The organism is Qipengyuania sp. 902, from assembly GCF_051195295.1.
Classification (GTDB): domain Bacteria; phylum Pseudomonadota; class Alphaproteobacteria; order Sphingomonadales; family Sphingomonadaceae; genus Qipengyuania.
The window spans coordinates 56,177-113,214 of sequence record NZ_JBNJLJ010000001.1 but is presented as its reverse complement, the minus strand read 5'-3'; the positions used below and the strand labels follow the sequence as shown (position 1 = coordinate 113,214).

50 protein-coding genes, 1 tRNA gene and 1 pseudogene (2 of these 52 running past the window's edge) are annotated in these 57,038 nt (G+C 62.4%); 23 read left to right on the top strand and 29 right to left on the bottom strand.

The window, feature by feature from the left end:
* The 3 genes from ACSH0F_RS00510 to ACSH0F_RS00500 form a co-directional block, all read left to right on the top strand.
* Nucleotides 1-113, top strand: the 3' portion of a protein-coding gene (locus ACSH0F_RS00510; protein ID WP_435198889.1) for a hypothetical protein. It extends 214 nt beyond the left edge of the window; 113 of the gene's 327 nt are visible here — the last part of the coding sequence; the start codon falls outside the window, past its left edge; its stop codon occupies nt 111-113.
* Nucleotides 114-266: 153 nt separating this feature from the next.
* The gene (locus ACSH0F_RS00505; RefSeq protein ID WP_435198887.1) at nt 267-1,640 is read left to right on the top strand and encodes a glycosyltransferase; all 1,374 of its coding nucleotides are present in this window, start codon (nt 267-269) and stop codon (nt 1,638-1,640) included.
* The gene (locus tag ACSH0F_RS00500) at nt 1,631-2,560 is read left to right on the top strand and encodes a hypothetical protein (RefSeq protein WP_435198885.1); all 930 of its coding nucleotides are present in this window, start codon (nt 1,631-1,633) and stop codon (nt 2,558-2,560) included. Before ACSH0F_RS00505 ends, ACSH0F_RS00500 begins: the two co-directional genes overlap by 10 nt.
* A gap of 206 nt (nt 2,561-2,766) precedes the next feature.
* On the opposite strand, the gene ACSH0F_RS00495 is transcribed toward ACSH0F_RS00500, so the two are convergent.
* Nucleotides 2,767-3,252 (bottom strand): hypothetical protein, encoded by a 486-nt coding sequence (locus ACSH0F_RS00495; protein WP_435198883.1) that lies wholly within the window; start codon nt 3,250-3,252, stop codon nt 2,767-2,769.
* Between the two features lie 907 nt (nt 3,253-4,159).
* Between ACSH0F_RS00495 and ACSH0F_RS00490 the strand changes: the two genes are divergently transcribed.
* The 4 genes from ACSH0F_RS00490 to ACSH0F_RS00475 all read left to right on the top strand — a co-directional run bounded on the left by ACSH0F_RS00490 (nt 4,160) and on the right by ACSH0F_RS00475 (nt 7,344).
* Nucleotides 4,160-4,840: a tyrosine-type recombinase/integrase gene (locus ACSH0F_RS00490; protein WP_435198881.1), complete on the top strand. Its 681-nt coding sequence runs from the start codon at nt 4,160-4,162 to the stop codon at nt 4,838-4,840.
* 82 nt (nt 4,841-4,922) lie between these two features.
* Nucleotides 4,923-5,573 carry a hypothetical protein gene (locus tag ACSH0F_RS00485; protein ID WP_435198879.1) on the top strand — a complete coding sequence of 217 codons (651 nt, stop codon included), beginning with the start codon at nt 4,923-4,925 and terminating at the stop codon, nt 5,571-5,573.
* Nucleotides 5,570-6,025 (top strand): hypothetical protein, encoded by a 456-nt coding sequence (locus tag ACSH0F_RS00480; protein ID WP_435198877.1) that lies wholly within the window; start codon nt 5,570-5,572, stop codon nt 6,023-6,025. Before ACSH0F_RS00485 ends, ACSH0F_RS00480 begins: the two co-directional genes overlap by 4 nt.
* Before the next feature lie 200 nt (nt 6,026-6,225).
* On the top strand, nt 6,226-7,344 hold the full coding sequence (locus ACSH0F_RS00475; RefSeq protein ID WP_435198875.1) for a tyrosine-type recombinase/integrase: 1,119 nt from the start codon (nt 6,226-6,228) through the stop codon (nt 7,342-7,344).
* Nucleotides 7,345-7,533: 189 nt separating this feature from the next.
* Here ACSH0F_RS00475 and ACSH0F_RS00470 read toward each other — a convergent pair whose 3' ends face one another.
* From ACSH0F_RS00470 to ACSH0F_RS00450, 5 genes and pseudogenes are all read right to left on the bottom strand, one after another.
* A complete protein-coding gene (locus ACSH0F_RS00470) occupies nt 7,534-7,818 on the bottom strand; it encodes a hypothetical protein (protein WP_435198873.1) in 285 nt (94 codons plus the stop codon).
* A 21-nt stretch (nt 7,819-7,839) separates the two neighbouring features.
* Nucleotides 7,840-8,657, bottom strand: a pseudogene (locus ACSH0F_RS00465) (IS5 family transposase).
* Between the two features lie 39 nt (nt 8,658-8,696).
* The gene (locus tag ACSH0F_RS00460; protein ID WP_435198871.1) at nt 8,697-10,583 is read right to left on the bottom strand and encodes a PAS domain S-box protein; all 1,887 of its coding nucleotides are present in this window, start codon (nt 10,581-10,583) and stop codon (nt 8,697-8,699) included.
* Between the two features lie 339 nt (nt 10,584-10,922).
* Nucleotides 10,923-11,123, bottom strand: coding sequence for a DUF6961 family protein (locus tag ACSH0F_RS00455; protein ID WP_435198869.1), 201 nt, complete (start codon nt 11,121-11,123; stop codon nt 10,923-10,925).
* 99 nt (nt 11,124-11,222) lie between these two features.
* The gene (locus ACSH0F_RS00450) at nt 11,223-11,573 is read right to left on the bottom strand and encodes a thermonuclease family protein (RefSeq protein WP_435198867.1); all 351 of its coding nucleotides are present in this window, start codon (nt 11,571-11,573) and stop codon (nt 11,223-11,225) included.
* 505 nt (nt 11,574-12,078) lie between these two features.
* On the opposite strand from ACSH0F_RS00450, the gene ACSH0F_RS00445 reads away from it, so the two are divergent.
* Nucleotides 12,079-12,152, top strand: a tRNA-Gly gene (locus ACSH0F_RS00445).
* Between the two features lies 1 nt (nt 12,153).
* Here ACSH0F_RS00445 and ACSH0F_RS00440 read toward each other — a convergent pair.
* Nucleotides 12,154-13,197, bottom strand: coding sequence for a PLP-dependent cysteine synthase family protein (locus tag ACSH0F_RS00440; protein ID WP_435198865.1), 1,044 nt, complete (start codon nt 13,195-13,197; stop codon nt 12,154-12,156).
* 32 nt (nt 13,198-13,229) lie between these two features.
* On the bottom strand, nt 13,230-14,024 hold the full coding sequence (locus ACSH0F_RS00435; RefSeq protein ID WP_435198863.1) for an SDR family oxidoreductase: 795 nt from the start codon (nt 14,022-14,024) through the stop codon (nt 13,230-13,232).
* A 79-nt stretch (nt 14,025-14,103) separates the two neighbouring features.
* Here ACSH0F_RS00435 and ACSH0F_RS00430 point away from each other — a divergent pair, with 79 nt between their 5' ends.
* The 4 genes from ACSH0F_RS00430 (at nt 14,104) to ACSH0F_RS00415 (ending at nt 16,367) form a co-directional block, all read left to right on the top strand.
* Nucleotides 14,104-14,664 carry a TMEM165/GDT1 family protein gene (locus tag ACSH0F_RS00430; RefSeq protein WP_435198861.1) on the top strand — a complete coding sequence of 187 codons (561 nt, stop codon included), beginning with the start codon at nt 14,104-14,106 and terminating at the stop codon, nt 14,662-14,664.
* A gap of 90 nt (nt 14,665-14,754) precedes the next feature.
* Nucleotides 14,755-15,216, top strand: a complete 462-nt coding sequence (locus ACSH0F_RS00425) for a Dps family protein (protein WP_435198859.1) — start codon at nt 14,755-14,757, stop codon at nt 15,214-15,216.
* Between the two features lie 72 nt (nt 15,217-15,288).
* Nucleotides 15,289-15,909, top strand: coding sequence for a 6-phosphogluconolactonase (locus ACSH0F_RS00420; RefSeq protein WP_435198857.1), 621 nt, complete (start codon nt 15,289-15,291; stop codon nt 15,907-15,909).
* Complete coding sequence (locus tag ACSH0F_RS00415; protein WP_435198855.1) at nt 15,897-16,367, top strand: NUDIX domain-containing protein; 471 nt, start codon at nt 15,897-15,899, stop codon at nt 16,365-16,367. Before ACSH0F_RS00420 ends, ACSH0F_RS00415 begins: the two co-directional genes overlap by 13 nt.
* On the opposite strand, the gene dinB is transcribed toward ACSH0F_RS00415, so the two are convergent.
* Complete coding sequence (gene dinB, locus ACSH0F_RS00410) at nt 16,364-17,491, bottom strand: DNA polymerase IV (RefSeq protein ID WP_435198853.1); 1,128 nt, start codon at nt 17,489-17,491, stop codon at nt 16,364-16,366. The genes ACSH0F_RS00415 and dinB overlap by 4 nt on opposite strands.
* A 65-nt stretch (nt 17,492-17,556) precedes the next feature.
* Between dinB and ACSH0F_RS00405 the strand changes: the two genes are divergently transcribed.
* Nucleotides 17,557-18,822, top strand: coding sequence for a multidrug effflux MFS transporter (locus tag ACSH0F_RS00405; protein ID WP_435200491.1), 1,266 nt, complete (start codon nt 17,557-17,559; stop codon nt 18,820-18,822).
* Here the strand turns inward: ACSH0F_RS00405 and ACSH0F_RS00400 are convergent.
* The 6 genes from ACSH0F_RS00400 to crtY form a co-directional block, all read right to left on the bottom strand.
* Nucleotides 18,819-20,369 carry an acyl-CoA carboxylase subunit beta gene (locus ACSH0F_RS00400; protein WP_435198851.1) on the bottom strand — a complete coding sequence of 517 codons (1,551 nt, stop codon included), beginning with the start codon at nt 20,367-20,369 and terminating at the stop codon, nt 18,819-18,821. The genes ACSH0F_RS00405 and ACSH0F_RS00400 overlap by 4 nt on opposite strands.
* A gap of 110 nt (nt 20,370-20,479) precedes the next feature.
* Nucleotides 20,480-22,372: an acetyl/propionyl/methylcrotonyl-CoA carboxylase subunit alpha gene (locus ACSH0F_RS00395; RefSeq protein WP_435198849.1), complete on the bottom strand. Its 1,893-nt coding sequence runs from the start codon at nt 22,370-22,372 to the stop codon at nt 20,480-20,482.
* Nucleotides 22,373-22,524: 152 nt separating this feature from the next.
* Nucleotides 22,525-23,439, bottom strand: a complete 915-nt coding sequence (locus ACSH0F_RS00390; RefSeq protein ID WP_435200489.1) for a phytoene/squalene synthase family protein — start codon at nt 23,437-23,439, stop codon at nt 22,525-22,527.
* A 101-nt stretch (nt 23,440-23,540) separates the two neighbouring features.
* The gene (locus ACSH0F_RS00385; protein ID WP_435198847.1) at nt 23,541-24,122 is read right to left on the bottom strand and encodes a TIGR00730 family Rossman fold protein; all 582 of its coding nucleotides are present in this window, start codon (nt 24,120-24,122) and stop codon (nt 23,541-23,543) included.
* Nucleotides 24,119-25,669 (bottom strand): phytoene desaturase, encoded by a 1,551-nt coding sequence (locus tag ACSH0F_RS00380; protein WP_435198845.1) that lies wholly within the window; start codon nt 25,667-25,669, stop codon nt 24,119-24,121. Before ACSH0F_RS00380 ends, ACSH0F_RS00385 begins: the two co-directional genes overlap by 4 nt.
* A complete protein-coding gene (gene crtY / locus ACSH0F_RS00375; protein WP_435198843.1) occupies nt 25,669-26,841 on the bottom strand; it encodes a lycopene beta-cyclase CrtY in 1,173 nt (390 codons plus the stop codon). Before crtY ends, ACSH0F_RS00380 begins: the two co-directional genes overlap by 1 nt.
* A gap of 127 nt (nt 26,842-26,968) precedes the next feature.
* On the opposite strand from crtY, the gene ACSH0F_RS00370 reads away from it, so the two are divergent.
* A complete protein-coding gene (locus ACSH0F_RS00370) occupies nt 26,969-27,862 on the top strand; it encodes a MipA/OmpV family protein (RefSeq protein ID WP_435198841.1) in 894 nt (297 codons plus the stop codon).
* 52 nt (nt 27,863-27,914) lie between these two features.
* On the opposite strand, the gene ACSH0F_RS00365 is transcribed toward ACSH0F_RS00370, so the two are convergent.
* Nucleotides 27,915-29,957, bottom strand: coding sequence for a S9 family peptidase (locus ACSH0F_RS00365; RefSeq protein ID WP_435198839.1), 2,043 nt, complete (start codon nt 29,955-29,957; stop codon nt 27,915-27,917).
* A 181-nt stretch (nt 29,958-30,138) separates the two neighbouring features.
* Between ACSH0F_RS00365 and ACSH0F_RS00360 the strand changes: the two genes are divergently transcribed.
* Genes ACSH0F_RS00360 through ACSH0F_RS00350 form a run of 3 tightly spaced genes read left to right on the top strand, consistent with a single transcriptional unit; the run spans nt 30,139 to nt 33,386 of the window.
* Nucleotides 30,139-31,956: a DUF885 domain-containing protein gene (locus ACSH0F_RS00360; RefSeq protein ID WP_435198837.1), complete on the top strand. Its 1,818-nt coding sequence runs from the start codon at nt 30,139-30,141 to the stop codon at nt 31,954-31,956.
* 52 nt (nt 31,957-32,008) lie between these two features.
* Complete coding sequence (locus ACSH0F_RS00355; protein WP_435198835.1) at nt 32,009-33,181, top strand: glycosyltransferase family 87 protein; 1,173 nt, start codon at nt 32,009-32,011, stop codon at nt 33,179-33,181.
* A 58-nt stretch (nt 33,182-33,239) separates the two neighbouring features.
* Nucleotides 33,240-33,386, top strand: a complete 147-nt coding sequence (locus tag ACSH0F_RS00350) for a hypothetical protein (RefSeq protein ID WP_435198833.1) — start codon at nt 33,240-33,242, stop codon at nt 33,384-33,386.
* A gap of 80 nt (nt 33,387-33,466) precedes the next feature.
* Here the strand turns inward: ACSH0F_RS00350 and ACSH0F_RS00345 are convergent, their stop codons facing one another.
* Nucleotides 33,467-34,990, bottom strand: a complete 1,524-nt coding sequence (locus tag ACSH0F_RS00345; protein ID WP_435198831.1) for an alanine/glycine:cation symporter family protein — start codon at nt 34,988-34,990, stop codon at nt 33,467-33,469.
* Between the two features lie 251 nt (nt 34,991-35,241).
* Between ACSH0F_RS00345 and secE the strand changes: the two genes are divergently transcribed.
* Both secE and nusG read left to right on the top strand, forming a co-directional pair.
* Nucleotides 35,242-35,445: a preprotein translocase subunit SecE gene (secE, locus tag ACSH0F_RS00340; protein WP_435198829.1), complete on the top strand. Its 204-nt coding sequence runs from the start codon at nt 35,242-35,244 to the stop codon at nt 35,443-35,445.
* Nucleotides 35,446-35,477: 32 nt separating this feature from the next.
* The gene (gene nusG / locus ACSH0F_RS00335; protein WP_278327600.1) at nt 35,478-36,014 is read left to right on the top strand and encodes a transcription termination/antitermination protein NusG; all 537 of its coding nucleotides are present in this window, start codon (nt 35,478-35,480) and stop codon (nt 36,012-36,014) included.
* Between the two features lie 24 nt (nt 36,015-36,038).
* Here the strand turns inward: nusG and ACSH0F_RS00330 are convergent, their stop codons facing one another.
* Nucleotides 36,039-37,028 (bottom strand): retroviral-like aspartic protease family protein, encoded by a 990-nt coding sequence (locus ACSH0F_RS00330; protein ID WP_435198826.1) that lies wholly within the window; start codon nt 37,026-37,028, stop codon nt 36,039-36,041.
* Nucleotides 37,029-37,551: 523 nt separating this feature from the next.
* Here ACSH0F_RS00330 and rplK point away from each other — a divergent pair.
* The gene (rplK, locus tag ACSH0F_RS00325; RefSeq protein WP_435198824.1) at nt 37,552-37,983 is read left to right on the top strand and encodes a 50S ribosomal protein L11; all 432 of its coding nucleotides are present in this window, start codon (nt 37,552-37,554) and stop codon (nt 37,981-37,983) included.
* A 4-nt stretch (nt 37,984-37,987) separates the two neighbouring features.
* Nucleotides 37,988-38,680 (top strand): 50S ribosomal protein L1, encoded by a 693-nt coding sequence (gene rplA / locus ACSH0F_RS00320; protein ID WP_278327597.1) that lies wholly within the window; start codon nt 37,988-37,990, stop codon nt 38,678-38,680.
* Nucleotides 38,681-38,738: 58 nt separating this feature from the next.
* Here the strand turns inward: rplA and ACSH0F_RS00315 are convergent, their stop codons facing one another.
* The 7 genes from ACSH0F_RS00315 to ACSH0F_RS00285 form a co-directional block, all read right to left on the bottom strand.
* Nucleotides 38,739-41,663 (bottom strand): DUF2339 domain-containing protein, encoded by a 2,925-nt coding sequence (locus ACSH0F_RS00315; RefSeq protein WP_435198822.1) that lies wholly within the window; start codon nt 41,661-41,663, stop codon nt 38,739-38,741.
* Between the two features lie 61 nt (nt 41,664-41,724).
* Nucleotides 41,725-42,480 (bottom strand): competence/damage-inducible protein A, encoded by a 756-nt coding sequence (locus ACSH0F_RS00310; protein WP_435198820.1) that lies wholly within the window; start codon nt 42,478-42,480, stop codon nt 41,725-41,727.
* A 33-nt stretch (nt 42,481-42,513) separates the two neighbouring features.
* Nucleotides 42,514-44,016, bottom strand: a complete 1,503-nt coding sequence (locus ACSH0F_RS00305) for a flavin-containing monooxygenase (protein WP_435198818.1) — start codon at nt 44,014-44,016, stop codon at nt 42,514-42,516.
* A gap of 107 nt (nt 44,017-44,123) precedes the next feature.
* Nucleotides 44,124-44,366 carry a hypothetical protein gene (locus ACSH0F_RS00300; RefSeq protein ID WP_435198816.1) on the bottom strand — a complete coding sequence of 81 codons (243 nt, stop codon included), beginning with the start codon at nt 44,364-44,366 and terminating at the stop codon, nt 44,124-44,126.
* A gap of 48 nt (nt 44,367-44,414) precedes the next feature.
* On the bottom strand, nt 44,415-45,518 hold the full coding sequence (locus tag ACSH0F_RS00295; protein WP_435198814.1) for a hypothetical protein: 1,104 nt from the start codon (nt 45,516-45,518) through the stop codon (nt 44,415-44,417).
* Nucleotides 45,519-45,563: 45 nt separating this feature from the next.
* Nucleotides 45,564-46,943 (bottom strand): hypothetical protein, encoded by a 1,380-nt coding sequence (locus ACSH0F_RS00290; RefSeq protein ID WP_435198812.1) that lies wholly within the window; start codon nt 46,941-46,943, stop codon nt 45,564-45,566.
* Nucleotide 46,944: 1 nt separating this feature from the next.
* The gene (locus ACSH0F_RS00285) at nt 46,945-47,253 is read right to left on the bottom strand and encodes a PilZ domain-containing protein (RefSeq protein ID WP_435198810.1); all 309 of its coding nucleotides are present in this window, start codon (nt 47,251-47,253) and stop codon (nt 46,945-46,947) included.
* A 129-nt stretch (nt 47,254-47,382) separates the two neighbouring features.
* Between ACSH0F_RS00285 and ACSH0F_RS00280 the strand changes: the two genes are divergently transcribed.
* On the top strand, nt 47,383-48,411 hold the full coding sequence (locus tag ACSH0F_RS00280) for a LacI family DNA-binding transcriptional regulator (RefSeq protein ID WP_435198808.1): 1,029 nt from the start codon (nt 47,383-47,385) through the stop codon (nt 48,409-48,411).
* Between the two features lie 77 nt (nt 48,412-48,488).
* A complete protein-coding gene (locus tag ACSH0F_RS00275; protein WP_435198806.1) occupies nt 48,489-51,815 on the top strand; it encodes an amidohydrolase family protein in 3,327 nt (1,108 codons plus the stop codon).
* Nucleotides 51,816-51,870: 55 nt separating this feature from the next.
* On the opposite strand, the gene ACSH0F_RS00270 is transcribed toward ACSH0F_RS00275, so the two are convergent.
* From ACSH0F_RS00270 to ACSH0F_RS00255, 4 genes are all read right to left on the bottom strand, one after another.
* The gene (locus ACSH0F_RS00270) at nt 51,871-53,214 is read right to left on the bottom strand and encodes a methyl-accepting chemotaxis protein (protein WP_435198804.1); all 1,344 of its coding nucleotides are present in this window, start codon (nt 53,212-53,214) and stop codon (nt 51,871-51,873) included.
* Between the two features lie 186 nt (nt 53,215-53,400).
* Nucleotides 53,401-55,194, bottom strand: coding sequence for a methyl-accepting chemotaxis protein (locus ACSH0F_RS00265; RefSeq protein WP_435198802.1), 1,794 nt, complete (start codon nt 55,192-55,194; stop codon nt 53,401-53,403).
* Entirely contained in the window at nt 55,191-56,777 is a 1,587-nt protein-coding gene (locus ACSH0F_RS00260; RefSeq protein WP_435198800.1) for a putative bifunctional diguanylate cyclase/phosphodiesterase, read from the bottom strand. The genes ACSH0F_RS00265 and ACSH0F_RS00260 overlap by 4 nt, the downstream gene beginning before the upstream one ends.
* Before the next feature lie 37 nt (nt 56,778-56,814).
* Nucleotides 56,815-57,038, bottom strand: the end of a protein-coding gene (locus ACSH0F_RS00255; RefSeq protein WP_278327585.1) for a CheR family methyltransferase. 640 nt of this gene lie beyond the right edge of the window; only the last 224 of its 864 coding nucleotides appear in the window; its start codon lies off the right edge, out of view; the stop codon is at nt 56,815-56,817.

Sequence of the window (57,038 nt, the reverse complement as noted above, 5' to 3'; positions counted from 1 at the left end):
GCCGCGAACTGGCAGCGCGCGGGAAAGGCCGTGCCTCAGATCGCCAGGAAGGCGATGCCGGCCTTCGCGGCGAAGATGCCGAAAACCATGACGCTGTCGATGATACGTTCTAGGATGGTGTCCTGCATCCCTGATCTCCTGCTTTCCAAGAGGGTTCTCGCAACGAGGCCTTGCCACCGGCTTTCTGTTCATGATTACTGGGCCGTTTACGGCCTTTCGATCGCACGCGGCTGACTTTACGGCCTTTCGATCGCACGCGGCTGACGATGACCTATCACGATCGCAACCTGCGTCCGGCGGAGGCCGAGAACGAACGCTTCTGGCGAAAACGCCAGCACGCGGCGGCGCGGCGTTACTTGCTTGGAAGTGCCCTTGCAGCCCTATGGGTGATTTTCAGTATCTGGATGTCGCTGCCTTGGCTGGAGGATCTGGGCAATCTTTCCCATCCTGTCGTCGCACTTTTCGTGCTGACGTTCATCGCCTACGTTCCCGGCTTCATGAACGCCTTCCTGCTGGTGAGCCTCGTCCTGCGGCCCAGTTCGCGCCGAAAAACTCCGGAGCAATGGCCAGCGATCAGCATCTTCGTAGCGGCCTACCAAGAAGAGAAACTGATCGGCAAAACGCTGCGCAGCATGGCCGAATTGGAATATGCAGGGCCGCTGGAAGTGCTGGTGATGGACGACGGATCCACCGACGCGACGCCCCAGCGCGTGCGCGAATGCGAGGCGCTGTTTGCCGGGCTGCCGAACAAGACGCTGCGACTGGTGCGGGAAGAGCGCAATCGCGGCAAGGCGGCCGTGCTTAACCATGCCCTCCAGCTCGCCAGCCACGATCTCGTCATCACCATCGATGCTGACACCCTGCTGCAGAAGGACTGCATTACTTCGCTAGTCGAGCATCTCGAAGCCAGTCCGCCCGAAACCGTGGCCATTGCCGGGGCAGTGTTCGTTGCCAACTACGACGAAAGCTGGATCACCCGCGCCCAGCAGTGGGACTATTTCCACGGCATTGCCGCGGTGAAGCGGATGCAGGGAATGTATTACGGCACACTCGTCGCGCAGGGTGCCTTTTCCATCTATCGCAAGGAAGCCCTAATCGCAGCTGGCGGCTGGCCGGATACCGTGGGCGAAGACATCGTGCTGACATGGTCCCTGCTTCGCGAAGGCAGGATCGTGCGTTACGCGGAAGACGCGATCGCCTGGACCCACGCTCCGGCCACATTCGGCGGCTTGGCACGGCAGCGCAAGCGATGGGCGCGCGGAATGATAGAGGCGCTCGCGCTGCACCGGCCATTGCTCACCATGCCACGAATGCGCACCCAGTTCATCTGGTGGAACCTGCTGTTCGTCAGCATCGACCTGACTTTCACCTTCGCCTTCATCCCCGGCCTCGTCCTCGCCTTTCTCGGCATCTTCTGGCTGGCCGGGCCGATCACGCTGCTGGTGCTGCCGCTGGCGGCATTCTGGAACATCGTGATCTACCGCATCCAGACGCGGATGCTGCGCCGCATGGACGTGGCCATGAAGAAAAGCCTGCCCGGCTTCATTCTCTACGCCTTCATCTATCCGCTGCTGATGCAGCCGGTTTCCGTGTGGGGCTATTTTTCCGAGCTTTTCGGAAGGAGGAAACAATGGAATTGAATTTCGCCCTTCGCGGCGCCGCCGTGCTAGCGATGCTGCCCTTGGCCGTGCAAGCAGCGGCGCAGGAGCTGGACTCGGACATCGCTGCGGGAGGCGAGGTGTTCTTTTCTTCCGACAGCGACGATACCGAGATCGTCCGCACGGCCCTCGATTTCGATCTCGACAATCGCGGGGAGGACACCCGCTATGGCATTCGCCTGGAGAAGGCGTGGTATGACCCATCGGACACCGGCACGCGCGAACGCGAACGCGTGTTTCTGCGCGCGCAGGACGCTGGCGGAGAATGGGACTGGTCGGCCCTGATCGGCACCGACGGCGATACCATCATCGGTGCAGCCTCGATCCACGACAACTCCGCCTGGCGCAAGGAGGCGTTCATCGAGCGGGACATCGTCGTCACCCCGCGCGGGCTGGACGAAGGCATCTATTCCACCTTCCTTGGCGCAGCCATCGATCTTCCGGCTGACGAGAACAACATTTTCACCGTGCTGGCAGGTGTGCAGGAGTTCACCGGAGACAACGTGCGCCTTCATGCCCGCGGCAATTTCGTGCACGTGCTCGACAGAGAGCTCGGCCTAAGCGCGCAGTTGCGAACGCGCTATTTCCGCTCCACGGAACCCGGCGAATTCGATTACTACTCACCGCGCTGGTATGCGCAGGCGATGCCGGTCATCCAGATGCGCCGCTTCGTTGGCGGATGGGAACTGGTGGGCGCATTGGGCGTCGGCGCTCAGCGCGATGCCACGAGCAACTGGCGTCGCTCCGACTTTGCCAACGTTCGTGTGCGCAGCCCGCGTAACGACCAGAACTGGCAGGTTTACGCCGATCTCATCTACACCAATACACCGGGCGACAGCACGGTTGCGAGCGTGGACTACAACTACTTCCAGACGCGCATAGGGTTCACCCGCAGGTTTTAGGCCAGACGGGAAAAATCGCGCTAGGCGCCCTTGTCACTTCAACGCGTCACCGCGAGCGCGCAAGGATCGGGACCATATCGCGATACGTCCGCAATCGGGTCGTTAGCCGAACGTCGGCTATGCAGGGCCACACTACTAATACCGGACAGACCGCTATCGGCCCCAAAATCAGCCAATGTGGCTCTCATTAACCGGTTACGGCAGGTTTATTCTGACTCTTCGGGAAATTCTGGCGGCCATTTATACAAACCGGAGTTCCTGAACGCGACCCAAGTCGGGTCATTATCATCCTGGAAGAGCCCGGGAAGGATAGAGGTATGGTCGCCGGCCGGATCAATATCGAAATAGTCCTTCATCCAGCGGCCAGGCTTAAACTGGTAGATCGAGATCTCGCCGTCGTCATCGACGTTGAAAGAGAGGCGACGCTCGCCGAAGAGCTTCACGTCGTAGTGCTTCCAGCCCTTCCGCTCGAGAAGCGACTCTCCGATCATGGTCCGAGACTTTGCCGCGAAGCAACGGAAACGATCGGGAAGGATATCGATCCTCAGCGGCGCGAGATCGATCAGGAGCGCATTCATTGCAGCCCCGGGATAATTGCAGGGCACTGACTGCCCCTGTTCAACTGCGAGTTGAACGATCGCCGAATGTATTTTGCGCACGCGCGCGTGCTGCTGCTCACGGTGGGAGCCCATAGAGCTTTTCCTATATAGTGATCGCGCCACACGCACTCCCGCCGGGAGGCACCTGGACAACGAGAGTTGGGGGAGGGCCTTCAATTCGAAAGCTTGTGAAGTATAGTCGAATTGCCTTCAGGAGTCAAGTAAGAATCTGAAAAGACTCCATTTTCTTCCGAAAGACTTTGATGCGCGGCCGGATGAGAAAATAGCACAGCCCGGCATCGGTCGCGCGTTTTACCTGGCTAGCTGTGAGTCCGACAAAGCGAGAAAACGCGATCAGCAAAGTGAGAAAATCGGCAGACAGATAAACATCTGAAAATAAACAGAGAATCTGTCCCTCTATCCGAGAAAAGGGCCAATGTTTCGCTTAGCTCCCGCTCCAGACCCCTTCCGCGCAATTTAATTTCGCCACCGCAACCAATTATGTCGGTGCGGTTTAATTGCCCATTTCGAGCGCCATAAGTGCCTGATTTTGCTGATTCTTCTGGGAAAACCGAGAAAAACCGATTTCCTCGGTTAGTTCAAGATCTTGATGGGCGGAGGCGAAACCCGGAGCCGTTCGGGAATCTTGGGCCGTGGCAGAGCACTCATCGGCACTCTGATTCGCGCTGGACAAGCGCACCGCTCACCCTTTGGCCTACGTAAAGCTGATCCAGATTGGGACGCTTGGCGTCGTATCATGGGCTTGATCACGCAAACGTGGCGATCTGTCAGGATTGAATAAAAAAATAAATATAGAACAGGCCAATACGGAGCATGTGTAAAGTAAAGAGTCCCCATAATACTGACCAGTTCTTATTAAATCTACGTCTGTTAAGGTTAACGGGCGATTTAATGCAGAAAATAAATTTTCAGGTACTTGAGTGACTGCTCCAAATCTGAATGATCATGCTCATTCGAAACAGAAAAGGAGCATGGAATTTTGAAACGCACCATACATAGTCGCTACCGCGAGCTGGCGCTCGCACTTGCCGAGGAGAAGCTGTCAGCTGCCCGGTCTCGGAAGGCAGCAGGGAAAAAGGCACCCATTTTGAGCCCGCAACAGATCAAGCAAATGGAGCAGTACATTGAGGAGTGTTCCAACACTCCTGCAGCAGATTGCCTCGCGTTCCGCCTTTCATATCTCGCGGGCCTTCGCGCTGCCGAGATAAATCGTCTCTCGATTGCCGACCTCGTCGAGAAGGACGGATCGATCTCGAGCACCGTCACTGTCCGGCCCACAGTCGGCAAGGGGAAGAAGGGCCGGAATATTCCGATGCATCCGAAGATTTCGTCTGCCGTCGAACGGTTCATGGTGCTTCACCCGGAAATGCCCTTCGTGACCTTCTCGCGCCAGGCCTGGAGGAGAGGTGATCCGCCGAGACGGCAGAGTATCACCGCTTGGACTAATTATATTTGGGATCTCTATCGGCGGGCAGGCTTGCCGGCGCATTCCAGCCATTCCGGCCGCCGGACGTTCATCACCAATCTCGCACGCAACCTGGGCAAGCAATTCTCTCTTCGCGATGTGCAGTTGCTCGCGGGCCATGCGCAGCTCGGGACTACCGAGGTCTACCTTGAGCCAAGCACAAACATCACCGATCTGGTGGGGAGGCTCAAATGAGCGGGGCAATGCGGCAAGCCGGTTGCCAACACGTTTCTCCCGTCCCTCCGAGGTCAGACCGGATCTTCGAAGGAGACGTGACATGAACCCCAAGCCCGCATTCGACTATCGCGATTTCCTCGGACAGCATTGGGACATTCATCTCGATCCCGATTCCTCACGCCGGCTCGTCATAGGCGCGGCTGCATCTCGTCAAGGCTTGGCTGTCGTCGCTCTTTGCGAAGGGAAGATCGCGAGCCCTAAGCTCGAGAGTTACGCGCATGTCGTTATCGGGCCGATCGAGGACGACTGGGAGTATATTGCACTACTGATAGGTCAGCTCAGGGCAATTCTCGAGCCTCCGGTTATCTCGAAGGTCTACCTTCGCGTCGATCCTAATTCGGCGGAAGACGTATCTACCCGAATTTACAATCGTCTTCGGTCTACTTTCCCGACCCAAATGGTGCTGGTTGAAGACAGCCGGATTACGGCATGGTGCCATAAAGCATCATGCACCGTCCGATTGCCCGATATTCCCGCAAACGATGTCTGGACGAGAGATCTTCTCCGTTCGGCAGCGCAGACTGTCCTCTATGCAGAACTGTGTCTTGAACTCGCGCCGAGGCAGGAGGTGCTTGCCGCAAGCGTTCCTCTCGGGGGGCAACTCGCACGCAGCTACTTCCGCCAACTTCATGAAAGGGAGGCCAAAGACCGAGGCATCTCCGGCTCTGGATCCAAAGGGGGATCCAAATGATTCGTGCGACAGCAATAAATTTCAGCAAGCCGAACCTCGATATCGTCACGCTCTATCGTGGGCGTTCAGGCGAAATCGCGATCGACGACAAGCGCACTGCACAGCTGCAATTTGCGAGCCGCGAGGCCTCCGAACTCGAGGTTACCCGCCAGGCAATTATTGCACTGCTCAGCGAGTGGCGAATCTGCCGCCTTGCTCTCCGCGTCGGAGCTGACAGAGGGGCCTATCTACTTAACCCGTTGGCGTACAAGCTCGAAGCAGCGCTTCAGCTGACGCCGCGGTTGCGTTTGGATTGCTTTACTGTTGCTGAGGTTGCGGGCTTCGGCCGCAGGCACAGCGACGATCTTCCCGAACCGCAAACACGCTGCGTCGGCAGCGCTGGGCGATCAAGTCAATTAAACGCCATTCGTACGGCAGGCCTCTCCATGTTTCTGGCCGAAGGTCTCGCCTAGAAGATGGGTACCCAGCTGACCAACCGAAGGTATGCCAGGAAGGCAGATATTGTCCGGGCTGTCGAGGCAGCGCGCGCAAGCGGGCTCGCGGTCCGATCTCTCGAATGCCGGCCAGACGGAACAATAAGGCTCTTTCCGGCTACTGGCGAGCAAAGAGAGGAACATTCGGACTTCGACGCTTGGGAGGCTGCCGGCCGCCTATGATCGAGGGTGTTCACTTTGTTCCAGTAAGACGCGCAGGCCAGCCGACGACTTGGTATGTCTATGCGTGGCGCGGAGGCCCGCGGATCAAGCGGGTGCAGGGGCGGGCCAAACCGGTCCTGACACATCAGGACCTGGGTGCGTTGAAGGCAGCACTCGATAGTCGGCGCTCCGTTGACCCGACTATCCTTCGTTCGTTGATCCGCGAATGGCGCTCGGAAGATCCTGAAAGGCCTTCGAGCCCCGAATGGGAAGCTCTCGCGAAAAGCACCAAGAAGACCTGGGGGTCGGCGCTCGACCGTATCGAGGAGCGATGGGGAGATATTCCTCTCTCGGTTTGGGATGATCCACGAATGGTATCCAAGGTGGTGGCTTGGAGGGATAGTCGCGCATCCACCCCACGCGCGGCTGATATCGGGGTTCAGACGCTGCGGGCTTTGCTTGAGTTCGGCCGCCTTCGCGGACGCGTGGCTATGAATGTCGCGAACGGAATTCCCTCGCTTTACCGAAACGGCCAGCGTGCCGAGATCATCTGGACCGGCGAAGACATTGAGAAGTTCATTGCGACGGCTCTGGAGCTTGAACGTCCGCAGCTGGCAGACGGTATACGGTTGGCCGCATTGACCGGGTTACGTCGGGCTGACCTCGTAACACTCGAATGGGAACACATTGGTGAAACCGCGATCAGGAAGCGCGCCTTGAAGACGAGCCGCAAGAAACGTCAGTTTGTCACCATTCCGATTGTCCCGGCTTTGAGGGCTTTGCTGGATGAACTGCGGACCCGAAAGCGTGATGCTGGGGTCAGCACGGTGCTCGTGAACAGTTTCGGCGAACCTTGGTCTGCTGACGGGTTCGGAGGTTCCTTCAACCGTGTCCGCGATCAAGCTCAAGTGGTACACATCAATCCCGATACCGAGGCGCGTAGTGCAAAGCATCTGCACGACCTGCGGGGAACCTTTTGCACCCAGTTGCTTGCTGATTACGGCCTATCCGATGACGAGGCGGCCGGAATTATGGGTTGGTCGCTGGAAAAGGTTTCGTCAATTCGGCGGGTCTATGTCGACGACGCCGCCCTGATTGGCTCTCTCGCCAAACGAATGTCCGCGCCAGGGAAATAATCTAGAGTTATGTGCCAAAGGGCCGTTCACCAACGAGTCTGCCAGTTTGGTAAAATCACGGTCTTTGTGTCCCCAATATCGGACGTTCGACCCGTCGCTATCCGATACCCGAAAGTTATCATTTGTTCGGAGCGGATGAAAGAGTGGACTATCAAAGGCTTGGCTACAGTCACTCGGCGGCCCAGCAAATTACCCCAACCTCTTGTCGACGTTCAACCGGATCCCGTAGATTGTTACACCGAAGTGCGATTGGCGGCATGCAGGAAGGCTGAAACTGCCCTCGTGCCCGAGCACCTTCCAGATGGTCGATAGGTGGCCTACGGTCGCGCAGCCGGTCAACAACAGATAGCCGAGCGCCAGGCGATACACCGCGGTGCGCTCGATCGGCGATTTCTCCGCCGCCCGGTAGCCCTCTTGCACGTCGAGCGCGAGAACGGCGAGGCGCCGAACGGCCGATCGAGGAATGCGCTGCATCTGCTCCCATTGCACGCGTTGCTATGCTTCGTGGACAAAGGGTATCCAGAGTTTCACTGAGGCCAGCGCGACGAAGCCCAGGTAGGACTCCCTGGTTTTGTCGTAGCGGGTGGCTACCCTTCGCCAGTTCTTCAGCTTGTTGAACAGCCGCTCGACCAGGTTGCGCCAGCGGTACTTTGCGCGGTCGTGCGGAGCAGGCGTGCGGCGGTTGGCCTTTGCAGGGATGACCGCTTCGACGCCGGCAGCGGCGATCTCTTGGCGGATGGCATCGGCGTCATAGCCGCGGTCGGCGAGGAACGCTTCGATCCGACCCTCGATCATGCGGAACAGCGGAGCGAAGCCCTGTACATCGTGCGCCTGGCCGGGCGTCAGCACGAAGCCGAGCGGAAGCCCCCTGGCGTCGCATCTGGCGTGGGGCTTGGTGGTGAAGCCTCCTCGCGATCGGCCGAGCCCCTCTGTTTGCTGAGTCCCCTTTTTATGCCGACTGCACAATGATGTGCTCGGACCACCGTGCTGTCGATCATATCGGCGGCTATATCGCGCCCCGCCAGTTCGGCCAGCGTCTCGAGCATGGCATCGAACACGCCGGTCGTGACCCATCTTCGGTAGCGCCGGAAGACGCTGTTCCACTTGCCATACTCATCCGGCAAATGCCGCCACTGCGCACCGGTACGGGCGATCCACATCATGCCTTCGAAATAGCGGCGGTTATCCTGCGCAGGCCGGCAACCCCGCCCGCGCTCCGACGGCAGCAGCGGGCCGATCAGCTCCCACTCGTCATCCGAAACACCAATCCGCTCGCCCAATGCCGCCTCCAAAAGGCAGCCTTGAATCAACACCCGAGTCTCAGGTCAAGCTTTGTCCACGAAGCCTAACTTTCAAGAGCAAAGAGAGCTTATCGCAGTTGCAAGTTCATCCTCGGTGTACGGCTTGGAAAGGCGAGGTAGTTTTTGAGCCCGTCCCTCCGGCAGTTCCGCAAACCCTGATGCGATGATTATTTTTAAGTCGGGGTCACGATCCCTTGCCCTCTCTGCCAATTCAGCCCCTGTCATACTTGGCATCGCATAATCTGTGATCATGAGGTCAATTTCTTCGTTCTCGAGGATTTCCAAGGCTGCTGCGCCAGATGAGGCTTCAAAAACCTGATAACCCATCTCTTCCAGGATCGTTGCTGTATTGAGGAGAATGATGCCATCGTCATCGACAGCTAAGATACGCAATGAGGTATTCGATCGCTCTGTCGCAGGAGGTTTTTCTGGTCCTTCCGAGTGTTTCTGTTCCGCGATCTTCAATAGGATTCTTGCCGTAGTCCCTTCGCCAGGGACGCTATCGAGCAAAAAGCGCCCTCCGCATTGCTCGACCATGCCTCGGACCATGGAAAGACCTAGACCGGTGCCTTTGCCGACCTCCTTCGTTGTAAAGAACGGATCCATTGCTCGGGCTTGAGTATCGGCATCCATGCCTTCGCCCGTGTCTCTGACCAATAGTTCGACAAGAGTTTCGCCATCTCCTTCCGGCGCAACTTCAGTTGCAGTGATCACGATATTGCCGCCATTCGGCATCGCGTCCCGCGCATTAACTACCAGGTTCATGACCGCCAACTCGATCTGGGCCGCGTCGGCAGTAACAAGTGACAGATGCTTGGGGAAATTTCTATGGATTGAAATGTTCGGTCCGATCGTGCGCTGAAGGAGTTCCGTCATTCCGTTGACGGACGCCTTCAAGTCCACTGACTCTAATTTTAATTCCTGCTTTCTTGCGAACGCGAGCATTCGTTGGGTCAGGGTCGCCCCTCGCTCTGCTGCGTGCGCCGCATTGCTCAGAAAATCATCGGCGTTTTCTCCCTTTTCGATCCGACGCCTGGCCAGCCTTATGCTGCTCAAAATCGCGGCTAGAATGTTATTGAAGTCATGGGCTACGCCTCCAGTAAGCTGGCCGATTGCCTCCATCTTTTGTGATTGGAAAAATTGCTCACGAGAGGCGTCAAGTTCCTCCTGCGCTAACTTGCGTTCGGTTAGATCTCGGGTGATCTTGGTGAAGCCCTTCAATTCGCCATCGTCGCCGCGTATCGGATCAATCACCACGCTCGCCCAGAAGCGACTGCCATCTTTGCGTTTACGCCAGCCTTCGGCCTCGAAGCGACCGTCCGTCCTGGCCTTTTCGAGTGCCTGCTCGGGAATGCCTGCTTCAAGGTCCTTTGCGGTATAAAAGCGTGAGAAATGACGTCCGATGATCTCTTCGGCTTTGTAGCCTTTGAACCTTTCGGCTCCAGCGTTCCAACTCGACACCTTCCCGGTCGGATCGAGCATATAAATTGCGTAATCTGTTACCCCTTGGACAAGCAGTCGAAATCGCTCCTCGCTTTCCCGCAAGGCAAGCTCAGCAGCCCTCCTTTCCGACAAATCCCTGGTGCTTTTTGCGAAACCAATGTGTTCGCCATTTTCCTCGAAGATCGGTTCGATTGCCGCGTTAGCCCAGAAGCGGCTGCCATCTTTGCGTACCCGCCAACCTTCTGCTTCATACTGACCTTCTTTCAGAGCCAGATGAAGCGCCCGGTCTGGCAGTGTTCGATCGCGGTCCTCGTCAGTATAGAAGCGAGAGAAGTGCTGGCCGATAATTTCATCGGCCTTATAGCCTTTCAGGCGCTCTGCTCCCGGGTTCCAACTTTTTACGACCCCTTCGCGATCGAGCATATAGATCGCATAATCCTTGATACTCTTGATGAGCAGCTCAGCGTCCTCGCCCACTTTTGACAGCCCAGTCATCGTTGTGAATACCCCAATGCGACTAACTCACCTCTGTTCTGCTTCGTTCCGTAGAGGACCTGAACTGAGCCCTCGGTTCCTAATTTTCTAGCGGTAAATTAACAAGAAGGCGAAGGGTAGCCACCCGCTACGACAAAACCAGGGAGTCCTACCTGGGCTTCGTCGCGCTGGCCTCAGTGAAACTCTGGATACCCTTTGTCCACGAAGCCTAGAACAAAAAGACAGGTAACTTGCGAAGGCTTCCGCTGATCCGAGGGAGTGTTCTCAGTCAAACCTCTGGTCCCGAAGGCTCGCGATCAACATGCGGAATCGGCGAAAATTGTACCGCCCGCATTTGTCTCAGTGCGGCAAAGGGGCGTCAGCCTCGTTCAATTTAACATATCGACGCGCGACATTCCTCCAGAGCTGCTTGCCTCCGTGGTCGCCTTCCGCGTCAAAATGCAGGACACGTTCGGCGATGAACCTCTCGCCATCCTCGCCGTGTTCACGATCGACCCAGAGCGCCATGGCCCATAGTTCCTGTTCACGCGTCACAGCCATGACCACACCCACCGCGCGGCTAAGACCAGCACCCAGATATGGAAGGCCAGGAGCAGGCTGAATTCGACGTAAAGGATGGCCCGCTCGAAACTCACTAATCTAGCACCACGGCTCGCGACGGCCGGACCAAGTTCGAGCTAACCCTTCCGAAACGATCTGGTCGCCAATCGATCGCCCTAAACGATGCAGCACAGCCAGCGTCCGACCGTAGCGATCATTGCCAGACCGGCTGATTGTGAACGGACCAGCGTTCAAAAGCTGAATCAGCCGACTGCGTGCGCTAAGCGCCAAGTTTCGCTCAGAAGCACACTGTCCGTTCAATTCCGGCGTCTCGATGTCGGCGATGCGGATTTTTTCGCCTTCGATCCAAACCGTGTCGCCATCATGGACGCAGTGGTCGCGGGGGCCAGGCGAGCAGACGGCGAGTGCAGCGGTGGCAAGTAGAAGCATGTCGCCAGCTTAGCGGCAGTTTCCAATTTTTCCTACTCGGAACAAATGTGAAACATAGGCGATCCCGATTCGGAGATTGACATGATTATTTTGGATGCCCCGATTGTCGCTGCCTTTGCAGCCTTGCTGACTGCCGTCTCGGCACTGGTCTGGTCGTTGAGACGTAAACCGTGAACAGCAAGCGGCTACATGGCATCGGTGATTTTCGCTGACATGGCTACAGTTTGGAGATGGATTGCCGCTCCTGCGGTCCGGTCGCTATTCTTGATCCTAGAGACCTCATAATGACATCGGGTCTATCCGTTCGTTGGCTCTTGAAGCCCGAGTCACCATTGCCGAAGAGGCCGCAAACGGACCGACATTGGGTTCAAGCGGGTACCGTACGGCTAAATCCTAGAACGAAGCCATTGACCGAAAATCTGAACCGCCTCATGGATACCCCAGCAAGCTTGCTGTAAAATCGACTGTAAAATTTGCAGTGACGTCGCAGCCAAGTGATTGATTTGCGGGTGTAGCTCAATGGTAGAGCAGCAGCTTCCCAAGCTGACGACGAGGGTTCGATTCCCTTCACCCGCTCCATTCAGAACCTGCCGGTCTCGAAGAACCCCCTGATCCGCTCGCGCGGCTCCGCCACGTCCAGGCCCTTCGCTTCGAGCCAGTCGGCATCGAAGATCGTGTCGGCATAGCGCGCGCCGTCGTCGCACAGGATCGAGACGATCGAGCCTGCCTCGCCCCGCGCAGCCATTTCGGCGGCGATGATGGCGCAGACCCACACGTTGGTGCCGGTCGATCCGCCGCAGCGGCGGCCGAGCCGCTCGCTGACTTCATGTGCGGCGGCGATGGAGCAGGCGTCGGGCACGGCTTCCATCCGGTCGATCACGTCGGGCAAGAAGCTCGGCTCGACCCGCTGACGCCCGATCCCCTCGATACAGCCGGAGGAATGCTCGACCCGGGTGACCGACCGGTCGGCCCAGTGGCGGTGGAAAACCGAGCCTTCGGGATCGGCGACGCAGACTTTCGTGTCGTGCCGGTTGTAGCGGGCGAAGCGGCCGATGGTGGCCGATGTTCCGCCTGTTCCAGCCCCGCAGACAATCCAGCGCGGCACCGGATGCGGTTCGCGCGCCATCTGGGCGAAGATCGATTCGGCGATATTGTTGTTCGCGCGCCAGTCGGTCGCACGCTCGGCGAAGGTGAACTGGTCGATATAGTGGCCATTGAGATCGTCGGCGAGCGCCTGGGCGGCGGCATACATCTCGCCCGGCGCATCGACGAAATGACATTCGCCGCCGTGGAACTGGATCGCCTCGATCTTCGGCTTTGCAGTCGAGCGCGGAACCACAGCGATGAAGCGTAGGCCCAGCATGCGAGCAAAATACGCTTCGGAAACCGCAGTCGATCCGCTCGACGCTTCGATTACCGGCGTGCCTTCGCAGATCCAGCCATTGCACAGGCCATAGAGGAACAGCGACCGCGCCAACCGGTGCTTGAGGCTGCCGGTCGGGTGACTGGACTCGTCCTTCAGATAGATCGCGATGTCGGGCAGTGCGGGGACGGGCAGGGGGATGAGATGCGTGTCGGCCGAGCGCGTGAAATCCGCCTCGATCCGCCCGATCGCCCAATTCACCCATTCGCGTTCGCTTACTCGCTGTCGCCCTGTCACTTGGGCGGCATCCGGATCGCTCCGTCCAGCCGGAACTGGTGGCCGTTGATGTAGCTGTTTCGCGCGATCTCCAGGATCAGCGAGGCGAATTCCTCGGGATGGCCGAGCCGCTTGGGGAAGGGGACGCTGGCGTTGAGCTGGTCCCACATCTGCGGATTGCGGTCTTTCATGCCGAGCATCAGCGGCGTCGCGAATATGCCGGGCATCACCGAGTTCACGCGGATGCCGATGTCCATCAGGTCGCGCGCCATCGGCAGGACGAGGCCGTTCACCCCGGCCTTGCAGCTGCCGTAGATCACCTGGCCGATCTGCCCGTCCTGCGCCGCCACGCTGGCGGTCAGCGTGACGCAGCCGCGCTCCCCGTCCTCGTTCAGCGGTTCGGAGTTCGCCATGCCGAGCGCGGACAGGCTGGCAATGCGATAGGAAGAGACGAGGATGCCCTCGGCGCCGAAGGCATAATCCTCGGTCGCGAGCCGCTTGTAGCGTCCGTTCTCCTTGTCCCAGCCGAGCGTCTTGCCGCGCCGACTGGTCATCGCGCAATGGACCGTCACGCGTTCCTGCCCGTGCGCTTCGCGTGCTGCTGCGAAGCCGTCGACCACAGACTGCTCGTCGGTAATGTCGACCCGGGCGAATGTGCCGCCGATGGCCTCGGCATGCGCCTTGCCGCTATCCTCGTCGATGTCGAAGATCGTCACCTTGAGGCCCGCATCCGCCAGTGCCTGCGCGCTGGCCTTTCCGAGGCCCGACGCCCCACCCGTGACGACTGCTGCCATGCCTGCCTTGAGTTCCATCGCCTGCTCCTCAACCTTTGCCTGAAAATCTGACGTGCTATCGCACGGGTGCACGGCAAAGCCAAAGGGGCGATCGCAGATGACATCCTTCCTGTTCGCAATGGTGGCGAGCTTCCTCGCCGCGACGGGATCGCGTGACCAGCTGCTCGTCGCGCATCTGCGGGAGCGATTGGGAGGTTCGTACGCGTTGCTGCTGCTGGCGATAACGACAGCCATCGCGACCGCGTTCATCGCCGCGTGGTTCGGGGGGACCCTCGCCGGGCAGCTTTCGAGCGATGCGGCGACCATGTTCGTCGCGATCGCCATGCTGCTGGCGGCGGTCGAGTGCGCCTGGCCGAACCGCGCTCGCACGCCACAGGAACCGACGCGGTCGCTCGGCGCAATCGGGATCGTGCTGTTCCTGAGGCAGCTGACTGATTCCTCGCGTTTCCTGATCGCAGCATTTGCTGCCGCGCTCGCGTCGCCGATGCTGGCGGCGAGCGGCGGCGCAATCGGGGGGGCGGCCGCGGTTTGCTTCGGCTGGTTCCTGGGCGGAAAGCTGGAGCATCTGCCACTACGGCTCATTCGCCTGTGTCTTGCAGCCGTGCTATTTCTGCTCGCTGTATGGATCGGCCTGACCGCACGCGGGTTGATCGGTTAGATCGATCACAATCTCAAGGAAGCTCATGGAAACCGATTGATCGGCTGTCCGTTGATAATACGTAATCCGAAGATAAAAGGGAAATTCGATATGGCCGAACTCGGCGACAATGCGAAAGTCGGACTCGTCTCTGCGCTCAATGGCGCGCTGGCGGACACGATGGCGCTCTATTTCAAGACGAAGAACTTCCACTGGCACGTTGCGGGGCCGCGCTTTCGCGATCTCCATGTCCTGTTCGACGAACAGGCCGCCCAGCTGATCGGCACCGTAGACGATCTTGGCGAGCGCGTGCGCAAGAACGACGAATACACGCTGACCTCGATCGGGATGGTGCAGTCCGAAACCCGCATCAAGGACCAGGACGACGTTACTCTTACCGCCGATGCCATGGTCGCGGAACTTCGCGACGACAACCGCCTGCTCCACAAGCGCCTCGGCGAAGTGAAGGAAGCGGCCGAAGAGGTCGGTGACAACGCCACCAGCGGTATCGTCGACGACTGGATCGACCAGTGCGAGGAGCGGATCTGGTTCCTCAACCAGACATCCAAGTAAGCGAATAGCTATTCGTGACATGTCCGGCCGCCTTCACCCTTGGGTGCGGGCGGCCTTCGTGTATCAGAGGACATGGCTGACATTACATTGATCGAAAATGCGGACGATGCGGCGATTGCCGAGTGGTTCGCGCGCGAAATCGGCACGCGGATGGCGCAGAACGACGGACCGGTTACCATCACCGTCCCCGGCGGCTCGACGCCCTTTCCCATCATGGAGAAGCTGCTCGAAGAAGATCTGGACTGGTCCCGCCTCGTTGTATGGCCGGGCGACGACCGGATCGTGCCGGAGGACCACGAGGCGTCCAACACCGGCAAGCTGCGTGCCCTGTTCGAGCCTGCCGGGGCCGAGGTCGTCACGCTGACGGTAATGGAGGCCGTGCCCCATTTCGATCTCGCATGGCTGGGCATGGGCGCGGATGGCCACATTGCCTCGCTTTTTCCCAATACCGACCCGCAACCAGACGATCCGCGGCCGATCCTGCGTCTGACGCCCGATCCGCTTCCGCCGGAGGCCCCCTTCGATCGGATCACCCTGACCATGCCCTCGCTGCTTGCCAGCGACGCGCTCGTCTTCGTCATGCGCGGGCAGGAGAAGCGCGCGGTGTTCGATGCGGCGGCGGCGGGGGAGAACGATTTGCCGATTGCGCGGCTGCTCGGCGCGGCTAAGCAACAGGTGACATGCTTCGTCTGATCCCCGCGCCGCTGTTTCGCCAGGCCCTGCGCGTCGCGCATAAGCTGCGGCACCATTGGCGCAAATGGCGCGGCATAACGCCGCACGGCGTCTGCGTAATCGCTCGCGACCTGGAGGGGCAGGTGCTGCTGGTGCGGCATAGTTACGGCCCGCCGGGATGGTACATCCCGGGCGGCGGTCTCAAGCGAGGCGAGGATCCCGAAACTGCCGCTCGGCGGGAACTGCGCGAGGAAACGAGCTGCGAGATCGATGGACTCAAACCGCTCGGCGAGGTGCATGAAACGCTGTCGGGCGCCCCGCACATGGCGCATGTCTTCACTGGCGTGGTCGACGACATGCCCAAGCCCGACGGCCGCGAAGTGGTGGAAGCGCGCTTTTTCCCGACCCATTCGCTGCCCGAACCGCTGGCACCGAGCGCACGGCGGCGGCTGGAGGTCTACACCAAGCGCCGGAGCTAGAGCAGGCTGAGCTGGGCATCGGGACGCGGCTTCTCAGCCTCGCCATTGCTTTCCAGTTTCGACAGCGTCAGGCCCATCAGGCGGATCGGCATGGGCAGGGGCAGGACCTCTTCCAGCAGTGCGCGGCCGATACCGGCAAAGGTTTCCCGGTCGGTAATCGGCGTATCCACGGTCTTTGCCCGGCTGAAGATCGTGAAGTCGTTATACTTCATTTTGAGCGTCACCGTGCGGCCCTTGGCTTCGGCCCGCTCGATATAGCCCCAGACGATGTCGATGATCTCCTCCATCGTCTCGCGCAACTCGCTGCCTGAGGAGAGGTCGCGGCTGAAGGTGCGTTCTCCGCCGACCGATTTGCGCGTCCGGCTGGAGCGGACGGGCCTGAGATCAATCCCGCGCGCCGCACGGTAGAGATAATCGGCGAAGCTGCCGAAATGCGCGCGCAGCCACTCAATGTCCTTGGCCGCAAGATCGCCGCCGGTTTCGATCCCCAGCCGTGCCATCTTCTCTGCGCCCTTGGGGCCGACGCCGTGGAACCGCCGGATCGGCAGCGTGCTGACAAATTCGGCGCCTTCGCCGGGGCGGATGACGCACATCCCGTCGGGTTTGTTCTGGTCGCTGGCGATCTTGGCGAGGAACTTGTTGTAGCTCACCCCCGCACTGGCGGTGAGGCGCGTCTTCACGCGGATTTCCTGCCGGATGAGTTCCGCGATGCGGGTGGCACTGCCGATACCGAGCTTGTCCTCGGTGACATCGAGATAGGCCTCGTCCAGGCTCAGCGGCTCGACAAGGTCGGTGTGGTGGCGGAAGATCGCGCGGATCTGCTGGCTGACCTCGCGATAGGCGTCGAAGCGGCTCTTGACGAAGATCAGGTCCGGGCATTTTCGCTTGGCTGTCACAGAGGGCATGGCGCTCCGCACGCCGAACTTGCGCGCTTCGTAGCTGGCAGCCGCGACGACCCCGCGCCCACTCGATCCACCCACGGCGACCGGCTTGCCACGCAGGTCCGGATTGTCGCGCTGTTCGACGCTGGCGAAAAACGCGTCCATATCGACATGGATGATCTTGCGCAGGCCGTCGGCCTCGCCTGCCTCCTCGTCATCCGTGCGTTTTTCGCCATCGCTCATGCAGGAATAGATAGGGCAGTGGGTTGCAAAGCGGAACCTTGTGAGCCACCTGCCATTTTGTGCAGATGCGAAACGATCAGCTAGCTTCGGGCGAACGCCCTTCGGCCGCATCGGCCACGCGTCCGCACATCGGCGAGCGCCAGCTGATCTGGATGATGGCGCTGTTGATGGCGCTCAACGCCTTCGGGATCGACGCGATCCTGCCCGCGCTGGATGCGGTGGCGGGCGACCTCGGGGCGCAGGGCAACGACCGACAGTTCGTGGTCGGCGCCTATCTGCTCGCCGCCGGGATCGGAACGCTGGTGCCGGGAGCCTTCGCCGACCGCTACGGACGCAGGCCCGTGCTTTTCACCGGCCTGTTTTTCTACATCGTGCTGTCGGTCGCCTGCGCGCTGGCGACGACATTCGACATGCTCGTGGGGTTGCGGGCGGCGCAGGGCTTCTTCGCCGCCGGCATCATCGCCCTGCCGCCCGCCATCATCCGCGACCGCGTGGGCGGCGACAAGATGGCGCGCATGATGAGCCTGATTTTCGTTATTTTCCTGCTCGTGCCCGCCGTCGCGCCCAGCATCGGACAGGCGGTGCTGCTGGCATTCGGCGACTGGCGCTGGATCTTCGGCGCCATGGCCGTTGCTGGCTGTGTGATGAGCCTGTGGGTTTATACCCGCCTGCCGGAAACGCTGCACGAGGACGACAAGCAGGAAATCCGCATACCGGTGATCGCGCGCAACATGCGCAAGGCTGTCACCCTGCGCGAGACAATCGGCTACACCCTCGGCAGCGCGCTGGTTTTCGGCGGCTTGTTCGGCTTCATCAATTCCAGTCAGCAGTTGATCGGCGAGGCCTTCGGTGCGGGCGACCGCTTCCCGCTGATCTTCGCGATCTGTGCCGGTTGTATGGCGATAGCGAACTGGTCGAACAGCCGCATCGTCGAGCGGTACGGCGCAAGACGCGTGAGTCACGTGGCCCTGTTCGCCTTCATCGCAGTGGCCGCGGCCCAGCTCTATTTCGCCAATCAGCCGGACGAAAGCCTGTGGACCTTCGTGCCGCTGATGGCCGCCAACATGAGCCTGCTCGGTTTCATCGGGGCGAATTTCGGCAGTATCGCGCTGCAACCCTTCAAGCACATCGCCGGCGCGGCCAGTTCGGCGCAGGGCTTCCTGCGGATGACCAGCGGCGCGCTCCTCGGCGCGTTCATCGGCTATGCCTACGACGGCACGGCCCGTCCGCTGGCGCTGGCATTGCTGTGCACTGCGGTGCTGAGCCTCGTATTCGTTCTGTTCAGCGAGCGCGGCGCTTTGTTCGGTCCACCGGAGCCGGAGACGGACTAACCCTCCGCGCGAAGCCTGCGCCAAGCCAGCTCCGCAAATTCGCACAGCAAGGGCCGCGTGTCGCGCGGGTCGATGATGTCCTCGACATTGAAACGCTCGGCGCTGCGGAAGGGGCTGGTCACCTTGTCCAGCCGCTCGCGGATCGCGGCGAGTTCTGCCTCCGGGTCCTCGGCCGCTTCGAGGTCGGATTTGTAGGCGACCTCCAGCCCGCCCGCGATCGGCAGGCTGCCCCAGTCGCCGCTCGGCCAGCAGAAGCGGTATTGATAGGTTTCCGCATTGCTCATCGCGCTGCCGGCGATGCCATAGGCGCGGCGCAGCACCACGCTGGCGAGCGGGACGCTGGCCTTGTAGACCGCGTTCATCGCCTGCACGCCGTAGCGGATCGTGCCCGCCATCTCCGCCTCGCGACCGATCATGAAACCGGGATTGTCGACCAGGTGGACGATCGGCAGGCGGAACTGGTCGGCGAGCTTCACGAACCGCTCGACCTTTTCGCTGGTCTTGGCGTCCCAGCTGCCGCCGAGATAGCTCGGGTCGCTCGCCAGCACCGCGACCGGCCAGCCGTCGAGTCGGGCCAGCGCAGTGATGCAGGCGCGGCCCCACATCTTGCCGATCTCGAACACGGTGCCCTGGTCGAAGACCATCTCCATGCAGCGGCGCATGGAATAAACCTGTTTGTCCTCGCGCGGGACGAGGGAGAGCAGCGCATCCTCGCGCCGGTCGACCGGGTCGCGGCATTCGGTGCGGCGGGCGAGCTGGCCGACATGTTCGGGCATGAAGCTGAGGAAATGCCGCGCGCGGGCGAATGCTTCGGCCTCGCTGGCGACCTCGTCGTCGACCACGCCGTTGCGCGTGTGGATGCCGCTGCCGCCAAGGTCTTCCTTGGCCTGCTGGTGATCGTCCGAACCCTTGTAACTCTCGCCGAGGCCATCGACCACGGCGGGTCCGGCGGCGAAGATCTGGCTGAGGCCTTTGACCATGATCGAATAATGGCTGGCGACGATCCGTGCTGCGCCGAGTCCCGCCGTGGGGCCGAGCGCCAGCGCGACGACCGGCACGGTGTCGAGGTTTATGACCACATCTGACCAGCCGGGCACGGCGGGAATATAGGTCGCACCGATCTGCTCCAGCGTCTTGACCGATCCGCCGCCGCCGGTGCCGTCGATCATGCGGATGATGGGAAGCTTGAGCTCGTGCGCCATCTTCTCGGCCTGCACCATCTTGCGACTGATTCCGGCATCCGCCGCGCCGCCGCGAATTGTGAAGTCGTCTGCCGTGGCGACCACCGAGCGACCGTTGATTTTGGCCTTCCCGAACAGGAAGGGAGCAGGGAGGACGGATTCGAGATTGCCGTCCGCGTCATAGGTACCCTTGCCTGCGATCTTGCCGATTTCGCGGAAGGAGCCATCGTCCACCAGTGCAGCGAGCCGGGCGCGGGCGTCCATCTTGCCGCGCCCGTGCTGGCGCGCGACCTTGTCCGCGCCGCCCATCTGCTCGGCGAGGGCTTCGCGCTGGCGCAGTTCTTCGAGTTCGGCTTCCCAACCCATCCCAGTCTCCGTTCGGGCTGAGCTTGTCGAAGCCCTGTCCTTCACTTAAAGCGCAACGCTAGAAGAAAGTGCAGCCCTTCGACAAGCTCAGGGCGAACGGGTTTGGGAAGTCAGTCCGTGTCGTCAGGCTCCACCACGCACAGCACCGCCTCGACCTGCACCTGCCCGCCCTCGCTGGCGGAGAGTTCGGTCACGGTCCCGTCAAACGGCGCGGTGAGCGCGTGCTCCATCTTCATCGCCTCAAGCACCATCAGCCGCTGGCCAGCGGTGACCGCATCGCCCTCGGCCACGTCGACCGCGATGACCTTGCCCGGCATCGGCGCGAGGATCGCGCCGTCTGCGGCGGAGGCTGCTCCGCCTGTTCGCGGAGGATGGGGATAGAACGTGTAGTCGAAACCGCGATCAGTAACGATGATCCCATCGTCTAAACTAGGATAGGTGTTCGGACAGGGCCGCCCACCTTTGGGCGTTGCTGCGAAGGTTTCGCTGCCGCACCAAAGCGTTACGGTGTTCTCGCTTGGTTTGTTCAATCGAAAGCCAAAAAGCTGGTCGAGGATTGGGTCATATCCACCCCAATCGAACCTATCAGCCTTGTATCGCCTTGCGGCTGTGTCTGCGACACTCATGTCTGGCACTTTTTGCGAGATAAGCTTGTCACCTGCGGCACCGATCAAACCAGTGTCGAGCTTGGCATCGGCGAAGTCGCTATTGTCGAGACACTCGAACAGGAAGCCCTTGTTAGTTTTCACGGGTGCGACGAAGCTATGATTTAGTGACCGCTTGAGTGTCTCGATAGCCTGATCGCGGCCGTCTTCATGGACCACCACCTTTGCAATCATCGGGTCGTAAAACGGAGTAACCGAATCGCCCTCCTCCACCCCAGTCTCGATACGGGCCCAGCGATCATCAAGGACCAAGGATTCCAACCGCCCCGTGCTCGGTAGAAATCCCGTCGCCGGGTCTTCCGCATAGAGGCGAGCCTCGATGGACCACCCGTCGATGCTAAGCTCTTCCTGCTTGAGCGGGATCGGCTCTCCGCTTGCTACCCTCAGCTGCCATTCCACCAGGTCCACCCCGGTGATCTCCTCGGTCACGGGGTGCTCGACCTGCAGGCGGGTGTTCATTTCCATGAAGAAGATGCGGTCGGCGCGCAGGTCCTCGGAAGCATCGGCGATGAATTCGATGGTGCCAGCGCCCTCGTAATCGACCGCCTTGGCGGCGCGTACGGCGGCGGCGCAGATTTCCTCGCGCGTGGCCTCGTCCATGCCGGGGGCGGGGGCTTCCTCGATCACCTTCTGGTGGCGGCGTTGAAGCGAGCAGTCGCGCTCGAACAGGTGGACGACATTGCCATGGCTGTCGCCGAACACCTGCACTTCGATATGGCGAGGCGAGGTGATCCATTTTTCGAGGATCACATCGTCATTGCCGAAGCTCGCCTTGGCCTCGCGGCGGCAGGATTCGAGCGAGGAGAGGAAGTCCTCGGCCGCATCGACCTTGCGCATCCCCTTGCCGCCGCCGCCTGCGACCGCCTTGATCAGCACCGGATAGCCGATCGCGTCGGCTTCCTGCTTCAGGCGCTCCGCCGACTGGTCGTCACCATCATAGCCGGGAGTGACGGGCACGCCCGCCTCGCGCATCAGCTTCTTGGCCGCGTCCTTCAGGCCCATGGCGCGGATCGAGGACGGCGGCGCGCCGACCCAGATCAACCCGGCATCCATCACCGCCTGCGCGAAGTCCGCGTTCTCCGACAGGAAGCCGTATCCCGGATGGATTGCTTCGGCCCCGGTCTGCTTCGCCGCAGCGATGATCTTCTCGCCGACGAGATAGCTCTCGGCAGCGGGCGAAGTGCCGATATGCACCGCCTCGTCTGCTGTACGCACATGCAGCGCCTTGGCATCGGCATCCGAATAGACCGCCACCGTGGCGATCCCCATGGCGCGCGCAGTGCGGATGATGCGGCAGGCGATCTCGCCGCGATTGGCGATGAGGAGCTTTGAAATCATGGATGCGGGTTAGTCCGCTCCGGCGAAAAAGAAAACCGCAACCACTTCCGTTCGTGCTGAGCTTGTCGAAGCACCGCACTTTTTTGAGCACCGGTACAAAAGTTAAAGACGGCCCTTCGACAAGCTCAGGGCGAACGGGGAGGGGAGGAAAGCTACCACCCAGCGACGGGGCGGAAATCGTGGCGGCTCCACAGGATCGGTTCGCGCGGCTGGGCGGGGCGGTTCCACAGGGCCTCGAAGAAGGCGCTCGTGACATGCCAGCTCTTCTCGAGCCCGCTCACGCGCGTGCGCCTGTCCCAGGCCAGCTGCCCGCGGTTCAGCACCTTGCGCCCGATCGCGCCGTAGATATTGGCCGCTGCCAGCACCGCCCAGCGCTGCCGGAAGCGCAGCTTCTTCGCGCCGAGCTTGGATGCTTCCTCGTGCTTCTCCATCAGCGCGATCAGGCGCGGCATCAGGCTCGCTAGGCGGAAGCGGTTTTCCGGCAGGGCATGTTCGCCTGCTTCCCAGCCCATTTCGTCGAGCCAGCTCTTCGGGAGATAACAGCGCCCGGCATCAGCATCCTCGACGATGTCGCGCGCGATATTGGCGATCTGGAAAGCAAGGCCGAGGTCGCAGGCGCGGTCCAGTGTCTCGCCGTCGTCCTTGCTGACGCCCATGACCACCGCCATCATGATCCCGACCGATCCGGCGACGTGATAGCAATAGCGCATCATGTCGGCCTCGGTCGCCGGCTGCCAGCGCGTGGCATCCAGCGCGAAGCCGCCGATCATGTCGTTGGCCATGTCCCAAGTGAGGCCGGTCTCATCGGCGACCATACCGAAGGAATCGAAAGCGAAATCGGCAGTCGGCTGCTCATCCAGTGCGCGCTTGGTTAGCACGCGGATCGCCTGCACACGGTCCTCGGCGTTTTTCAAGTCGCCCTGATCGCCGAGAGGGCCGCCCTTGTCCTGATTGTCCGCAATGTCGTCGCAGCGGCGGCACCAGGTGTAGAGGAGCCAGCTGCGCTCGCGCGTGTCGCGGTCGAACAGCTTGCTGGCGGCAGCGAAGCTCTGCGAGCCTTCCTCGATAGCTTCCTTGGCGCGAGCGATGAGATTGCGCCGGTCGCGGCCGCCACCGGCACGCGTCGGCGTCGCGCGGATCTTGCTGGTCGTCAGTGGGCGGGGCGTGTTCAGAGGTCGTCTGCCTTCATCTGGAAGATCGGCGTATGCGCCTCGTAGCTTGCCATTTTCTTTAACAGCCCGCCGAGATTGTCGTCGGCGATCAGGATGTTCTGGTGAGCGGGGCGCACGAAGCCCACCTTGGCCATCCTGCGATTGAAAGCGATAAGGTCGTCATAGAAGCCGAAGGCATTGAGCAGGCCGACAGGCTTCTGGTGATAGCCGAGCTGCGCCCAGCTCATCGCTTCCCATAATTCGTCCATCGTCCCGACACCGCCGGGGATGGTGACGAAACCGTCGGAGAGATCGGTGAAGCGCTGCTTGCGCTCGTGCATGCCGCCGACGGTGTACAGTTCGGTGCAATCGTGGTTCGCGACTTCGGAATTGGCGAGCGCGTCGGGGATTACACCGATCACCTCGCCATCCGCCTCCAGCGCGCCGCGCGCGACCGCACCCATCAGGCCGAGCCGTCCGCCGCCATACACTACGCCGATGCCGCGCTCCGCGAGGCCAGCGCCGACATCGTAGGCGAGCTGGATATAGCGCGGATCTTCGGGCGAAGCCGAACCGCAATAGACAGCAAGGCGGTTCACTCGACCAAATCCTCGACCATCAAGCCGGCGGTCGCCTTGGCGCTGCCGACCACGCCGGGGATGCCGGCGCCCGGATGCGTGCCCGCGCCGACAAGGTAGAAATTGTCGATCACGTCGTCGCGATTATGCCCGCGGAAGAAGGCGCTCTGGGTCAGCACCGGTTCCAGGCTGAAGGCACTGCCCATATGGGCGTTGAGATCGCTGGCGAAATCCTTCGGCGCATAGTGGAACTTGGTCTTGATGCGCGAATGGATGTCGGGGATCAAGCGGCGCTCGATCTCGTCGAGAATGCGCTTTTCGAGGATCGGACCCATCTCCTCCCAATCGACCGCCAGCTTGCCCATGTGAGCGACCGGGACCAGCGCGTAGAAGGTGCTCATACCCTCGGGCGCCATCGACGGATCGCTGACGCTGGGGTGGTGCAGGTAGATCGAGAAATCTTCCGGCAGCACACCGTGGTCGTAAATGTCCTCCAGCAGGCCTTTGTAGCGCGGGCCGAACAGGATCATGTGGTGCGGGATGCCCGGCCAGGTGCCCTCAATCCCGAAATGGACCACGAACAGGCTGGGGCTGAATTTCTTGCGCGCCAGCTTCCCGGCATAAGATTTGCCGCGCTTGGAATCGGACAGCAGGTTGCGATAGCTGTGGACGATGTCGGCATTGCTGGCGACCGCATCGAAGCGCTCGCGCCAGCCTGATGCGGTTTCCACCTCGGTCGCCTTGGTGCCCAGCGTGTGGACCTGCACTACGGGATCGCCGACGCGCATGGTGCCGCCGATCCGCTCGAAATGGCGGATCATGCCCGCGACCAGCCGGTTGGTGCCGCCCTTGGCCCACCAGACGCCGCCGTCTTTCTCCAACTTGTGGATCAGCGCGTAGATGCTGCTGGTCTTCATCGGATTGCCGCCGACCAGCAGCGTGTGGAAACTCAGCGCCTCGCGCAGCTTCTCGTTCTCGACATAGCTCGACACCATCGAATAGACGCTGCGCCAGGCCTGCTGCTTCGCCAGGGCAGGGGCCGCCTTAAGCATTGATTTAAAGTCGAGGAAGGGCTTGTGCCCCAGCTTGACGTAGCCTTCCTGATAGACGGCCTCCGAATAATCGAGGAAGCGCTGGTATCCGGCGACGTCCGACGGGTTGAGCTGCGCTATTTCGGCAAACAGCTGCTCCTCGTCATTGGAATAGTCGAAATTGGTCCCGTCGGGCCAGTTCAGGCGATAGAACGGCATGACCGGCACGATTTCGACGTCTTCCGCCATATCGTGACCGGTCAGCGCCCATAGCTCGCGCAGACAGTCGGGATCGGTGATGACGGTCGGGCCGGCATCGAAGGTGAAGCCATCCTTTTCCCAGTAATACGCGCGGCCACCGGGCTTGTCGCGACCCTCGACCACGGTGGTCTGGATACCGGCGGACTGCAGTCGGATGGCAAGGGCAAGCCCCCCGAAGCCGGAACCGACGACGCAGGCTGTCTTCCCGGTCGCAGGCACGCCCGCAACGGTGGTTTCACCGGTGGCGGTGGGCGGTGTGTTCGTTTCGGCGTTCATCAGGATCCCTCTTGGACCAGCGGAGCGCCCTTGCCAAGCAAGGCGCCGATTGCCGCCGGTATGGGTATCGGCGGCTTGCCGATCAATATGCGTGCCTTGTCTGCCAGAGTGGAGTGGCCCGCGTAGAAACGCTCCACGAGTGGCTCCGGCAATCGATAGAAATGCGCGAATATGCGGAAGCGTTCCTCCGGCTGCGCACCCTGGAAAAGCATGCGGCCGAGCGCGCGGTAAAAGCTTGTCGCGCGCCAGTGATCGCGGGCGCGTTTGTCGATCAATGCCGCGAGCTGTTCTCCTGGCAGGGTAGCCTCGCGTGCGATTGCCAGTGCGTTGTCGACTGCGAAAGGCAAGGTGTAACTCGTCAATGGGTGGACGAAGCCGCCGCGTGCGCCTGCGCGAACCACGCCCGGAGGGCCGATGTCGCGCCGATAGGCGGCAAAATCGCCTCCGGTGATGACCGGCAGAACCCCGGTTTCACCGCCGACGATCTCTCCGTCCCAACCGTGCTCGCGGCAATAGTCGTCGATCCTGCGCGACAGGGCGCTGCGCTCAAGAACCGGGCTGTCGGCGTAATAGGTGTCCTCGACGAAGAGGTCCTGCGCGCCCAGCGGGAGGGTGTAAACGAAGCGATAGGCGGCGTGCTGGCGAACTCGGGCGTCCATAACGATCGGGCGCTGCATGCCGTGCGCGGCGGGTAGCTTGATGTGGCGGCCCATGAAGACCTGCCATCCGCCGCGCAAGTGCGCGGAGGGCACGGCGTTGCGGCAATCCATCACGACGCGCGCCGGAACATGCTCGCCGCTTTCCAGCGTCACGCCATCAGGTGCCACATCAGCGACCGGGCTGAGCAGGCGCAGCGATTCCTGCGGGAGCTCACGCCGTAGATTGGCGTCGAAATCCCTGCTCGCGATGGAATGATAGGTCGAGGTGAGGGTGCGGGCGATGTCGGGGAAATAGACCTCATATCCACGATCCCATTCGACCTGGCGGCAGTTTGCCAGCAAAGCCTTGCCAGCGGCGTCGAGATCACTGTCGAACCAGCTCCAGCGGTGATTGCCGCCGAAGACATCGCCGCTCTCGAACAGGGCGAGGCGCATTTCCGGATGGGCGCGATGGACGGCCAGCGCGATCAGCCCGCCGGCGAGCCCTCCGCCCACGATTGCCATATCGATCATGCGCCCGTTCATCGGTTGCGGGGCTTAGGCAGTTCGCGCTCCGGCGGCAATGCGGCTATTCGTTGTGCGACACTGGAACGCGATGCGCGCCAAGCCGTTTGAGGCGAAAGACGAAGTGAGGGTTTCCATGAACAAGCTAGCTATCGCCGCCGCTCTCGGCGCGGCATTTTCCGCATCCGTTGCCAGCGCTCAGGACCAGGGGGAGCCGGGCGTTGCCGCAAGTGCTCCGGAAGAAAATGCAGTCGAGGCAACCGTATTCGATGGCGATTTCGTCAGCGTCGGTGTCGGCGTGGCTTACGGGCCGAGCTATTCCGGCTCGGACGATTACACCGCTTTCGTCTTGCCGATCGTGCAGGGCTCGTTGGGCGGAGTGGACATCAACCCGCGACCCGCGGGTATTGCCCTCGATTTCGTCCCCGATCCAGATGAGGGCGTGTCGTTCTCGGCGGGGCCGATGATCAAGCTCAATCGCGACCGCGTCGATATCGACGACATCAAGGACGAGGTCGTTGCACGCTATGGTGAGCTGGATACGGCGATCGAAGTCGGCCCGAGCGTAGGTGTGTCGTTTCCCGGCGTGCTCAACCCGTACGACAGTGTGAGCGTCAATCTCGACGCAGTATGGGACATCAACGGTGCCCATAGCGGTCGCACGATCAGCCCGAGCGTGACCTATTTCACGCCGCTTAGCCGCGGCATTGCTGCTTCGCTTTCGGTCAGCGCCAATCATATCGACGACGATTTCGCCGACTATTACTATTCGGTCGGACCGCTCAACACGCTGGTTCCCGACCCGGATGCCTTGCCGCTCTACCAGGCGGAAGGCGGTTTCGAGAGCATCGGGACCAATGTCCTGCTGGCCTTCGACCTCAATGGCGATGTGACGGACGGTGGCCTCGCCCTGATCGGGCTGGCCAGCTACTCGCGGCTGCTCGGCGATGCGAAGGACAGCCCCTTCACCAGCATCCGCGGCAGCGCGGACCAGTTCATGGTCGCGGCGGGGATCGGCTACACTTTCTGAGCTTTTTGAGCGTAACAATTGAAAGGGCGGCCCGAGAGCCGCCCTTTTTATGTCAGCCTTCGTCTTCGGCTATCTCGAGCGTCGGCCGCGGACTGGGCATCTCCGCGTCGCGATCGCCGGTCTTCAGATAGGTATCGAACCAGCGCATCATCCGCAGGTTGTAGTCGTAGCGGGCGGCAGCCTTCTGATTGCCGTGGCCCTCGCCCGGATAGAGTACGAGGCGTACCGGCACATCGGGCTTGCGCACTTTCATCGAACGATAAAGCTCGTAGCTCTGGCTGGGCGAGACGCGTGTGTCTTCCTCGCCATGTAAAATCAGCAGCGGCGTGTTGGCCTTGTCGACATGGTAGATCGGGCTGACTTCCAGCATCCCCTGCCAGTCGTCCCACGGCCACTTGCCGGAATGCACATTGTACATCTCGTACGGGATGTCGGTCGTGCCGAACTTGCTGATCTGGTTGGAAATGCCGACGAACATCACACCGGCGGCAAATTCGTCCGACAGGGCAGTCGAGGACCATGCCGTGGCGTAGCCGCCATAGGATCCGCCGGTCACCCCGACGCGGTCGGCATCGGCAATTCCGGCCTCGACCAGCGCGCGCTTGGCATCGACCAGATCGGTGAATTCGGGATCGGTGTAGTTGCCGGTGTGCTGCTTGGAGAAGGCCGTGCCGTAACCGGTGGACCCGCGGTAGTTCGGCAGGAATACGGCGTAACCCTGACCGGCGGCGACCTGGCCCGGGCCGCTGTAGCTGGTGTTCCAGCCATCGGACTCGTGGGCTTCCGGTCCGCCATGCACGTCGAGGATCAGCGGGGCGCCGCCGCGCGGGACGCCGCCGACCGGCTCGATCAATACGCCTTCTACCTGCTGGCCGTCACGTGCCGTGAAGGTCATCGTGCGCTGGTTGCCGAAGTCGATTTCCGATAGCCAGGGGTTGTGCGTCGTCCACCGCTGGAAAGCACCGTTGGACCAGACGAACAATTCGGTCGGGTGGCGCGCGCTGCTGGCTTCGACCGCGATCGTGCCGCCGCCGGTCTCGAGGCTGGAGAGCAGCAGGTCGCCGCCCTCATGTTCTTCGGCAACGCTGCCATCGGCATTGTAGATGCGCAGCGCGCTTTCAGCGCCCTTGTGGATCACTGCAGCCAGGCGACCGTCGGCGAGCCATGCCGCGTCGACGGCGGCCTCCGGCGCGCCTGCGTTGAGCGCGCGATACTGGCCGCTGGCAACATCAACGAGATGGAGCGTCGTGTCCGCAGGGTCGTTCATATCGACACCGGCGATCATCGACAGCTGTCGGCCATCGGGCGAAACCTCGATATCTCCCAGCTTGCCCGGGGTTTCGATCACCCGCAGAACCCTGCCGCTCGTCAGATCGAGCACATGGGCGCGTTTCGACGTATAGGCATCGTCGATTTGCGGCGTCGGCGCGCTGTCGACCACCGCCGTGCGGCCATCGGGCGCGACCCGGAAAGCGCTCACATAGCCGGGAATGGTAACGGCGCGCGGATCGGCGTCCACTACCCCGCCGACATTTGCGGCGAACAGGCGGTTGAGGCGGGCTTCTTCCTCATAGACGATGGCATTGAAGCCGGCCTTGGCTTCCTTTTCGCGAGCAGTGTCTTGTTCGGCACCGGCCAGCAGCCACATGCGCGAACCATCGGGGGCCCAGGCATAGGCGCGGACATCCGCGCCATCGACCGCGGCGAGCTTGCGCTGGGCACCGCCGTCGACCGGAATGCCCCAGACCGCGCGGTCCTCGTCCTCATCGGCCCAGACGAAGCTTACCATCCGGCCATCGGGCGAGAACGCTATCGACGAGGCGCTGATGTCATCGGGCAGGAATTCGCGGGCATTGTTCGGGCCGTACGCCATGCTGAGCCGGAGGCTGGTCGAACCGTTGTCCTCGCCCTCGGTCACGTCGGGCAGGCTGGCAGTGGTGTAGGCCACGCGGCTGCCATCGGGGGAGACGGCGATCGTACCCACGCTTTCCAGCTTGGCGACGTCTTCCGGGGTCATCGGCCGGGCCTGCGCCTGCGCGGCAAGCGATGCGGTGGCTAGAAGGGTTGCAGCAGTAGTCGCGGCGCGAAGGATCATCGAAATTCCTCTCTCGAAAAGAACGGTTGGGCGCTTCATAGCGACCATCGCGCGAAGGGCAAATCATGCGCGAGTGCGCCATGCCGTTCGTCGAGCATGGGGCGACGGTCGTCTGCATCTTCGCTTGAGTCGATCTATCCCGTGTCATAGGTCGACAACACACGAACTCCAGGGGATCGATATGACCAGTTTCCGCAGGGCCCTTTTGGCCGCTACCGCCTTCTCTTTCGTCGCCGCCCTACCTGGCGCTGCACTGGCGCAGCACACCGCTGCCACGACAGAACAGGAAAGCGAGCGCGATCGGCTGTTCGAGCTTTTCGCGGAATCGGATGCGCGCAGCCTGGAGCTGGAGCCCCTCAGCCGGCTGTTCCGCGGCGACGACACGAATGCCGATAGGCTCGGAGATTACCTGACCGACTCCAGCTTCTACGCCTCGCGGCTCGACACCCAGCTCAATCTCGCGCTGCTCGACCAGATCGATCGCAGCAAGCTCAATCCGACCGACCAGCTAGCCTACGATGTTTTCAAATATCAGGAGGAAACAGCTCTGCGCGGCCAGTCCGACGAAATCCGCGCGCTGACCGAGGTGCGGCCGATCAATCACTTCCGCGGCTTCCATACCTTTTATCCGAATTTCGCCAGCGGCAATGGCGCGGCGCAGTTCAAGACGATCGCGAATTACGAGGACAACCTCAGCCGCCACGACGATTATATCGCCATCAGCGACCGCGCGATCGAGCGCTCGCGCGAAGGGATGGAAAGCGGCGTGCTGGAAACGAAGCTGACCATTGGCCGCGTGATCGAACAGCTCGATACGCTGCTGGCGGCGCCGCTGGCCGAATCCCAGTTCATGGGCCCGGTCCAGAACTTCCCCGACGACTTCTCCGAAGCCGACAAGGCGCGCCTGACGGCGGCTTACGAAGCGAAAACGCGCGAGATCAACGCTGCCCACGAGCGGGTGCGCGATTTCCTGCGCGACGAATATCTTCCCATGGCCCGTGACAGCATCGGTCTCAGCCAGATGAAGGGTGGCGACGAGCTCTACGCCCAGCTGATCGAGCAGACGACGACCTTGCCACTGGAGGCCGATTACATCCACAACCTCGGCCTCAGCGAGGTGGCGCGGATCAAGGGATCGCTCGAAGCGCTGCAGGCCGAAGTGGGCTACGAAGGCACGCTCAATGAGTTCTTCGACTACGTTCGCACCGACGAGCAGTTCAAGCCTGAAAGCCGCGAATGGCTGACGCAGGATTTCTATCGTATCGGTGAGATCGTCGATGAAAAGATCGGCGATTATTTCTCGCTACTGCCGAAGTCTGAACTGAAGATCGAGCCTTACGATGTGTCGATCGAACGGTATTCCGCGGGCGGATCGTACCAGTCCGGCGCGCCTGACGGCTCGCGCCCAGGCACGTTCTATTTCAACGCCTACGATCTGCCGAGCCGCCTCACGACGGGCAATGTGACGCTCTATCTTCATGAGGGCGCGCCGGGGCATCACTTCCAGATCAGCCTTGCGCAGGAAAACACCGACCTGCCGGCCTTCATGCGCTTCGGCGGCACCACCGCCTTCGTCGAGGGCTGGGCGCTCTATTCGGAGACGCTTGGCTACGACATGGGCCTGTTCGACGATCCCTGGGCGCGTTACGGCACGCTACAGGACGAGCAGCTGCGCGCCATGCGGCTGGTGGTCGACACCGGTATCCACTCGAAGGGCTGGACGCGCGACCAGGCGATCGCCTTCATGCTCGACAATTCGGGCATGACGCGCACCGAAGTCGAAAACGAGGTCGACCGCTATATCGCTATCCCGAGCCAGGCGCTGGCCTACAAGATCGGTGCTTTGAAGATCCAGGAACTGCGCGATCGCGCCAGGGAGCAGCTCGGCAGCCGGTTCGACATCAAGGATTTCCACGCGCAGGTCCTCAACACCGGCGGCCTGCCGCTGCCTGTGCTGGAATCCAAGATCGACCGCTGGATCGCTAACGGCGGCGGGTAAAAGCGCCGAGCGGCATCTGGCGCCGTGAAACCGTGCCGATTAAGCCGGTTTCATGGACGCCCGCTCTTTCTTCCGTGACGCGCACTGGCTGACCGGCCAGCGGGTGCGCGGTTACGCGCTGCTCCTCGGGCTGGCCTCGCTGGCGCTGCTCGCGAACAGTTTCGTCAAGGCGATGGGCGTCGATGGCACAGACTTCCTCGCCTTTTGGGGAGCCGGGCATGTCACCGTGCAGGGCGATTCGGCCTCAGCCTACGATCTGGCGGTCCAGCAGCGGGTGCAGACCGGCACCGGGAGCGAGGGCTGGTTCGCCTTCGTCAATCCGCCGCCGTTCCTCTTCGCAGCAGCGCCATTCGGAGCCTTGCCGTTTCCCGTCGCTTGGTTCGCGTGGGTTGCTATTACTTATGCGCTCTGGGCCTGGGCGGGCATCCGCGCCTTTCCGAGGTTGTGGCCGCTGGTTCTGGTTTACCCTGGAGCGCTGATTGCGGCTGGCCACGCGCAGACCGGCCTGCTGACCGGCGCGCTCCTGGTGCTGGCGGCGCATGCTTTCACTCACCGCTCCGTGTGGTCGGGAGCGGCGCTCGGCGCGCTCGTGATCAAGCCACATCTCGCAGTTCTCGCGCCCTTCTGGTTCGCTGCTAGCGGTCGGTGGAACGCATTCATCGCGGCAGGCGCCACGGCTGTCGGGCTCATTCTGCTGTCGTGGGCCGTATTCGGCACCGAGACCCTGCTGGCCTACACGACCAGCTGGGAGGCGAGCGCTGCGCTGATGGAAGGCATCAATCGCGACTTCCTGCTTCGCATGACGACCTTCTACTCGCAGACCCGACTGTTGGCGGGAGACAACGCAGCCTTCATCGCTGGCGGGCTTTCCTTGGCACTCGCGCTGGCTGCGACAGTACTGGCGGCGCGGCGTTTTCGCGGAGATCCATCGGCGATAGCTGCAACATCGCTGGCCGCGACCGCGCTCGCCTCGCACTATCTGTTCAATTACGACCTGCCCTTCCTGATCTATCCGACCCTGTGGGCCGTCGACCGGGGACTGCGCAACGGCTTCCGCCCCTACGAAAAGCTCGCGCTCGTCGCGCTGTGGTTCGCGCCTTACGCGACGCGCGCGGCCGCCTTGCCGCTCGGTATCAATTTGATGCCACTCGCCGCGCTGGTCCTGCTGTGGCTGATATGGAGTAGGGCGGCTGCAGAACATGTGGGAACCCGATCCGCCCGATAGGTGTTCTTACCCATTAGGACGGAGGGAAAGCATTTCATGAGGTTAGCCCATGTCGAGCATGTCCTTCCACAGTAGCCGCCCCGATCGGTGGGTGAAGCCGAAGCCAGTCAGCGACAGTTCCGCTCGCTTTCAGACCTATGGCAAGATCCTTCCGATGGAGAGCGAGGAGCCGGGCTTCCTTGCCCGTCTGTTCGGTCGGCGCTGAGGGTTCAGTCAAAGGATAAGGGGCCGGGAGTAACGTCCACTCCCGGCCCCTTTTTCTGTGCCGCTACCTGACGGAGGCCGTCAGTATTCCTCGGGCTCCTCCGGTGTCGCGGCGTGGTGGTCCTTGCCCGCGGTCCGGTCGCCCTTGGCCAGCTTGAACACGACGCCCGAGAGCAGCGCGAGGGCAAGCAGGTTGGGCAGCGCCATCGCGGCATTCGAGATGTCGCCCAAACGCCAGACCAGCTCACTCGGCTGAGCCGCACCCAGCCAGATCACAACGCACCACAGCACGCGCCACGCCATATGCAGCTTGCGCTCGCCCGACCGCGTCGAGCCCTTCATCCGGTCGTAGAGGAATGTGATCGCCCGCTCCCCATAGTAGCTCCACGTCAGAAGTGTCGTGAACACGAACAGGATCAGCGCGATCGATGCGACCAGAGTACCGATGGGAACGCTGGCAACCTCCACCGGGAAAGCGGCCGCGAAGGCCCCGCTCGTCATCTCGAACCCGACCCTGTCGGATTGCCAAGCATGCAGCACCGGCTCGCCCGCCGCGGTGAAATCGCCGCGCACAGTGAGGATGACGAGCGCCGTCATGGTGCAGATCACGATGGTGTCGATGAAGGTCCCGAGCATCGCCATGCGGCCCTGCAATTCGGGATCGTCCGTCTGCGCTACGGCATGGGCAATGGCGGTCGAGCCCTGGCCGGCCTCGTTGGAGAACAGGCCGCGCGCAACACCCGCACGGATGGCCAGGATGATGGCCGCGCCGACGAAGCCGCCGCTCGCCGCTTGCGGGTTGAACGCACCGTTGAAGATCAGGCTGAACGTTTCCGGCAGATCGCCGAAGTTCAGGATCAGCGCGATGATTGCCATGACGATATAGGTCGCGGCCATGAACGGCACGACTTTCTCTGCCACGTTGCCGATCGACTTGATGCCCCCGATGATGACGATGAAGACGAGGATCGCGACGATCAGCCCGCCGAGCCATTCCTCGATCCCGAACAGCTCGTTGAGGCCGTCGGCCACGGCGTTCGCCTGAATCGAGTTGCCGGTTACGAGCGCGGAGAACAGCGTGCCGAGGCAGAAAATTACTGCCAGCCAGGTGAACTTCGGGCCGAGGCCCATCATGATATAGCTCATCGGGCCGCCGCGCTTCACGCCGTCGCTGGTCGTCTCGCGATAGCGGATGGCGAGCGAGCCCTCGGCGAAGGCGAGCGCCATGCCGAACAGGGCGGTGATCCACATCCAGAAGATCGCGCCCGGCCCGCCGAGTGCGATGGCGGTTGCGACGCCGGCGAGATTGCCGGTGCCGACCTGTCCCGACAATGCCGTAGAAAGCGCCGCGAAGGGCGAAATCTCGCCCGCGCCCTGGCTCTTGCGACCTGCGAACAGCCCCTTGAAGGCGCTGCCCAGCTTGACGATGGGGTAGAACTTGAGGCCGACCATGATCCACAGGCCGATCCCCAGCAGGATGATGGTCATGGGCGGGAAGGGCAGGACTTCCGCCCCGTTCCACGTACCGCCCCAGATGAAGTCGGATATGTTGGTGACCGGCTGAATCAGCCGCTCGCCCAGACTAGGTGCCTGGCTGGTTGCCATTGCAAGAATTCCCCTCATACGACCCGGATGGGTAAAGCGCGGAGGCTAGGGCCGAAGGGCGCGCTTGAAAAGGCCGGAAATGCGGCCGTTCCACCGCTTGCCTTTTGGCCGCGCACGGCCTAAACGCCGTTGCGTCTTCCGACATTGGGATCACGAAAAGCCCCTCCCGGACTTGAACCGGGGCGGCGAGAGACCCTACCTGAAAGGGACGTGGCGGAAGGCGCGACGAGTTTTACGCGAGAGTGCGAGCGATGGCAAACAAGCAGAAAACCAGCCCGGCGGAATTCCTCCGGCAGGTGCAGACCGAAGGCAAGAAGGTCGTATGGCCGACGCGCGAGGAAACCGTGCGCACGGCGATCTTCGTCGGCATCCTGACGCTGATCCTCTCGCTGTTCTTCCTCGGCGTCGATTCGCTGTTCGGCGCCGTGGTGCGCTGGCTGCTGACGCTCGCCTGATTAGCATTCTTCCGACAGGGTAATTTCGACACATGGCACGCTGGTACATCATCCACGCCTATTCCGGCTTCGAGAACAAGGTCCGCGATTCGATCATCGCCGAGGCCGAGCGCCTGGGCCTGTCCGAAGGCGTGGAAGAGGTCGAAGTCCCGACCGAGACGGTCACCGAGATCAAGCGCGGCAAGAAGGTCCAGGTCGAACGCAAGTTCATGCCCGGCTACGTGCTGGCCAAATTGAACATGACCGACGATGTCTACCACCTCGTCAAGAACACCCCCAAGGTGACCGGCTTCCTCGGCACCAACAACAAGCCGCAGGCGATTTCCGACAAGGAAGCTGCGCGCTATTTCGGCGGTGTGGAAGAAGCCAAGTCTGCGCCGAAGAAGCAGGTTTCGGTCGATTACGAAATCGGCGACAACGTCAAGGTGCTCGACGGCCCCTTCGCCAGCTTCAACGGGCTGGTCGAGGAACTCGACTTCGACAAGCAGAAGGTCAAGGTCTCGGTCTCGATCTTCGGCCGCGCCACTCCGGTGGAACTGGAATTCGAGCAGGTCGAACTGGTCAAGTAATCCGAGCGGGACTGCGCTCGAACTTTAACGAGCGCAGGCGCTTTCCTGCGTAGCGCGGACGCGTGAGGCCTTAGGGCTCGTACGCATCCGCAGCGCGGCGTTCTCGCATTTGCGCAGCTGGAAGCGCACCTTGCGGTCCCGGAAATCGAGTGAGACGCGGCGGAAGGTTTCCATCAAATCGGTGCCGAGCAGGAGCGACGGTTCGTCCTCCAGCCCGAACACACCGAATGGCGGGATATCGGCAAAGGCGATCGGCACGTTCTGGAGCGTAATAGGGCCGAGTTTCAAGTTACGGATCACAGCGAACTCGATTGCAATGGTTTTGCCGGTGACGCCGGTAACCTTGATCGTCTGGAAGCCGCCGCGCCTTTTCCTCAGCAACTTGTCGCGCAGGGCCAGGTTGCCGATAGTCACTTCCGATCCGGTATCGACCACCGCATCGACCGAGGTGCGGTTCGCCGAAACCTCGGTCAGGATCAGCTGGCCGCGCTGAAGTCGGCCGGTGACGACAATGACCCCGTCCCTGACGGAGGCATTTTCGAGGTCGCTTTCCAGATCGTCATCGACGCGGATCGTGCGCTCTTCGAAGTCAATCATCAGGCGTTGGTTCACCAGCGCGTCGAGTCCGATCATGCCATCGCCGCCCATGTCGCGCTCGTCGAGGACGGGTACTTCGAGGTCGGTTGTGACCGTCGGGCCGAGCCGCAGTTCGTCGACCGATGCGCGGTCCACCATCTTGCTCTCGGTGACGCCATGCAGCATCGTCGGCGCGCCGTCTGGCAGAGCAAGCTTGCCCGCCAGCATCTGGCCTACGGCTGAAGTGTCCGCCCCGCTGTCGACAACGAATTTGTATGGGCCCTTGCCGTTGACTTCCACCTCGACCGTCATCCGGCTACGCAGTTTGCGCGCCTCGATGTCCTCGCCCCCGATCGCCAGGTTCTCGTCGAACTGCGCCGGCGGCAATTCGGATTTTCTCGAGGCGTGATCTGCGGCAGATTTGTCTTGTGCGGCCAAGGGGGCGCCAAGCACGAGCGTCATAGCTGCAGCGAGAGGATTGATGGAGCGAGATGACATTCGTGCAGCCTATCACATCGTGAAGCGGCGGTGCAGGAGCTCTCGACTACGGTCCCACACGGGTCCACGGGCGTTCGCGGCACGTCGTGTGGACGTTTTCCTACACCGGCGCGATGCATTACGCCGCAAACAATGACTTGCGTGTTTTTGATGCGGAATGAACCGGCTACGGGGCTGTTTTGCGCAAAGGCTCGTTTTTCCGCCCTGGACTGTGGTCCATGCGGTCCATGTGATGGGACACGCCCATCGCAGTCCCAACAGGGCTCCTGCATGCCGGAAAAGCGGCGAATCGCTTGCAAAGCGGCGAATCGCTTGCAATTGGGCGCCAAATCGCTATGTGCGCGCCTTCCCAAGTCAGCTTCGGGAACCCCGCGCGGGAGGTTCGGCATGCCGCACCGCTTGACCGCTTACCATGAGCCTCGGCTGGAAACAGGCGCGGCGAAAGTGAGAAAGGAGGCCATTCATGGCCAAGAAGATCGACGGCTATATCAAGCTGCAGGTGCCCGCGGGCACCGCCAACCCCTCGCCCCCCATCGGCCCCGCACTGGGCCAGCGCGGCGTGAACATCATGGAATTCTGCAAGGCCTTCAATGCTGCGACCGACAGCTTGGAAAAGGGCATGCCGATCCCGACCACGATCACGGTCTATGCCGACCGTTCGTTCAGCTTCGTCACCAAGAGCCCGCCGGCCAGCTTCCTGATCAAGAAGGCCGCCAAGCTCAAGTCGGGCTCGAAGGAGCCGGGCAAGGTTTCGGCCGGGACCATCAAGCGTTCGGCTCTGGCGGAAATCGCCGAGCAGAAGATGAAGGACCTGAACGCGAACGACATCGAACAGGCCACCAAGATCATCGAAGGCTCCGCGCGTTCGATGGGCCTCGACGTGGTGGAGGGCTAAGACCATGGCAAAGCAGACCAAGAAGCAGCAGACCGTCGCCAAGCTGGACAGCGAAAAGCTCTACACCGTCGACGAAGCTCTCGCCACGCTGCGCGAGCACAAGGCGAAGTTCGACGAGACCGTCGAAGTCGCGATGAACCTCGGCGTCGATCCGCGCCACGCCGACCAGATGGTCCGCGGCATGGTCTCGCTCCCCAGCGGAACCGGCAAGGACGTGAAGGTCGCCGTGTTCGCCAAGGGCGACAATGCCGACAAGGCGCTCGCCGCCGGTGCCGACAAGGTCGGTGCCGAAGATCTCATGGAAGACATGCAGAACGGCAATCTCGATTACGACCGCGTGATCGCGACGCCGGACATGATGGGCGTCGTCGGCCGTCTCGGTAAGGTGCTCGGCCCCAAGGGCCTGATGCCGAACCCGAAGCTCGGCACCGTGACTCCGAACGTGGAACAGGCCGTGAAGGACGCCAAGGGTGGCCAGGTCGAATTCCGCGTGGAGAAGCAGGGCATCATCCACTCCGGCATCGGCAAGCTGTCGTTCAAGGACGAAGACCTGAAGAAGAACTTCGAGGCGCTGACGCAGGCGATCGTGAAAGCGAAGCCGTCGGGCGCCAAGGGCAAGTTCGTGCGCAAGGTCACGCTGACCAGCTCGATGGGCCCGGGCCTCAAGGTCGACCTCGGTGAGGTCGAAGGCGCGTAAGCCCTCTCTTCTCCGACAGGGTTTCAGAAGGGCCGGGAGGAAACTCCCGGCCCTTTCGCTATCGGGCGTCCCCGGCAGGCGTAATCCGCAACTGTCGGGAATAAACCCAGCCGATGCCGATCAGGCTGAAACCCAGCGCCATGAAGCTGGCAATTCGGAGCAGCCCTTCCAGACCCGCTGCGTCGACGATGAACACCTTGGCCACGGCGATCAGGATCAGCACCAGCGACCCGATCCGCCAGCTGCGCTGGTCCAGGCGGTTGCCGAGGAACAGGTAGAAAAGCGCGAGCAGAATGCCGGCGAAGCTGCGCATCAGGTCTTCCGTTTGCGATAGCGGGATGCTTGCCGGGATAGAGCCTTCGAATGCCTGCCTGAGCAAGGTCAGGACCAGTACCGAAGAAAGCGCGATTACTACGCCGTCGAACGCGGGGCGCAGCCTCTCTGCCAGCCATTGCCTGAGCGATAGCGCGGCAATGATCGCGATGCCGTAGGCAGCGGTCGCGAGGTTCGCGATCGGCACTGGGCCAATCGCCTGACGGTCCCAGAGAGGGTTGTGGAGCAGGCCGGTATAGATCGTGAAATGCAGCAGTGCTGTCGCGGCGAGACCGATGCCCAGCCAGCGCCGGGGCGCGACACTGGCAACACCGGTGACGGCGAGCCATGCCAGACCGAGGAGCAGAGCTTCCCACAAAGTCCGCTCGGCGAGCCCGAGCGCGACAAAGCGGGTCTCGGTCTCGATCGCCAGCAGCTGCTTGAATAGCACATGCGCCGAGATGAGCAGCACCGGCGCAGCGAGCCATGCGGGACGCAGGGTCTCGACAGCGCGGATGGCCCGCAGCGAAGGCAGGATTGCCAGCGCCGCCGCCAGCGGAAGGATGCGGAGCAACACCGCCTTGGCTGAGGGCAGGTCGATCACATAGACGGGATCGGCGGCGAGCGAGGCTGCACCCGCCTCCAGCCAAGTCAGCAGGGGGACCAGTGCCCACAGTAGCGCCACGAATGTAAATGTACCTTGAGCAACCTCTCGCTCCTTCGCGAAACGGCAGACGGCAAAAGCGCAGAGGACTGCGGTCCATGCCAGAACGTCGGAAGGCACCACTTGCGCCAGCGCTCCGTATACGAGAAACGCACCGACCACTTCGGCGCTGTGGCGCATCGCCGGTTCTCGGCTAAACGCCGCCAGTGCTGCAAATGGAGCGGTTGCGGCGGTCCAGCGCAAGGCGGCCTGCCATGTCGTCGTCGAACCGGCGTCACCGCCGAGCAAAGCGGCTTCGTCGAAAAAGGTGCCGGTCGCCATCAGTACCCCGAGCGTCACGACACAGCCGATCGAACACAGCCGCGAAATTGCCGTTTCGCCGTTCCGGAAAAGCATGACGAACGCGGGCAGCAGCGCGACCGACGCCATCACGGGTGAAGTCCAGCCCGGCGTCACCATCAGCAGAGCCGCGAACGCTAGCGCGGAGGCCGATCCGAGCAGACCGGCAAACCAGCGGCGGTCCTCCCGCAAACGTAGCAGCCACGCGCCTGCCGCCGGTATGAGGGCTAGGAAAACGGTCGCAAGGAACAGTGCCCATTCGGCCTCGTCCGCGTCGAACTTGCCGAAAGTGGCGTAGGCAATTGCGGCAAGCGCTGGCGGCACCAGCGCGACCTGCAGGCGGTCGCCGATCCGGTCCGAACTGTCCCGCAGATAGGCGAGCGGCACGATCGCAAATACCAGCGCCAGCGCAGCGCCGACGAACGCAAAATCGCTCGGGAATGGCACCGGCCATTGCGCATAGAGCAGCAGGCCGACAAGCGCCGCGATCCCATTGGCCTCGCGCATCTCAGGCCGTTTCCAGCCGAAGAATGCCAAGGTCGCGCCGAGCAGCAGGTATAGCCCCCAGGCGAGCGGTGCATAGCCGCCCTGATCGACCAGTAGCGCCAATTGCACGCTGGCGACGAGCGCCGCGGCGAGCCGCAAGGGCCGCTCGAACCGCCCAGCCTCGCCAAGTGCGGGCATGACCGCGCCGAGGGCCACGAAATAGAGGCCCAGCGCAAGAATCTCCGCCACTCCCGGATCGCCGGCCAGCAGCAGCAGTGCACCCCATCCGAGCCCGCCGACGATGGCGGCAATGCCGAGCCATTGGCGCTGTTGCTGGCGGCCCGCGTAAACCAGTCCGCCGGTGACGAGGCCGAGGTAGAGCGCCAGCAGCGGCAGGTTCGTCTCCTCGCCACCGACCAGCGCAGGGGCCGCGAAGCCGCCGACCAGGCCGAGGACGGCACTCGGCAAGCCGAAGCGGAAGGACAGGCCGATCGCGCCTGCGGTCACGGCGGCCAAGCCAAGGAAGGCGAGCGTCTGCCCGATCAGCCCGTACTGTGAGCCGGCGAGGTAAAAACCCGCGTAAAGCGTGGCGAGACCTGCGCCAGCCAGCGCCTGCGCCACGCGCGGGTCGGCCACCTTGTCGCGAAAACGGTACGCCGCCTCTGCGCCAGCGATCAGCCCTCCGCCGAACAGGAAGGCCATGACGACCCGAAGCGTGGGCGTGATCAGCCCGCGCTCGATCGAGTAGCGGACGAGGAAGACGCCCGCGACGGCGAGCGTGACGCCGCCCGCCCAGATCGGCAGTCGCCGCCCGAACACGTCTTCAAGGTCGAAACTGAAGAGCGCGAAGAACGGCTCTTTCGAGGACGGTTCATCGACGGGCTGCGATGCAGGCTCCGGCTCGTCCAGCGGTGTAGCTGAAACGCTGGCTTCGTCTGCGACATTGGGGCGATCCCGCTGCAAGACCACCTTCGGGACGCTCGTTGGGCGCTCGGGCATCGCCTCGACAGCCGGCTCGTCAGGGACAGGCTCGCCCCGCCGGTCATCGTTGGCCGAGCGCATGTAATCGAACATGCGATCCTGCAGCTCGCTCAGCTCTTCGATGCGGCGTTCGGCCTTACCAAGACGCTCGGTCAGGTAATAGGCGACCCCGCCGAGTATCAGGATGAATAGCCATTCCACGCGTCAGCAAACCTCCCGTAGAGCAGGGATACTGCGCGTGGCAGGCTTAACAAAGGCTTCGTCAGATTCCGCCGGGGGTAAAGTCGAAACCGCCACTCGCCAACCCGTCGCACAGGCTGTCGACACAGCTCTTCAATTCTCCGCGGTCGGTCGAGCGGACCACGAAATTCGCGCCCACGCGGCCCTCGCGAAAGAAGGGGTAGCTACCGATCTGGCAAGAAGTGTGGGTCTGTTCGACCTGCCGGAGGATGTCGGCGACCTCGCTCTCCGGCGTCCAGCAGCCGACCGTCTCCGAGATCAGCGGTTTACCGCCCTGCAGCGTACCCGTCAGCGCGTCGAGCATGCCAGCCGTGATATGCGGCACGCCCGCCATCAGGTGCACGTTGCCGATCTTGATTCCCGGTGCACCCGACATACGGTTGGCAATCAGCTCCGCCCCCTCGGGCACGCGGGCCATGCGCAGACGTGCATCCGTGATGCCGCCTTTGTCGGCATAGTATTTCTCGAGAATCTCCCGCGCAGTCGGGTGGACGATAACGTCGACACCCAGCGCCCGAGCCACGGCATCGACCGTGATGTCGTCATGCGTGGGACCGATCCCGCCGGTGGTGAAGAGATAGTCGTTCGCCTCGCGCAGCGCATTCACCGCTTCCACGATCCGCGCGATCACGTCCGGCACGACGCGCACTTCGGCAAGGCGGATCCCCTGCACCTGCAGCCAACTGGCGACCTGCGCGATATTCTTGTCATGCGTGCGGCCGGACAGGATCTCGTCGCCGATAACGACGAGGCCGGCGGTGTAGATGCGTTCGCTCATGCGCTCCGACCTAATGCGGTGCGGCGCGGAAAGCTACTCCGCAGCTTCCATGCTTCCCTCCGCAGCCGAAACCTCTTCGGTCGCGCGGAAGAAGGTGAGCACGCCATCGTCGACCGGCTCGCTCGCCATGCGCTTGCGATCGAGCACATATTCCTGATTGAGCCGCCAGGGATAGCCCACCGCATTCTTCGGCATGATGTGCTTCGAACGCTGGATATAGCCGGACGAGAAGTCGAAGATGTCGTCTTCTTCGAGACCGTGATCCTCGGGCAGGCGGGGCACGACGATGTCCACGTCCATGCCCTTCATCAGTTCGAGCACGCGGCAGACGTAATCCGAATTGATGTCCGCGCGCAGCGTCCAGCTGGCGTTGAGATAGCCGAACACGACCGCCAGGTTCGGCACGTTCGAGAACATGCAGCCCTTGTAGTAGAAGTGCTCTGCGAGATCGATCGGCTCGCCTTCCTTCGACAGCGCGATCTTGCCGGCCACCGCCAGCTTGAGGCCGGTCGCGGTCACGACGATATCGGCAGGCAGGAAGGTGTCGTCCGTAAGGCGGACCCCGCCTTTCTCGAATGCCTTGATGTGACCGGTCACCACATCCGCCTTCCCGCTCTTCATGGCTTCGAACAGATCGTCGTCCGGCACCAGGCAAAGGCGCTGCTCCCACGGATTATAGGGCGGAGTGAAATCGGTGAGGTCGTAATCCTCGCCCATCGACTTGCGAATGCGCTTGTGCAGGCCTTCCGCCATCTTGTCGGGCTTGGTGCGCGCGCGCTTGAAGCCGAAGTCCTGCAGTTTGATGTTCTTCCACCGGGTGATCTTGTAGGCCGTTTCCTCCGGCAGGATCTTGCGCAGAAAATTCGCGATCGAATCCTTGGCCGGGCGGCTGAACATCCAGGTCGGCGTGCGCTGGAGCATCGTCACCTTGGCCGCCTTGTCGGCCATCGAGGGCACGATGGTGACGGCGGTCGCGCCGGACCCGATCACGACGACGTTCATGCCCGTATAATCGAGGTCTTCCGGCCAGAACTGCGGATGCAGGACCTGGCCTTCGAATTCGCCGAAATCGAAGCCCGGGTCGTAGGGCTCGTCGTAATCGTAATAGCCTGCGCCGAGGTAGAGCCAGTTCGCAGTGAGATGCTTGCGCTCGCCTTCCTTCGTTTCGAGCGTGACATGCCAGCGGGCCTCGCTGCCGCGCCAGTCGGCGGAAAGGACCTTGTGGCCGAAGCGGATATGCTGCCGGATGTCTCGATCGTCGGTGATGCGCTCGAGATAGTCGAGGATGGCAGGGGCATCGGCGATGGACTTTTCATGCTTCCACGGTTCGAATTCGAACCCCAGCGTATGCATGTCGCTGTCCGAACGGATGCCGGGATAGCGGAATAGATCCCAAGTGCCACCGATGTTGTCGCGTCGCTCGACAATGGCGAAACTATGGGTCGGGGCCTTGTCCTTCATATGCGCCGCCATTCCGATACCGGATATGCCTGCGCCGACGATCAGCACATCGAAATCGCTCGCCAATTCAGCCATTCTTCTCTCCTCTTGGTCACAGAATAGACCATGAGAGCGGCAAGCGCCAGTCAGTCTCTAAATGAAATGTTTTGTGGGGAGCTCGCCTTCGGGCACTGCAGTCAGGGTCAAAGTAGCTGGCGCGATCCCTGGCTCGCCAGCGCGCGGCGTCGGTCGGCCGGTGTTTCTCCAACCGGGTCATACGGCGCAATAGTCCGCGGGGTGTTCGGTTTTTTGACTCTGGCAAATAGAAGAACGAGCAGGAACGGCCCGAAATAGAACGGTAGCTGGCGCAACAGGGTAAGCAATATGCCATCGCGGAACACAACGATGGTCGTCGCTGCCAGCAAAGCATAGGCGAGCATCGCCACCGGCGTGGCCGATCGACCGAGCAGCCGGGCGTAGATCGCGCCGTAGAGTCAGGCGAAAAGCGCGGCGTAGATCGCAATCCCGACATATCCGAACGACATCCACCCCGCGCCGGGCAGCGAGATCGTCATGCCGATCGGCGTGCCGTAATCCCACAGCTCGAAGAACTTGACCGGCGATCCGATCGGCTTGTCGGGCCATAGCGATCGCGGAACGGGTTCTGTGAAAATCTGCAGATTATGCGCGAAATAATCCCAGCTGCCGGTGCGTTGCGGGACCGCGTAGACGATATATTCGAAATACTCGAGATTGGCGAAATCCATGTGCTCGAGCGGGTCGAGATCGTGGGCGGTGGTGTAGCCGCCATCGAGGTCTGAACCCAGCATGCTGCGCAAACTCTGGCCGCGATCGATCACGACCGCATTGAAGACAAGTACTGCGAGAATGCCCAGCCCCGCGACTCGTGGGTCGAACCAGCGTCTACCCCGCTCCAGCAAGAAGATAATTGCAATAGCCGTGGCCGCGAAGACGAATGCGCCGCGCCCTCCCGAGCCGAGCATCAGCACGCTGGCGATCGCGAAAATGAACCATCCCAAGGGCCGGTAGCGCAGCAGCCAGACGGCAAATACCGAGAGCGGTGCGAGTATCAGGGCTGATTCCATGAACCAGCCGTTGGCCTCGACGTTGACCATGATACCCGTCCCGGCATCGCGGGCCATGGTCAGATAGGGATCGACCCGCCGCTCCCACGTTGCGAACTGAGCCGCGAGGGCGAGAGGCGCCAACAAGACGCAGGTGAGAAGTATCGGCCCCGTAAAATCGCGCCGTAAGCGGTCGAATTCAAGAGCGTCGGGCGATCGTGCCACCGGCTGTCCTCCCACACGCAGAGCGGTGAAGACAAAGACGAGCATCGCCAGGTTCGAGCCGAGGATGACTGTAATCTTGTCACTCATCGACGGCAGGAAATCATAGACCCTGTAAACGAGATCGAATTCGTAGAACCGGGCAAACAGCGGTCGGATCACGAAGATGAAGCCGTGGAAGGCCAAATAGATTGTGGCCGGGTGGAACAGGCTCGCCGCATCGTGCCGGGCGTAGGCGATGCATGTCCCGATAAAGACGAGGCAGGAGGCGAGGAGCAGGAAGTCGTACACGGTCGGCGCAGAATGACCCTTCCGGCGGCAGGCCGCAAGCTGCGATCAGCTGCGTTGCCCCAGGAAACGCGCCAGGTGGACGACGTCGGCAAGGCGATCGCGGCTCCCGAGTGCGCGAAGGAAATTCCGCACGTTCCAGTCCAGCCTGGTTAGTACGGTACGAAAGGCAAGCACTGTGGCCACCAGCTCGGCGGGGATGAGCATGGCGACGATCACCAGCAGCGGCAGGCCGGCCGTCGCCAGAGCCGTCGCTGCACCCAGTGCGAGCAGCGAGGCGAGGAGATAGCTACGGGCCAAGGCGCCATGGGCACTCTCTGCAGCGACCATCGACTGCGGTGTCGTTGCAAGCCCGCGAAGCGCACCGGCCGCAAGCAGAGTAAACGCCAGCCCGGGATCGAAAGCGCCTTTTCCGGCAGTGAACAGGGCAAGCAGCCAGTCGCCCGCCAGCATCAGCACGCAAGCAAATACGGCGATCGCGACTGTCGTAAGGGTGGTCATGGTCGCCAGCTGGCGCCGCTGGATGGCTTGCTTGTCGCCCTCGATATAGCCGGCTTCGAAGAACTGGACCGAATAGACGACCGTCATGACCAGATCGATCGCGCGGACCACGACCCGGATGGCGACAAAACCGGCGACCGCGGTGGCGCCGAAAGCAAAGCCGACCAGCAGCGTGTAGCCCTGAAGATTGAGCGTATAGACGACCGGCAGGATGATGAAGGCCAGCGATGGGCGAAGGAGTTGGCGCAGGGTCGGCCGGAGGGGCACCGCCGGGGCGACAAAAACCTCCGGCGCGTGGCGATAGGCGATCGCGCCGATTGCCACGGCGGTGAGGCAGCGCAAGCCTGCCAGAGCAGCCGCCAGCAGAACAAAGGACTGGCTCTGGGTGACGCATAGCGCGAGCACCGCGATCTCCGTCAGAGCGGCGATATTGAGCGCCACAGCCGAGAGCGGATAATGTCCGCTCACCCGCAGCGGCACGAGCATCAGCGCAGCCTGGACCAAGGCGAAGATATACATGCCCAGCCAGACGGTGCTGAGGCGGAGTTCGCTCTGGTCGACAAAGCCGAAATCGCGGGCGAGGTCGGCGGGGACGACCATCGCGCAAGCGATCAAGACAGCAATGGCCAGCGCGCTTAGCCCGGTTCCCCAGATCCAGCTCGCCCGGAACGCCGCACGCGCGTCGGTCCAGCGATCCTCTCTCGCAGCGGCAAGGGCTGCGTTCCCGCCCGCGCCGGAAAAGGCCTGTCCCGCCATCACGAGATAGGATGGAACCGCGAAAATCATCATCCACGTGCCGACGCGATTTGCGGGCCAGTTCGCGAACAGGATCGGCAGCGTCGCCAGCTGGACGGCGACACGCGTCGCAATCCCGCCGAGATAGGAAATTGCCGCGCCCAGCAGCCGACGCCGAGCGCTCTGCCGCATGCTATTCGCCTTCGCGGCGATCCATCTCGCGAACGATGTGCTCGAGTACGCTGGGATGGAGCGGACGATCGAATTGCGCGCCGACCGTGCTGCCCTCGCGCCATTTCACTTCTGCGGGGATAGGGCCGATGTTCCCGAGCTTGACGAGGATTTCCCCGTCTTCCTCGAGGATGGAGAATTTGTCGAAAAAGCGACAGCCATATTCGGAAACATCCTTGATCCAGATGTCTCGCGAATTGCCATGCTTGCCGCGATAGCGACCTGCGACCTGGACTGTGAACCGGTCTTCCCGTCGATGGTCCTGCGCCATGCGATACCTCTCAGTTCCCACCCTCTTATGCGGTGCCGGTTCGTCTGTGCAAGTGCGGGCTGAATTGCACTACTCGCAATCTCGTGAACTTCGGGTTAGGGACACGATAAAACTGCCATGGGACGTGGGATGTCGAACAGTCTGAACGGTGCGCCGCGGCGCGTGACCTCGATCGATGTTGCCGAGCGTGCAGGGGTCAGCCAGTCGACCGTCAGCCGGGCGCTTTCGGGGTCCGAGACCATTACCGAAGCGACCCGGCGCCGGGTGGAGCAGGCGGCACAAGAGCTCGGCTACCACGTCAATGCCCGCGCGGCCGGTCTGCGGCGTGGCGAAACTGGGACGATCGCAATCGTGGTGATCGGCCGGGCAGGGCAGGGTGCTGCCGCGATCAATCCGTTTTACTATTCGATGCTGGGCAGCACCTGCGCGGCGGCGGCGGAGCGGGGTTACGAAGCGCTCGTCTCGTTCCAGGCCGAGCCCGAAGAACTGTTCGGCCACTACGTCGCGCGGCGGCAGGCCGATGGCGTCGTCGTGATCGGCACGGCGACCAATCAGCCCGCATGGGACTATTTCCGCGAATGCGCCGCGCAGAGCGATTCCATCGCCTTCTGGGGCTCCCCGTTCGACGATGCCACATGGGTGCGCTCCGACAACCGCGACGGGGGGCGGATTGCAGTCGAGCGGCTGGTGAAAGGCGGCGCGACTTCGATCCATTTCGTCGGCGACACGCATTGCTCGCAGCGGCAGTTTTCGGAACGTTACGAAGGTTATCGCGCGGCGATGAAGGCGGGCGGTCTGGAAGTTCACGAACCCCTGGTGGGGGAAGGCGAGGATCGGGTTTCGCAGGGGCGCAACGCCATCGCTACGCTGGTCGAGAAGGGCGCGGATTTCGATGGGCTCTTCTTTGCTTGCGATGCCATGGCGCTGGGAGCTTTGGAGGAGCTCGCCTCGCGCCAGATTGCGGTGCCGGGCAAGGTCTCGGTGATCGGCTTCGACGGGCTCGGTTCGGGCGAGTTCAGCGCGCCGCCGCTGACGACGGTGGAGCCGGACTTCGCCATGGCGGGCAAGCTGCTCATCGACACGGCGCTGGCCAAGGAAGGCGAGAAGCCGGAGCGGCGGGTACCCGTGCGTCTGGTGGAGCGCGCCAGCGTAGGCTGAAGCCCCGCTCGCAATCGCCATTTGCCCTCGCGCCCCAGCCGCCTATGAAGCGGGCAAGGCATTCGAGGGAGACAATCATGAAATCCAGCATCGCATCCGTTCTTGCAGCCCTGTTCGCGAGTCAGTCGGCCCTTGCACAGGACCCCGAACCGACTCCCGATCCGGTCGAAGAGCAGGAGGTCGATGCCTCGCAGGACGAACAGCCTGCCGAAGGGTCGGGCATGGCGGTCGATGCGGCTCCCGCAACTGCCAATCCGGCGGCATCGAGTAGTAACGACGAAAGTTGGGACGTCGCCAATCCGCGCGGCTTCACCATCCGGCAAGTGCCGATCCGTACCGACGAGGGTACGTGGATCGATGTCGATGCCTCGCCCGACGGACGCACGCTCGCCTTCGCGCTGCTCGGCGACATCTACACCATGCCGATCGCCGGCGGCACGCCGCGCAGGATCGCGGAAGGCCTGGCGTGGGAGGTGCAGCCGCGCTTTTCGCCCGACGGACGGCGGATCGCTTTCACCAGCGACCGTGGCGGCGGGGACAACATCTGGGTGATGAATGCGGACGGTTCGAGCAAGAGCCAGGTTACCAAGGAAGAATTCCGCCTCCTGAACCAGCCCGACTGGTCTCCGGACGGCAAATACATCGTCGCCAAGAAGCACTTCACGACCGAGCGCTCTCTCGGCACCGGGGAAATCTGGCTCTACCATCCTTCCGGCGGTGGCGGCGTCAAGCTGGTCGCGCGCGCCAATGAGACGTTGCAGAAGGAGCTCGGCGAGCCGATCTATGCGCCGGGCGGTGAGGCAGTCTACTACACCCGCAACGTCACCGGCGGCCCGATCTTCGAATATGCGCAGGATTCGACGCAAGGGACCTTCGCCATCGAGCGTTACGACCTCGCCACCACCGAAGTAACGACTGCGGCCAGCGGGTATGGCGGGGCCGTGCGCCCGACGCCGTCGCCCGACGGCACATCGCTGGCATTCATCCGGCGCGAAAAGGATACGACCGAGCTGTGGGTGAAGAACCTCACCACCGGCGTCGAGCGGATGATCTACGGCGATCTCGATCTCGATATGCAGGAGACCTGGGCGGTCTATGGCTTCTATCCGCGCATGGACTGGACGCCTGATGGCAGCGCGATCGTCGCCTGGGCCGGCGGCAAAATCCGCCGCATCGCCGCCGATGGCAGCGGCGCGAGCGTGATCCCGTTCCGGATCGACGACACGCGCGGCGTTGCCGATGCGCCCCATCCTGTAATCCCGGTGGGCGAGGACAGCTTCACGGCGAAAATCCCTCGTTTCGCCAGCGTCAGCCCCGACGGCCGCACGGTCGTCTTCGAAAGCCTCGGCAAGCTTTACACCAAGCCGCTTGGCGGCGGCGAGCCTCAGCGCTTCCTGTCGGATGGGGGCGAGGCGCTCGAGCTGTGGCCGAGCTGGTCGCGCGACGGCCGACGGATCGTGTTCGTGCGCTGGACCGACGATGGGCTGGGGCAGGTCATGACCGCAGATGCGAATGGTCGGAACGTACGGGCGGTTACCCGGACCCCCGGCCACTATGCGCAGCCGCAGTTCTCGCCCGATGGCGATACCATCGTGTTCGAAAAACGTTCGGGCGGGTATCTGACGTCGCCGGAATACTCGGAGAACGAAGGCGTATATTCGGTCTCCGCGAATGGCGGAACGCCTGTACTGGTTGCGCGCGACACGACCGATCCGCAGTTCGGCGCCGATGACGACCGCCTGTTCATGCTCGGGCGGTCGGGCGGCAAGCTCCAGCTGCTATCCGCTACGCTTGCCGGGGACCGCCGCCAGGTTCATGCCGAAGGCGAGCTCGTCAGCGGATACAGCGTCAGCCCGCGCGGCGACATGCTGGCATTCCGCGAGAATTACGAGGTCTTTGTCACGCCGCTCCTGCCGGGCGGTCAGGCGGTGACACTTGGCGAGAAGGCCAGTTCGCTGCCGGTGACGCGCGCCAGCAAGGACGGGGCGGACTACATCGGCTGGACCGATGGCGGCAGCACGCTGACCTGGTCGATGGGGCCGACGCTCTATCGCGCTCCGACCTCGGCGATGTTCTCCAATGCGCCGCTGGCCAAGGACGCGCCGAAATTCACGCCGCCTGCCAGCGGAATCTCGCTCGCCCGGACAATCCGCGCCGACAAGCCGACCGGCGTGGTTGCCCTGACCGGCGCGCGCATCCTGACCATGACCGGCGACGGCGCAGGCGCGATCGAGAATGGTACGATCGTGATCCGCGGCGACCGGATCTCTGCAGTGGGCGCGGCGGATGCCGTGGCCGTTCCGGCAGGCGCGACTGTGATCGACGCAGCGGGTAAGACGATCATGCCCGGCCTCGTCGATGCCCATGCCCACGGGCCGCAGGGCGTGGCCGATCTCATCCCGCAACAGAACTGGTCGCTGGTGCAGAACCTCGCATTGGGCACAACCACGCTCCACGATCCGTCGTCGCGCGCCAGCATGATCTTCGCAGCGTCGGAACGGCAGCGGGCGGGCAGCTTGCTGGCTCCGCGCATCTTCTCGACCGGGGAAATCATCTACGGCGCCAAGGCACCTTCGGTCTATGCCCGCATCGACGGATACGAGGACGCGCTGGCACACGTGCGCCGGATCAAGGCGCAAGGCGGCGTCTCGGTGAAGAACTACAACCAGCCGCGGCGCGAACAACGCCAGCAGGTGGTCGCCGCCGCGATGGCCGAGGATATGCTCGTGGTCGCCGAGGGCGGATCGTTGTTCGGCATGGATATGAACCTGATCGCCGACGGCAATTCGACCGTGGAGCACAACGTCCCGGTCGAATATTTCTACGAAGACGTCCTGCAGTTCTGGGGCGGCTCGCAGACCAACAACACGCCGACGCTGGTGGTCACTTATGGCGGGCTTGCGGGCGACCCGTACTGGCGGCAGGCGACCGATGTGTTCGACAACCCGCTGCTCGTCCATACTCCGCCGCGCCAGCTGATCGCGCAGACCGCGCGGCGCGTCACTGCTCCGGAATGGGCCTTCGTCGACGACGATGCGGCGCGCGAAACGAAGAAGCTGGCCGAACGGGGCGTGAAAATCAGCATCGGTGCGCATGGCCAGCAGGCCGGCATCGCCGCGCATTGGGAGCTGTGGAGCTTCGTGCGCGGCGGAATGACTCCGATCGAGGCGCTGCGGGCCGGCACGATCTGGTCGGCCCAGTCGCTCGGCATGGAGCGCGATATCGGCAGCCTTGAGGTCGGCAAGCTGGCCGACCTGCTGGTCCTGTCCGCCGACCCGAGCGTGGACATCCGCAACTCGGACGACATCGAGCGCGTGATGCTGGGCGGCAGGCTCTACGATGCGCGCACGATGAACGAAGTGGAGACGGGTTCGGAAACCCGCCGACCCTACTGGTGGGAGTGACGTGATCACTGCGGGCGATGCGCCGTCTGCGCGTCGCCTGCGGTAAGCGGATCGCTTAGCTTGCGCGGACCTCGGCAGTGAAGGCCTGCATCTTCGCGCGCAGGGCTTCGGCCTGCAGTTCGAGTTCTTCCGCCGATGTCAGCACCTGGCTGGCGGCAGCCCCTGCCGAAAGTGACGTCTCGCGAACCTGCGTGATGCTGCCCGAAACCTCTTCGGTCGAGCGGGCGGCAAGGTCGATACTGCGGGCGAGGTCCTGTCCGGCAACCGATTGCTGGTCGACGGCACTGGCGATGGACACGGCCGTGGTTTCGAGTTCGCGGATCTGGTCGACGATCGAACGCAGCGCGCCGACGCTGGCACCGGTCGAATTCTGCATGTCCCGGATCTGGTCGGCAATTTCCTCGGTCGCTCGACTGGTCTGCGACGCGAGTTCCTTCACCTCGCTGGCGACGACTGCAAAACCGCGCCCTGCCTCTCCGCCTCGTGCCGCTTCGATCGAAGCGTTGAGCGCGAGCAGGTTCGTGCGTTTGGCGATCGACTGAATCAGCTCCACGATCGCGCCGACCTGATTGGCCGAAGTGGCGAGGGCCGAAATCGTGTCGTCCGCGCCGGTAGCGGTCTCGGTCGCCTTGCGTGCCAGATCGGCCGAATGCGCCGCCTGTCGGCTGATTTCGCCGATCGACATGGCGAATTCGTCGGACGCCGCCGCAGCCGCGGTCGCGCCGTTGGATGCCTGCTCCATCGAATAGATGACCTGTTCGGCCTGCCCGGTCGCCTGGTTGGCGGTAGACGCCATGCCTTGCGCCGTCGTCTTGAGCTGGCTCGATGCCGCTGCGACACCGCCGGCGATCTCGCCGACGCTGGAGTCGAGGTTGGCAGCCAGCTGGAGTAACTCGGCCTTGCGGGCCTTCTCCGAGTTCTGCTTCTTTGCGAAGAGCTCGTCGAGCTTGTGGCCGGACTTGGTGAAAACGTGCAGTGCGCGCGCGAGGTCTCCGATTTCATCGACCCGATCGGTACCGATCAGCTCAATGTCGCGGGCACCCGCTGCGAGGCGAGTCATTTCCCGGCTGATGTGCGAATAGGGCGCAATCACCCGTTTGCGCATGAATTGCAGGGCGATCAGGCTGACAGGCACGCTGAAGCCGACAATACCGAGTATTGCGATCAGGGCCAGTCGGCTGCTCGCGGGTGAAATAAGCCCCCAGGCGGCCAGGGTTCCGATGACCGCAAGACCGCCAACCGACATAAGGGAGGCCAGCACCGCCTTGTCGTCGAGCGACTTGCCCATGAACCACGCGCCGACGCCGCTGACTTCATCATCCCGCACGCCGGTACCTACTTCAACGTCGGCGATCTCGCGGATGAGATCGTGTTCCAGGAAATTCGTCGGCGCGTTCATGCGTCACTCCCATTAAGCTGTTGCTAACTGTAAGACAGGAGCGCTTGCGAAATGGTTAAGCGGTGAGAATTCGGTCTCGATCGCGTGGCGCCGTGATCAAGGCGATTGGTGCGCAAGACCGGCGATTTGTTTTCAAAAGCTGCGACGGTCGCGTCGGCAGCAACGCAGATCGGAGGCTCTTTCCGGTCACCCCTGACGGACTTGCCCGAGGAATGTGGCGACCTGCTGGCGTAGCTCGGCCGCCTGCTGTTCCAGATCGTTCGCCGAACTCAACACCTGGCTTGCTGCGGCTCCGGTCTCCAGCGAGGTCTCGCGGACCTGCGAAACATGGCGGGACACATCATCGCTGGCGCGCGCCGCCATGTCGATGCTGCGCGCGAGATCGCGGCCGGCCACCGACTGCTGATCGACTGCGCTGGCGATCGAAGTCGCCGTCGTTTCAATCTCGCTGATCTGGCGCGCAACGGCGCGTAGAGCGCTGACGCTGGCACCGGTGGAGTCCTGCATGGCGCGGATCTGGGCGGCCACGTCGTCGGTGGCGCGGCTGGTCTGCGCCGCAAGTTCCTTTACTTCGCTGGCGACGACCGCGAAACCGCGGCCCGCCTCCCCGCCACGCGCCGCCTCGATCGAGGCGTTGAGAGCAAGGAGATTGGTGCGCTTGGCGATGGACTGGATCAGTTCGACGATCGCGCCGACCTCGTCGGCTGAAGTCGACAGCGCGGAAATGGTGTCGTCCGCACCCTTCGCGGTGTCGTTGGCCTGGCGTGCAAGTTCGGCCGAATGCGATGCCTGCCTGCTGATCTCGCCGATCGACATTGCGAATTCGTCGGATGCGGCAGCCGCCGCCGTTGCTCCGGTCGAAGCCTCGGCGATGTGGCGCGCCGCCTCGCCTGCTTCCTGCGATGTGCGGTGGGCGGTTTCGCTCATCGCTCCTGCCGTGCGCTGGAGCTGGCTTGAGGCACTCGCCACGCCGCCGACGACCTTGCCGACAGTCGTTTCGAAACGATCCGCGACGCGCTGCATCTCCTTGCCGCGCTCCGCGCGCAGAGCTGCGCGTTCCTCGGATAGTTGCTCGAATTCCTGCGCGGACTGCGCAAATACCTCGAAAGATCGCGCAAGGTCGCCGATCTCGTCGGGGCGGCCTGTGCCTGGGATGTGCATGCCCTTTTCACCCGCCGCGAGGCGCGTCGCAACATCGCTGATCCTGCCGAGTGAGCGCGAGAGATCACCGCCGATGTAGCGGTTGCTGAACAGCACCAGCACTGCGCCGCCTGCGCACATCACGAAGAACAGGGCAAAGAGCATGACGATGCCGGATCGGGCTTTGTCATCTTCGGCTTCGCCCACCGCGACCAGTTCGTCGCGCAGGTCGCGGGCCGCTGCTATGATATCGTCACCTTCGACGAAGACGCTGTCGGAGAACGCTAGCCATTGCTCCTGGGAACCGCGCGAATTGCTGGCAGCGGCAACGCGCGAGGCGAGGGCGGCGAGCGAAGCATTGAGTTCGTCGATCACGGGGATGGTCGTCGGAGCTATCTCGTTCGCGTGCGACTCGATCTCGCGAAGCGTCCTATCGGCTTGCCGCAGCGAGTCCTGCGCTGCGGCCAGATCCTCCGGATTTCCCGTGACCGCATAGTGCTGGACGAACAGGCGAGCGTCTCCGATTTCCGCCACCATCTGGGCGGAATCGTAGGTTGCCTCGGAGATTTCGATCCGTTCTTGGCGCAGTTCCACTGCGTACCAGCCCCCTCCGAGGATCGAGAGGAGAATAAGCGCCACGGCAGCGATGTTGATCCAGGCGATGGCATCGAGTTTCTGACCGACGGTCTTCGAATACATCCAGCCCCTGATGCCGCGCACTTGTTGTTCGACGTCGGTGGATTCGAAAGTGGCAGGCTCTAGCTTTTCGCCGAAAACCTCTTCGGGCATAACCTCGTATTCGGCGACGAAGTCGCCGCTCGCTTCGGAAAGAGCGTTCATGCTACTTTTTTACCCTTGGGAGTTTCTGCGACCATGGATTGGACTGGCTGGCCGAGATGCTGCCCGATTTCACCGGCCGGCATCGCCTTGAAGTAGAGCCAGCCCTGGATCTGGTCGCAGCCGGCAGCGCGGACCATGTCAGCCTGTTCCTGCGTTTCGACGCCCTCGGCCGTGACGCCCATTTTCATGGCCCGTGCGACCGTGATGCTGGACAGCATCATCGCGCGGCTGCCGTCGTCCTCGCCGGCCTGCACGACGAGGCTGCGATCGAGTTTCAGCTTCTCGAAGCGGAACTGGCGCAGGAAGCCGATCGAGGCATAGCCGGTCCCGAAATCGTCGAGGGCGATGCGCACGCCGAACCCCCGGATGAGCGCAAGGCTGCGTTCGGCAACGACCGGATCGAGCACCAGACAAGTTTCTGTGATCTCGAGTTCGAGCCGTTCGGCATCGAAGCCGGTTTCCTCGAGGATATGGCCGAGCTGGACCGGGAATTCGGGATTGCGAAGCTGCGCCGCGCTGATGTTGACCGACAAGGTGATGTCGTCCCAGGCCAACGCATCGATGCAGGCCTGCCGCAGGACCCATAGGCCGATCGCGTTAATCAGCCCGCTTTCCTCGGCCACCGGAATGAAGACATTCGGGCCGATAGGCTTGTCGTCGGGACGCTCCCAGCGCAGCAGGCACTCGACCGCAACGACCATGCGCGTGGTACTGTCCACCAGCGGCTGGTAATTCAGGCGAAACTCGTCACGCGCCAGAGCTAGGCGCAATTCGTCGTCGAGTTCCTTGATCTGCTCGCGGCTCTTGTCGAAGGCCGGATTGAACCAGGTGCAGCGCATCTTGCCGCCACGTTTGGAGGCATACATGGCCACATCGGCGCGGCGCAGCAATTCGGAGGAACTGACGGTATCCCCGGCATTGCAGCGTGCCAGGCCGATGCTGGCACCAAGGGTCAGGCGGCGATCGTCGACATTGACGGGCTTGGCCAGTCGCTCGACGATCCGGCGGCACAGCCCTTCGAGCAAGGTGCCCGCGAGGGGACCTGCGGCCATGACGGCGTATTCGTCCCCGCCGAGCCGATAGATCGTCGCCTCGCCTTCGGTCATCTCCACGAAGATGCGCGAACATTCGCGAATCGCTGCATCGCCGACGAAATGACCATAGTGATCGTTGACGAGTTTGAACCCGTCGAGATCGACAAGGGCGAGGGCGACCTCTTCGCCGCTCAGCGCCTTGCGCTGCATATCGCGGTGAAGCGCGCGGCGATTGGGCAGGCCGGTCAAGCTGTCGCTCATGCTCAAGATTTCCGCCCGGCGCAGGTGGCGGATGCCCGAATAAGCGAGCAAGCCGACCGCAGCAGCGAAAATAACGGTGCCGGTCGCCAGGATGGCCATGGGCTGGCCGATGCCGAGCCGACTGCTCGCCATGGTGAGCGCAAAAGTCGTCAGGAAGATACCGGCCAGGATTACCAGTGGCCCGAAGACCATAGCCCTGTTGTCGCTGACAGCCTGATCCTGCCGAGTTTCCACCAATGCCCCCGATTGCAACCGTTCGATGTTCTGCAACATGGCGATAGCGGTCATTCGCTAAGGATTGGTGAAGCCGCGTTTACCTTGTCCGTCACGCGGAGGCCCGGTGCTGGAACGTGCGGGTGGCGCGAGCATGGACGGAAGTCGGCCGGTAAAGTGACGACCCCCATGGCGAAGGCTCGAACCGTTCGGTCTGGCCCACCACCGATTCTCCGGCGCCGAGCATCAGCAAACCGTCGCTGGCTGTCGCGCTGGCCAGACGGTCGAACACCGTACGGCGGATGTCCGTGTCGAAGTAGAGCAGCACGTTGCGGC

Excerpts from the sequence above, each read along its gene's own strand:
- ACSH0F_RS00370 (WP_435198841.1), top strand. The coding sequence starts at position 26,969 with ATGAACAAGCTAGCTATCGCCGCCGCTCTCGGCGCGGCATTTTCCGCA.
- ACSH0F_RS00505 (WP_435198887.1), top strand. The coding sequence starts at position 267 with ATGACCTATCACGATCGCAACCTGCGTCCGGCGGAGGCCGAGAACGAA.
- ACSH0F_RS00435 (WP_435198863.1), bottom strand. The coding sequence starts at position 14,024 with ATGGAACTCAAGGCAGGCATGGCAGCAGTCGTCACGGGTGGGGCGTCG.
- ACSH0F_RS00380 (WP_435198845.1), bottom strand. The coding sequence starts at position 25,669 with ATGAACGCCGAAACGAACACACCGCCCACCGCCACCGGTGAAACCACC.
- ACSH0F_RS00290 (WP_435198812.1), bottom strand. The coding sequence starts at position 46,943 with ATGCGGCAGAGCGCTCGGCGTCGGCTGCTGGGCGCGGCAATTTCCTAT.
- nusG (WP_278327600.1), top strand. The coding sequence starts at position 35,478 with ATGGCACGCTGGTACATCATCCACGCCTATTCCGGCTTCGAGAACAAG.
- ACSH0F_RS00420 (WP_435198857.1), top strand. The coding sequence starts at position 15,289 with ATGGCTGACATTACATTGATCGAAAATGCGGACGATGCGGCGATTGCC.
- ACSH0F_RS00475 (WP_435198875.1), top strand. The coding sequence starts at position 6,226 with ATGATCGAGGGTGTTCACTTTGTTCCAGTAAGACGCGCAGGCCAGCCG.
- ACSH0F_RS00450 (WP_435198867.1), bottom strand. The coding sequence starts at position 11,573 with ATGCTTCTACTTGCCACCGCTGCACTCGCCGTCTGCTCGCCTGGCCCC.
- ACSH0F_RS00495 (WP_435198883.1), bottom strand. The coding sequence starts at position 3,252 with ATGGGCTCCCACCGTGAGCAGCAGCACGCGCGCGTGCGCAAAATACAT.
- dinB (WP_435198853.1), bottom strand. The coding sequence starts at position 17,491 with ATGAGCGATGGCGAAAAACGCACGGATGACGAGGAGGCAGGCGAGGCC.
- ACSH0F_RS00360 (WP_435198837.1), top strand. The coding sequence starts at position 30,139 with ATGACCAGTTTCCGCAGGGCCCTTTTGGCCGCTACCGCCTTCTCTTTC.
- ACSH0F_RS00280 (WP_435198808.1), top strand. The coding sequence starts at position 47,383 with ATGTCGAACAGTCTGAACGGTGCGCCGCGGCGCGTGACCTCGATCGAT.
- ACSH0F_RS00305 (WP_435198818.1), bottom strand. The coding sequence starts at position 44,016 with ATGGCTGAATTGGCGAGCGATTTCGATGTGCTGATCGTCGGCGCAGGC.
- ACSH0F_RS00270 (WP_435198804.1), bottom strand. The coding sequence starts at position 53,214 with ATGAACGCGCCGACGAATTTCCTGGAACACGATCTCATCCGCGAGATC.
- ACSH0F_RS00425 (WP_435198859.1), top strand. The coding sequence starts at position 14,755 with ATGGCCGAACTCGGCGACAATGCGAAAGTCGGACTCGTCTCTGCGCTC.
- ACSH0F_RS00500 (WP_435198885.1), top strand. The coding sequence starts at position 1,631 with ATGGAATTGAATTTCGCCCTTCGCGGCGCCGCCGTGCTAGCGATGCTG.
- ACSH0F_RS00405 (WP_435200491.1), top strand. The coding sequence starts at position 17,557 with ATGCGAAACGATCAGCTAGCTTCGGGCGAACGCCCTTCGGCCGCATCG.
- ACSH0F_RS00430 (WP_435198861.1), top strand. The coding sequence starts at position 14,104 with ATGACATCCTTCCTGTTCGCAATGGTGGCGAGCTTCCTCGCCGCGACG.
- crtY (WP_435198843.1), bottom strand. The coding sequence starts at position 26,841 with ATGATCGATATGGCAATCGTGGGCGGAGGGCTCGCCGGCGGGCTGATC.
- ACSH0F_RS00455 (WP_435198869.1), bottom strand. The coding sequence starts at position 11,123 with ATGGCTGTGACGCGTGAACAGGAACTATGGGCCATGGCGCTCTGGGTC.
- ACSH0F_RS00265 (WP_435198802.1), bottom strand. The coding sequence starts at position 55,194 with ATGAACGCTCTTTCCGAAGCGAGCGGCGACTTCGTCGCCGAATACGAG.
- ACSH0F_RS00260 (WP_435198800.1), bottom strand. The coding sequence starts at position 56,777 with ATGACCGCTATCGCCATGTTGCAGAACATCGAACGGTTGCAATCGGGG.
- secE (WP_435198829.1), top strand. The coding sequence starts at position 35,242 with ATGGCAAACAAGCAGAAAACCAGCCCGGCGGAATTCCTCCGGCAGGTG.
- ACSH0F_RS00350 (WP_435198833.1), top strand. The coding sequence starts at position 33,240 with ATGTCCTTCCACAGTAGCCGCCCCGATCGGTGGGTGAAGCCGAAGCCA.
- rplK (WP_435198824.1), top strand. The coding sequence starts at position 37,552 with ATGGCCAAGAAGATCGACGGCTATATCAAGCTGCAGGTGCCCGCGGGC.
- ACSH0F_RS00345 (WP_435198831.1), bottom strand. The coding sequence starts at position 34,990 with ATGGCAACCAGCCAGGCACCTAGTCTGGGCGAGCGGCTGATTCAGCCG.
- ACSH0F_RS00415 (WP_435198855.1), top strand. The coding sequence starts at position 15,897 with ATGCTTCGTCTGATCCCCGCGCCGCTGTTTCGCCAGGCCCTGCGCGTC.
- ACSH0F_RS00480 (WP_435198877.1), top strand. The coding sequence starts at position 5,570 with ATGATTCGTGCGACAGCAATAAATTTCAGCAAGCCGAACCTCGATATC.
- ACSH0F_RS00400 (WP_435198851.1), bottom strand. The coding sequence starts at position 20,369 with ATGGGTTGGGAAGCCGAACTCGAAGAACTGCGCCAGCGCGAAGCCCTC.
- ACSH0F_RS00485 (WP_435198879.1), top strand. The coding sequence starts at position 4,923 with ATGAACCCCAAGCCCGCATTCGACTATCGCGATTTCCTCGGACAGCAT.
- ACSH0F_RS00460 (WP_435198871.1), bottom strand. The coding sequence starts at position 10,583 with ATGACTGGGCTGTCAAAAGTGGGCGAGGACGCTGAGCTGCTCATCAAG.
- ACSH0F_RS00365 (WP_435198839.1), bottom strand. The coding sequence starts at position 29,957 with ATGATCCTTCGCGCCGCGACTACTGCTGCAACCCTTCTAGCCACCGCA.
- ACSH0F_RS00310 (WP_435198820.1), bottom strand. The coding sequence starts at position 42,480 with ATGAGCGAACGCATCTACACCGCCGGCCTCGTCGTTATCGGCGACGAG.
- ACSH0F_RS00285 (WP_435198810.1), bottom strand. The coding sequence starts at position 47,253 with ATGGCGCAGGACCATCGACGGGAAGACCGGTTCACAGTCCAGGTCGCA.
- ACSH0F_RS00275 (WP_435198806.1), top strand. The coding sequence starts at position 48,489 with ATGAAATCCAGCATCGCATCCGTTCTTGCAGCCCTGTTCGCGAGTCAG.
- ACSH0F_RS00395 (WP_435198849.1), bottom strand. The coding sequence starts at position 22,372 with ATGATTTCAAAGCTCCTCATCGCCAATCGCGGCGAGATCGCCTGCCGC.
- rplA (WP_278327597.1), top strand. The coding sequence starts at position 37,988 with ATGGCAAAGCAGACCAAGAAGCAGCAGACCGTCGCCAAGCTGGACAGC.
- ACSH0F_RS00470 (WP_435198873.1), bottom strand. The coding sequence starts at position 7,818 with ATGCAGCGCATTCCTCGATCGGCCGTTCGGCGCCTCGCCGTTCTCGCG.
- ACSH0F_RS00355 (WP_435198835.1), top strand. The coding sequence starts at position 32,009 with ATGGACGCCCGCTCTTTCTTCCGTGACGCGCACTGGCTGACCGGCCAG.